The 54,627-nt window shown below is 69.8% G+C and carries 56 protein-coding genes and 1 tRNA gene (2 of these 57 cut by a window edge); 20 read left to right on the top strand and 37 right to left on the bottom strand.

Annotated elements, in window-relative coordinates; translation table 11 throughout:
• The 6 genes from N8A90_RS07065 to tolB all read right to left on the bottom strand — a co-directional run.
• A protein-coding gene (locus N8A90_RS07065; protein ID WP_262073961.1) for a BLUF domain-containing protein crosses the window boundary here: on the bottom strand, nucleotides 1-22 show its start. 398 nt of this gene lie to the left of the window's left edge; the window shows 22 of its 420 coding nt (coding positions 1-22); its start codon is at nucleotides 20-22; its stop codon lies off the left edge, out of view.
• 291 nt (nucleotides 23-313) lie between these two features.
• Nucleotides 314-389, bottom strand: a tRNA-Lys gene (locus N8A90_RS07060).
• 64 nt (nucleotides 390-453) lie between these two features.
• Nucleotides 454-1,266: a tRNA threonylcarbamoyladenosine dehydratase gene (locus N8A90_RS07055; RefSeq protein ID WP_262073960.1), complete on the bottom strand. Its 813-nt coding sequence runs from the start codon at nucleotides 1,264-1,266 to the stop codon at nucleotides 454-456.
• Between the two features lie 18 nt (nucleotides 1,267-1,284).
• Nucleotides 1,285-2,037, bottom strand: coding sequence for a tol-pal system protein YbgF (gene ybgF, locus N8A90_RS07050; protein ID WP_262073959.1), 753 nt, complete (start codon nucleotides 2,035-2,037; stop codon nucleotides 1,285-1,287).
• Entirely contained in the window at nucleotides 2,037-2,555 is a 519-nt protein-coding gene (gene pal / locus N8A90_RS07045) for a peptidoglycan-associated lipoprotein Pal (RefSeq protein WP_262073958.1), read from the bottom strand. The genes ybgF and pal overlap by 1 nt, the downstream gene beginning before the upstream one ends.
• Nucleotides 2,556-2,579: 24 nt before the next feature.
• Complete coding sequence (gene tolB, locus N8A90_RS07040; RefSeq protein WP_262073957.1) at nucleotides 2,580-3,821, bottom strand: Tol-Pal system beta propeller repeat protein TolB; 1,242 nt, start codon at nucleotides 3,819-3,821, stop codon at nucleotides 2,580-2,582.
• Between the two features lie 239 nt (nucleotides 3,822-4,060).
• Here tolB and msbA point away from each other — a divergent pair, with 239 nt between their 5' ends.
• On the top strand, nucleotides 4,061-5,845 hold the full coding sequence (msbA, locus tag N8A90_RS07035; RefSeq protein WP_262073956.1) for a lipid A export permease/ATP-binding protein MsbA: 1,785 nt from the start codon (nucleotides 4,061-4,063) through the stop codon (nucleotides 5,843-5,845).
• 116 nt (nucleotides 5,846-5,961) lie between these two features.
• Here msbA and rng read toward each other — a convergent pair whose 3' ends face one another.
• The 8 genes from rng to N8A90_RS06995 are packed head-to-tail and all read right to left on the bottom strand — an operon-like array spanning nucleotide 5,962 to nucleotide 12,803.
• Complete coding sequence (gene rng, locus N8A90_RS07030) at nucleotides 5,962-7,488, bottom strand: ribonuclease G (protein WP_262073955.1); 1,527 nt, start codon at nucleotides 7,486-7,488, stop codon at nucleotides 5,962-5,964.
• 14 nt (nucleotides 7,489-7,502) lie between these two features.
• Entirely contained in the window at nucleotides 7,503-8,108 is a 606-nt protein-coding gene (locus tag N8A90_RS07025) for a Maf family protein (RefSeq protein WP_262073954.1), read from the bottom strand.
• Nucleotides 8,105-8,572, bottom strand: a complete 468-nt coding sequence (gene rlmH, locus N8A90_RS07020; protein WP_262073953.1) for a 23S rRNA (pseudouridine(1915)-N(3))-methyltransferase RlmH — start codon at nucleotides 8,570-8,572, stop codon at nucleotides 8,105-8,107. Before rlmH ends, N8A90_RS07025 begins: the two co-directional genes overlap by 4 nt.
• Complete coding sequence (rsfS, locus tag N8A90_RS07015) at nucleotides 8,569-9,258, bottom strand: ribosome silencing factor (protein WP_262073952.1); 690 nt, start codon at nucleotides 9,256-9,258, stop codon at nucleotides 8,569-8,571. The genes rlmH and rsfS overlap by 4 nt, the downstream gene beginning before the upstream one ends.
• A complete protein-coding gene (gene nadD, locus N8A90_RS07010) occupies nucleotides 9,258-9,887 on the bottom strand; it encodes a nicotinate (nicotinamide) nucleotide adenylyltransferase (protein ID WP_262073951.1) in 630 nt (209 codons plus the stop codon). Before nadD ends, rsfS begins: the two co-directional genes overlap by 1 nt.
• Complete coding sequence (hemF, locus tag N8A90_RS07005; RefSeq protein ID WP_410087641.1) at nucleotides 9,878-10,795, bottom strand: oxygen-dependent coproporphyrinogen oxidase; 918 nt, start codon at nucleotides 10,793-10,795, stop codon at nucleotides 9,878-9,880. The genes nadD and hemF overlap by 10 nt, the downstream gene beginning before the upstream one ends.
• Nucleotides 10,792-12,081 carry a phosphoribosylamine--glycine ligase gene (purD, locus tag N8A90_RS07000; protein WP_262073949.1) on the bottom strand — a complete coding sequence of 430 codons (1,290 nt, stop codon included), beginning with the start codon at nucleotides 12,079-12,081 and terminating at the stop codon, nucleotides 10,792-10,794. The genes hemF and purD overlap by 4 nt, the downstream gene beginning before the upstream one ends.
• On the bottom strand, nucleotides 12,078-12,803 hold the full coding sequence (locus tag N8A90_RS06995; protein ID WP_262073948.1) for a YebC/PmpR family DNA-binding transcriptional regulator: 726 nt from the start codon (nucleotides 12,801-12,803) through the stop codon (nucleotides 12,078-12,080). The genes purD and N8A90_RS06995 overlap by 4 nt, the downstream gene beginning before the upstream one ends.
• Nucleotides 12,804-12,920: 117 nt before the next feature.
• On the opposite strand from N8A90_RS06995, the gene N8A90_RS06990 reads away from it, so the two are divergent.
• Genes N8A90_RS06990 through N8A90_RS06955 form a run of 8 tightly spaced genes read left to right on the top strand, consistent with a single transcriptional unit; the run spans nucleotide 12,921 to nucleotide 19,771 of the window.
• Nucleotides 12,921-13,691, top strand: a complete 771-nt coding sequence (locus N8A90_RS06990; RefSeq protein WP_262073947.1) for a class I SAM-dependent methyltransferase — start codon at nucleotides 12,921-12,923, stop codon at nucleotides 13,689-13,691.
• Nucleotides 13,688-15,028 (top strand): NAD(P)/FAD-dependent oxidoreductase, encoded by a 1,341-nt coding sequence (locus tag N8A90_RS06985; protein WP_262073946.1) that lies wholly within the window; start codon nucleotides 13,688-13,690, stop codon nucleotides 15,026-15,028. Before N8A90_RS06990 ends, N8A90_RS06985 begins: the two co-directional genes overlap by 4 nt.
• The gene (locus tag N8A90_RS06980) at nucleotides 15,025-16,056 is read left to right on the top strand and encodes a hypothetical protein (RefSeq protein ID WP_262073945.1); all 1,032 of its coding nucleotides are present in this window, start codon (nucleotides 15,025-15,027) and stop codon (nucleotides 16,054-16,056) included. The genes N8A90_RS06985 and N8A90_RS06980 overlap by 4 nt, the downstream gene beginning before the upstream one ends.
• A 16-nt stretch (nucleotides 16,057-16,072) precedes the next feature.
• The gene (locus N8A90_RS06975) at nucleotides 16,073-16,870 is read left to right on the top strand and encodes a lysophospholipid acyltransferase family protein (RefSeq protein ID WP_262073944.1); all 798 of its coding nucleotides are present in this window, start codon (nucleotides 16,073-16,075) and stop codon (nucleotides 16,868-16,870) included.
• Nucleotides 16,837-17,613 (top strand): glycosyltransferase family 2 protein, encoded by a 777-nt coding sequence (locus N8A90_RS06970; RefSeq protein WP_262073943.1) that lies wholly within the window; start codon nucleotides 16,837-16,839, stop codon nucleotides 17,611-17,613. The genes N8A90_RS06975 and N8A90_RS06970 overlap by 34 nt, the downstream gene beginning before the upstream one ends.
• The gene (locus N8A90_RS06965; RefSeq protein WP_262073942.1) at nucleotides 17,610-18,314 is read left to right on the top strand and encodes a phosphatase PAP2 family protein; all 705 of its coding nucleotides are present in this window, start codon (nucleotides 17,610-17,612) and stop codon (nucleotides 18,312-18,314) included. The genes N8A90_RS06970 and N8A90_RS06965 overlap by 4 nt, the downstream gene beginning before the upstream one ends.
• Complete coding sequence (locus N8A90_RS06960) at nucleotides 18,311-18,550, top strand: acyl carrier protein (protein WP_262073941.1); 240 nt, start codon at nucleotides 18,311-18,313, stop codon at nucleotides 18,548-18,550. The genes N8A90_RS06965 and N8A90_RS06960 overlap by 4 nt, the downstream gene beginning before the upstream one ends.
• 15 nt (nucleotides 18,551-18,565) lie before the next feature.
• Nucleotides 18,566-19,771 (top strand): beta-ketoacyl-[acyl-carrier-protein] synthase family protein, encoded by a 1,206-nt coding sequence (locus tag N8A90_RS06955; RefSeq protein WP_262073940.1) that lies wholly within the window; start codon nucleotides 18,566-18,568, stop codon nucleotides 19,769-19,771.
• Between the two features lie 18 nt (nucleotides 19,772-19,789).
• Here N8A90_RS06955 and N8A90_RS06950 read toward each other — a convergent pair whose 3' ends face one another.
• The 13 genes from N8A90_RS06950 to N8A90_RS06890 all read right to left on the bottom strand — a co-directional run bounded on the left by N8A90_RS06950 (nucleotide 19,790) and on the right by N8A90_RS06890 (nucleotide 32,759).
• The gene (locus tag N8A90_RS06950) at nucleotides 19,790-21,298 is read right to left on the bottom strand and encodes a carotenoid oxygenase family protein (RefSeq protein WP_262073939.1); all 1,509 of its coding nucleotides are present in this window, start codon (nucleotides 21,296-21,298) and stop codon (nucleotides 19,790-19,792) included.
• A 13-nt stretch (nucleotides 21,299-21,311) separates the two neighbouring features.
• On the bottom strand, nucleotides 21,312-21,734 hold the full coding sequence (locus tag N8A90_RS06945; RefSeq protein ID WP_262073938.1) for a DUF2141 domain-containing protein: 423 nt from the start codon (nucleotides 21,732-21,734) through the stop codon (nucleotides 21,312-21,314).
• A 125-nt stretch (nucleotides 21,735-21,859) separates the two neighbouring features.
• Nucleotides 21,860-23,194: a chromate efflux transporter gene (chrA, locus tag N8A90_RS06940; protein ID WP_262073937.1), complete on the bottom strand. Its 1,335-nt coding sequence runs from the start codon at nucleotides 23,192-23,194 to the stop codon at nucleotides 21,860-21,862.
• Nucleotides 23,195-23,229: 35 nt separating this feature from the next.
• Complete coding sequence (gene fabG, locus N8A90_RS06935; RefSeq protein WP_262074000.1) at nucleotides 23,230-23,961, bottom strand: 3-oxoacyl-ACP reductase FabG; 732 nt, start codon at nucleotides 23,959-23,961, stop codon at nucleotides 23,230-23,232.
• Nucleotides 23,962-23,966: 5 nt separating this feature from the next.
• Nucleotides 23,967-24,440: a hydroxymyristoyl-ACP dehydratase gene (locus N8A90_RS06930; RefSeq protein ID WP_262073936.1), complete on the bottom strand. Its 474-nt coding sequence runs from the start codon at nucleotides 24,438-24,440 to the stop codon at nucleotides 23,967-23,969.
• Nucleotides 24,437-25,186 carry a class I SAM-dependent methyltransferase gene (locus tag N8A90_RS06925; RefSeq protein WP_262073935.1) on the bottom strand — a complete coding sequence of 250 codons (750 nt, stop codon included), beginning with the start codon at nucleotides 25,184-25,186 and terminating at the stop codon, nucleotides 24,437-24,439. Before N8A90_RS06925 ends, N8A90_RS06930 begins: the two co-directional genes overlap by 4 nt.
• Complete coding sequence (locus N8A90_RS06920) at nucleotides 25,183-26,013, bottom strand: polysaccharide deacetylase family protein (RefSeq protein WP_262073934.1); 831 nt, start codon at nucleotides 26,011-26,013, stop codon at nucleotides 25,183-25,185. Before N8A90_RS06920 ends, N8A90_RS06925 begins: the two co-directional genes overlap by 4 nt.
• Before the next feature lie 16 nt (nucleotides 26,014-26,029).
• Nucleotides 26,030-28,402, bottom strand: coding sequence for an MMPL family transporter (locus tag N8A90_RS06915; RefSeq protein WP_262073933.1), 2,373 nt, complete (start codon nucleotides 28,400-28,402; stop codon nucleotides 26,030-26,032).
• Nucleotides 28,403-28,460: 58 nt separating this feature from the next.
• Nucleotides 28,461-29,045, bottom strand: coding sequence for an outer membrane lipoprotein carrier protein LolA (locus N8A90_RS06910; RefSeq protein ID WP_262073932.1), 585 nt, complete (start codon nucleotides 29,043-29,045; stop codon nucleotides 28,461-28,463).
• Nucleotides 29,029-30,015 (bottom strand): acyl-CoA synthetase, encoded by a 987-nt coding sequence (locus tag N8A90_RS06905; RefSeq protein ID WP_262073931.1) that lies wholly within the window; start codon nucleotides 30,013-30,015, stop codon nucleotides 29,029-29,031. The genes N8A90_RS06910 and N8A90_RS06905 overlap by 17 nt, the downstream gene beginning before the upstream one ends.
• Nucleotides 30,015-31,712: an AMP-binding protein gene (locus N8A90_RS06900; RefSeq protein WP_262073930.1), complete on the bottom strand. Its 1,698-nt coding sequence runs from the start codon at nucleotides 31,710-31,712 to the stop codon at nucleotides 30,015-30,017. The genes N8A90_RS06905 and N8A90_RS06900 overlap by 1 nt, the downstream gene beginning before the upstream one ends.
• A 22-nt stretch (nucleotides 31,713-31,734) precedes the next feature.
• A complete protein-coding gene (locus N8A90_RS06895; protein WP_262073929.1) occupies nucleotides 31,735-32,376 on the bottom strand; it encodes a hypothetical protein in 642 nt (213 codons plus the stop codon).
• Nucleotides 32,377-32,447: 71 nt separating this feature from the next.
• Nucleotides 32,448-32,759, bottom strand: a complete 312-nt coding sequence (locus N8A90_RS06890; RefSeq protein ID WP_262073928.1) for a phosphopantetheine-binding protein — start codon at nucleotides 32,757-32,759, stop codon at nucleotides 32,448-32,450.
• Between the two features lie 102 nt (nucleotides 32,760-32,861).
• Between N8A90_RS06890 and N8A90_RS06885 the strand changes: the two genes are divergently transcribed.
• Nucleotides 32,862-34,376 (top strand): helicase HerA-like C-terminal domain-containing protein, encoded by a 1,515-nt coding sequence (locus N8A90_RS06885; protein WP_262073927.1) that lies wholly within the window; start codon nucleotides 32,862-32,864, stop codon nucleotides 34,374-34,376.
• Nucleotides 34,377-34,398: 22 nt separating this feature from the next.
• Here the strand turns inward: N8A90_RS06885 and N8A90_RS06880 are convergent, their stop codons facing one another.
• From N8A90_RS06880 to N8A90_RS06850, 7 genes are all read right to left on the bottom strand, one after another.
• Nucleotides 34,399-35,907: a sensor histidine kinase gene (locus tag N8A90_RS06880; RefSeq protein ID WP_262073926.1), complete on the bottom strand. Its 1,509-nt coding sequence runs from the start codon at nucleotides 35,905-35,907 to the stop codon at nucleotides 34,399-34,401.
• A gap of 122 nt (nucleotides 35,908-36,029) precedes the next feature.
• Complete coding sequence (locus N8A90_RS06875) at nucleotides 36,030-36,899, bottom strand: alpha/beta fold hydrolase (RefSeq protein ID WP_262073925.1); 870 nt, start codon at nucleotides 36,897-36,899, stop codon at nucleotides 36,030-36,032.
• Nucleotides 36,896-37,960 carry a branched-chain amino acid ABC transporter permease gene (locus N8A90_RS06870; RefSeq protein WP_262073924.1) on the bottom strand — a complete coding sequence of 355 codons (1,065 nt, stop codon included), beginning with the start codon at nucleotides 37,958-37,960 and terminating at the stop codon, nucleotides 36,896-36,898. Before N8A90_RS06870 ends, N8A90_RS06875 begins: the two co-directional genes overlap by 4 nt.
• A gap of 10 nt (nucleotides 37,961-37,970) precedes the next feature.
• A complete protein-coding gene (locus N8A90_RS06865) occupies nucleotides 37,971-38,954 on the bottom strand; it encodes a branched-chain amino acid ABC transporter permease (RefSeq protein WP_262073923.1) in 984 nt (327 codons plus the stop codon).
• Nucleotides 38,951-39,676, bottom strand: coding sequence for an ABC transporter ATP-binding protein (locus N8A90_RS06860; RefSeq protein WP_262073922.1), 726 nt, complete (start codon nucleotides 39,674-39,676; stop codon nucleotides 38,951-38,953). The genes N8A90_RS06865 and N8A90_RS06860 overlap by 4 nt, the downstream gene beginning before the upstream one ends.
• Nucleotides 39,673-40,437: an ABC transporter ATP-binding protein gene (locus N8A90_RS06855; RefSeq protein ID WP_262073921.1), complete on the bottom strand. Its 765-nt coding sequence runs from the start codon at nucleotides 40,435-40,437 to the stop codon at nucleotides 39,673-39,675. The genes N8A90_RS06860 and N8A90_RS06855 overlap by 4 nt, the downstream gene beginning before the upstream one ends.
• Nucleotides 40,438-40,444: 7 nt before the next feature.
• Nucleotides 40,445-41,629: a substrate-binding domain-containing protein gene (locus tag N8A90_RS06850; protein WP_410087643.1), complete on the bottom strand. Its 1,185-nt coding sequence runs from the start codon at nucleotides 41,627-41,629 to the stop codon at nucleotides 40,445-40,447.
• A gap of 361 nt (nucleotides 41,630-41,990) precedes the next feature.
• On the opposite strand from N8A90_RS06850, the gene N8A90_RS06845 reads away from it, so the two are divergent.
• Entirely contained in the window at nucleotides 41,991-42,575 is a 585-nt protein-coding gene (locus N8A90_RS06845) for a YSC84-related protein (RefSeq protein ID WP_262073919.1), read from the top strand.
• 57 nt (nucleotides 42,576-42,632) lie between these two features.
• On the opposite strand, the gene N8A90_RS06840 is transcribed toward N8A90_RS06845, so the two are convergent.
• From N8A90_RS06840 to N8A90_RS06830, 3 genes are read right to left on the bottom strand one after another with little or no spacing between them, the layout of a single operon-like run.
• The gene (locus N8A90_RS06840) at nucleotides 42,633-44,189 is read right to left on the bottom strand and encodes a sigma-54 interaction domain-containing protein (protein WP_316044007.1); all 1,557 of its coding nucleotides are present in this window, start codon (nucleotides 44,187-44,189) and stop codon (nucleotides 42,633-42,635) included.
• Nucleotides 44,186-44,569 carry a type II toxin-antitoxin system VapC family toxin gene (locus N8A90_RS06835; protein ID WP_262073918.1) on the bottom strand — a complete coding sequence of 128 codons (384 nt, stop codon included), beginning with the start codon at nucleotides 44,567-44,569 and terminating at the stop codon, nucleotides 44,186-44,188. Before N8A90_RS06835 ends, N8A90_RS06840 begins: the two co-directional genes overlap by 4 nt.
• Nucleotides 44,566-44,769: a type II toxin-antitoxin system VapB family antitoxin gene (locus tag N8A90_RS06830; RefSeq protein ID WP_262073917.1), complete on the bottom strand. Its 204-nt coding sequence runs from the start codon at nucleotides 44,767-44,769 to the stop codon at nucleotides 44,566-44,568. The genes N8A90_RS06835 and N8A90_RS06830 overlap by 4 nt, the downstream gene beginning before the upstream one ends.
• Before the next feature lie 168 nt (nucleotides 44,770-44,937).
• Between N8A90_RS06830 and N8A90_RS06825 the strand changes: the two genes are divergently transcribed.
• The 9 genes from N8A90_RS06825 to N8A90_RS06785 all read left to right on the top strand — a co-directional run.
• On the top strand, nucleotides 44,938-45,621 hold the full coding sequence (locus N8A90_RS06825) for a TetR/AcrR family transcriptional regulator (protein WP_316044006.1): 684 nt from the start codon (nucleotides 44,938-44,940) through the stop codon (nucleotides 45,619-45,621).
• Nucleotides 45,618-47,126, top strand: a complete 1,509-nt coding sequence (locus N8A90_RS06820; RefSeq protein ID WP_262073915.1) for an efflux transporter outer membrane subunit — start codon at nucleotides 45,618-45,620, stop codon at nucleotides 47,124-47,126. The genes N8A90_RS06825 and N8A90_RS06820 overlap by 4 nt, the downstream gene beginning before the upstream one ends.
• Entirely contained in the window at nucleotides 47,123-48,268 is a 1,146-nt protein-coding gene (locus tag N8A90_RS06815; RefSeq protein ID WP_262073914.1) for an efflux RND transporter periplasmic adaptor subunit, read from the top strand. The genes N8A90_RS06820 and N8A90_RS06815 overlap by 4 nt, the downstream gene beginning before the upstream one ends.
• Nucleotides 48,265-51,327: an efflux RND transporter permease subunit gene (locus N8A90_RS06810; protein WP_262073913.1), complete on the top strand. Its 3,063-nt coding sequence runs from the start codon at nucleotides 48,265-48,267 to the stop codon at nucleotides 51,325-51,327. Before N8A90_RS06815 ends, N8A90_RS06810 begins: the two co-directional genes overlap by 4 nt.
• The gene (locus tag N8A90_RS06805; protein ID WP_262073912.1) at nucleotides 51,324-52,058 is read left to right on the top strand and encodes a hypothetical protein; all 735 of its coding nucleotides are present in this window, start codon (nucleotides 51,324-51,326) and stop codon (nucleotides 52,056-52,058) included. Before N8A90_RS06810 ends, N8A90_RS06805 begins: the two co-directional genes overlap by 4 nt.
• A gap of 10 nt (nucleotides 52,059-52,068) precedes the next feature.
• A complete protein-coding gene (locus tag N8A90_RS06800; RefSeq protein WP_262073911.1) occupies nucleotides 52,069-52,755 on the top strand; it encodes a response regulator in 687 nt (228 codons plus the stop codon).
• Nucleotides 52,736-53,980 carry a sensor histidine kinase gene (locus N8A90_RS06795; protein ID WP_262073910.1) on the top strand — a complete coding sequence of 415 codons (1,245 nt, stop codon included), beginning with the start codon at nucleotides 52,736-52,738 and terminating at the stop codon, nucleotides 53,978-53,980. The genes N8A90_RS06800 and N8A90_RS06795 overlap by 20 nt, the downstream gene beginning before the upstream one ends.
• 193 nt (nucleotides 53,981-54,173) lie before the next feature.
• A complete protein-coding gene (locus N8A90_RS06790; RefSeq protein WP_262073909.1) occupies nucleotides 54,174-54,596 on the top strand; it encodes a tripartite tricarboxylate transporter TctB family protein in 423 nt (140 codons plus the stop codon).
• A protein-coding gene (locus tag N8A90_RS06785) for a tripartite tricarboxylate transporter permease (protein WP_262073908.1) crosses the window boundary here: on the top strand, nucleotides 54,596-54,627 show its start. Its footprint extends 1,501 nt past the window's final position; only the first 32 of its 1,533 coding nucleotides appear in the window; it begins with the start codon at nucleotides 54,596-54,598; its stop codon lies off the right edge, out of view. The genes N8A90_RS06790 and N8A90_RS06785 overlap by 1 nt, the downstream gene beginning before the upstream one ends.

Here is a 54,627-nt window from a genome sequence, read left to right as displayed (position 1 = left end):
CGTAGACAAGGCGTATGAGCATCCGACATGCTACCTGCGCAGCGCCGCCGCCTCCCCTCCGCGACGATCGAAAACTGAATCAGGTACAGATGGCCGAAGCGTTTGTCTAGAACTCTCTGGCAGTAGTTGATTGCAACATTTCCAGCGACGCCTATGAACACTGTGCACACCTAAAACACGGGCGTTCGCAGAATACCGGCAACCTCGTCCATTGAATGCCTCGCTGCCTTCATCGGCGCCGACATAGAACGACCATAGAAAAAGCCTGCCATCGTTTCCGAAGCAGGCTTTCAAGCATTTACGCGGTGTTGGGTGGTGGGACGTGCGGGGGTCGAACCCACGACAAACGGATTAAAAGTCCGCTGCTCTACCAACTGAGCTAACGTCCCGGATCGATCTTGTTGTCGATGTTCCTAGGCTTTGCCGGCGTGTCGACGCCGGCAAAGCCCACGATTATAGCGTGGCGCGAACGGCGATCTTGTCGAGAATCCAGCCGGCGGCGCATTGTCCGAAGGTGGCCGTCACGCTCACCACCGAGCCGTAGCCGTGGCAGTTGAGCGATCCGTCGCCTTCGATGGCGCAGGAAGCGTCCGGGGGCGCGACGCTCTCGCGGCTGAAGACGCAGGCCACGCCCATCTTCTTGCCGTCGCGCGGGGCGCCGTGCAGCTTGCGCAGCCGGTTGCGCACCTGCGCCAGCAAAGGGTCGTGCGTGGTGAGTGCGAGGTCGTCGATTTCGACCTTGTGCGCCAGGCGCTTGCCGCCCGCCGCGCCGACGGTGATGAAGGGAATGCGTGTAGCCCGTGCCCAGGCGGCCATGGTCACCTTGGCGCGGACTTGGTCGCAGGCGTCGATGACGGCGGTGAGCGGTCCGTTCGCGCCTTCGGCTGCGGCCACCTGCCCGAGCCAGTTGTCAGGCTCGACGAAGTCGTCGATGGCCAGCACCTGGCAACCAGGGTTGATCTGCGCGATCCGCTCGCGCATCGCCTCGACCTTGGCCTGGCCGACGGTCGATTCGAGCGCGTGGATCTGGCGGTTGATGTTGGATTCGGCGATGTGGTCGAGGTCGACCAGCGTGAGTCGCCCCACCCCGCTGCGGGCCAGGGCCTCGACGGCCCAGGAGCCGACGCCGCCGATGCCCGCGACCAGCACATGGGCACCGCGGATGCCTTGCGCACCCGCCACGCCGTAAAGACGTTCGAGCCCGCCGAAGCGGCGTGCCAGGTCGGGCTCGGGAACGGAGACCGGCGCAAGCGCCGCGGCGTCCATGGGCGTAGCGCCTCGCGTTTACTTCAGGCGCGAGAGCCGCTCGCGGCCTGCCTGCGCAGCCTCGGACTGCGGATAGGCCTTGGTCAGGTCTTCCAGCGTGCGGCGAGCCGCGCGCGTGTCCTTGAGTTCGATCTGGCAGTTCGCGATCGACAGCACCGCCTCGGGTGCTTTCGCATGATCGGGAGCCAGCGACAGCATAGACCGGAAATTGGCGATCGCTTCGTTGTAGTTGCGTGTCGCGTACTGGGCATTGCCCAGCCAGAACAGCGCCGACGGCGCATAGCCGCTCTGCGGATAGCGCTTCACGAATTCGGCGAAGGCGGTCTGCGCCTGCGCGAACTGGCCGCCGCGGAACACGCCGAGCGCCGCATCGAAGTCGGCCTTCTCGCGCGGATCGGCGGTGAACTCGCGACCATCGACCGACACCTTGGCCGGCTCGTTCTTCTTGAGCCGGTCGTCGATGTCGGTCTGGCGTTGCTGCAGTTCGGAGACAGTGCGGGCGAGTTGCTCGTTCTGCCCCGTCATGCGCTGCATGTCGCCGCGCATCGTGTCGAGCTGGTTCTGCAGGTCGAGCAGGCTGCGGCGCAGTTGGCCGTTCTCGTCGGTCAGCCGCTGTTCCGTCTGTGTGCGCATCGCCTCGACGCGCTGGCGCAACTCGAGGATGGCGCGGCGCGCCTCGTCATCCTCGAACAGCGCCGCGTTGGCGCCGACCGACGTGCAGACAAGCAGCGCTGCGAGCGCCGCGTGGCGCAAATCGAATGCGCGGCTCATCAACGGTAGGTGATCTCGGCGCGGCGGTTCTGCGCCCAGACGGATTCACCGCTGCCCGTGACAGCCGGCTTTTCCTTGCCGAAGCTCACGGCTTCGACCTGGTTGTCGCTGATGCCCAGCAGGTTGAGCGCGCGGCGAACGGCTTCCGAACGCTTCTGGCCGAGGGCCAGGTTGTACTCGCGGCCGCCGCGCTCGTCGGTGTGGCCTTCGATCGAGATGCGGCGCTGCGGGTTGGCCTTCAGGAAGCGGGCGTGGCCGTCGATGAGCGACTGGTACTCGGGCTTCAGGGTGTAGCTGTCGTAGTCGAAGTACACGATGCGTGCAACGCCGACGGGACCTTGTGCCGTCGCGGCATTCGGGTCGATGGTGACGGGTGCCACGCCGCTGGCTGCGCCGCTGCTGCCCTGGCCGGCGCCGCCCGAACGGTCCACCACAGGGGTGTCGTTCAGCTTGGTACCGGACGAGCAACCGGCAATCAGGGCCACGATGGCCAGCGAATAAATCGTGCGTTTCAACATTAAATACTCCTCAAGAAAATCTAATCATTGCTTCTGGAACGGACCCCAGTCCGGTTCCCGGATATCTCCGGCCTGCCCGGCCAACCGCGCCTTGATCTTGCCGTCGAGCGTAGTGGTCATCAGTGCTTCGCGCCCTCCGAGCTGCGTGGCATAGACGATCAGCTTGCTGTTGGGGGCAAAACTGGGGTTTTCGTCGGCCGTGGTGTCGGTGATCGCGGTCACATTGCCGGTCGCCAACTCCATCACGTGCAGTTTGAAGGCACCCCCCACGCGGGAAATGTAGGCCAACCACCGGCCGTCCCCGCTGACAGAAGGTGAAATGTTGTAAGAGCCGCTGAAGGTGACGCGCGTCGGCGAGCCACCGTTGGCGCCCATCTTGTAGATCTGCGGCGCACCGCCGCGGTCGCTCACGAAGTAGATCGTGCTGCCGTCGGCCGAGTAGGTGGGCTCGGTGTCGATGCTGCTGCTCTGCGTGAGCCGGCGCGGCTCGCCGCCGGCCGCGGAGATGGTGTAGAGCTGCGAGCCGCCGTCGCGGCTGAGCGTGACGGCCAGCGAGTTGCCGTCGGGCGCCCAGGCCGGCGCGCTGTTGGAGCCGCGGAAGTTCGCCAGCAGCCGGCGTTGCCCACTGGAGACGTTGTGCACGTAGACCACCGGCTTGCGCGACTCGAAGGACACGTAGGCCAACTGCGAGCCGTTGGACGACCAAGTGGGCGAGATGATGGGCTCGGGGCTGGCGAGCGCAGCCTGCGCGTTCTCGCCGTCGGCATCGGCCACCCACAGGTTGTAGCGGCTACCCGCCTTGGTGACGTACGTGATGCGGGTCGAGAAGATGCCCTTCTCGCCGGTCAGCTTTTCGTAGACGTAGTCGGCGATGCGGTGCGATGCGAGCCGCAGGTCGCCCTGGGGCACGGTGTAGCTCTGGCCGCCCAGGTCCTGCCCGCGCACCACGTCCCACAGACGGAAGCGCACGTCGAAGCGGCTATCGGCCAGCTTGGTGACGCTGCCCACCACGAGCGAATCGGCGGTGCGCTGGCGCCACAGCGTGAGGTCGGGCCGCGAGGCCTCGTCGAGGGCCTGCCCGGAGGCATCGACGCCGCGGAACTGGCCGCTGCGCTCGAGGTCGGCCTGGACGATCGCCGAAATCTTCTGTGGGGAGGCGTCCTGGCCCTTGAACGGCACCAGTGCGATCGGCAATTGCGTCAGGCCCACACCCGACACCTCGACCCGGAATTGGGCAAGCGCGGGAACCAGGGGGGAGGCAGCCATGGCCGCGACGAGCGCGCGGCGGGCGTTGAACGATGAAGAAGAAGGCAAAGGAAATGCTGACAACGGCTTTTTCATGCAGTTCGGAGAGTTTCGCGGCGACAAAGTTTCACGGATCGATCACTGGTGTCGGCAACCCGTGATGGTACACATTGCCCAACCGCAATTCATGACGGAAGCCAAATACATCAGCGTGGTCCTACAAAGAAGAGGTGAAACACCCACCCGTAGAATCCGCCGCCATGCAGCCTTCCCCCTCCGGCGACACCGCGCGGCCTCCCCTCACGCGCCGCCTCGCCCGACTGATGTCCTGGTTCGGTGGCTCGCTGCGGTGGTGGTCGCTCGCCATCGGCGCGGCCCTGATCGCAGCCCTGACCGAACCGCTGATGCCTGCGCTGCTGAAGCCCCTGCTCGACCGGGGATTCACCCGCGGCCAGCTCGCGCTGTGGATGGTGCCGGCCGCCATCATCCTGCTGTTCGCGGTGCGCGGGCTGGCGCAGTTCGTCTCGCAGTACGCGCTCGCGCGCATTGCCAACGAAGGCATGCAGCGCCTGCGGCGCGTGCTCTTCCAGCGACTGCTCGCGGCCGAACTCACCCTGTTCTCCCGGCAGTCGGCCAGCACCCTGTCGAACACCATCGTCTACGAGGTGCAGACCGGGTCGATGCTGCTGGTGCAGGCGCTGCTCGGCCTCACGCGCGACGGCTTCACGCTGGTCGCCCTGCTCTTCTACCTCGTCTATCTCAACTGGAAGCTCACGCTGATCGTCGGCGTGCTGGTGCCCGGTGTGGCGTGGATCATGAAGGTGCTTTCCAAGCGGCTCTACCACCTCACGCGCCTGGGCCAGACCGCCACCGACGACCTGGCCTATGTCGTCGAAGAGAACGTGCTGGCGCACCGCATGGTGCGGCTGCACGGCGCCGAGGCCGGCCAGACCGATCGCTTCGACCGGCTCAGCCAGACCCTCAACCGCCTCGCGGTGAAGTCGACCATCGCCTCCGCCGCGATGACGCCGCTCACCCAGCTGCTGGCCGCCGTCGCGCTGTCGGTGGTGGTGATGATCGCGCTGTGGCAGAGCAGCGAGCAGGGCCTGACGGTCGGCAGCTTCGTGGCCTACATCACCGCGATGCTCATGTTGATCGCGCCGATCCGCCGGCTGGCCGACATGGCCAACCCGATCACCCGCGGGCTGGCGGCGCTGGAGCGCGGCGTGGCGCTGATCGACGACGTGGCGTCGGAGGCGCAAGGCGGCTTCTCGCTGCCGCGCGCCGAAGGCCGCATCGAACTGCGCGAGGTCGAGGTGCGCTACCGCGGCGACGACGAGGCGCCCGCGCTCGATCGCGTCAGCCTTTCGATCGCGCCGGGCGAGGTGGTCGCCTTCGTCGGCCCCTCGGGCTCCGGCAAGACCACGCTGGTCAACCTGCTGCCGCGCTTCGTGCTGCCCACGGCGGGCCAGGTGTCGGTCGATGGCCGCGCGGTGAGCGACTGGCAGCTGGCCAGCCTGCGCAGCCAGTTCGCGATGGTCAGCCAGGACGTGGTGATGCTCAACGACACGCTCGCCGCCAATGTCGCGCTGGGCGCCGAGATCGATCGCGAGCGCGTGCTGGCCTGCGTGGCCGCGGCCAATCTGTCGGAGCACGTCAAGGGCCTGCCGCAGGGCATCGACACCGTGCTCGGCCACAACGCGACCCAGCTGTCGGGTGGGCAGCGCCAGCGGCTGGCCATCGCGCGTGCGCTGTACAAGGACGCGCCGGTGCTGCTGCTCGACGAGGCCACCTCGGCGCTCGACACCGAATCCGAACGGCTGGTGCAGGATGCCCTTCAGCGCCTGATGCAGGGCCGCACCACGCTGATCGTGGCCCACCGCCTGTCGACCATCCAGCATGCCGACCGCATCGTCGTGATGGAGCGCGGCCGCATCGCGGAACAGGGGAGCCATGCGCAACTGATGGCACTCGACGGACTCTATGCACGGCTGCAGACGCGGGCTGTCAGCACGGCGGCACCGGGCCAGCCCCCTACCCTCTGATTCGGCGCCTGGCGCCATGTCTGTTCGCGAAACACCGCGGAACCGGCTTCGCCGGGCCGCTGGTGTTGCCCCTTGAGGGGAAGGCGGCTACACGAAGTGAGCCGACATCGGGGTGGTCATAACAAAACGATGTCGAACTGACCCTGCCCCATGGCCGGCTCCGACTGCAGCGAGATCGGCTTGCCGATGAAGTCGCTCAGGCCGGCCAGGTGCTGGCTTTCTTCGTCGAGCAGCAGCTCGATGACTTGCGGGGCCGCGACGATGCGGAATTCGCGCGGCGTGAACTGGCGCGCCTCGCGCAGGATCTCGCGCATCACGTCGTAGGCTGCGGTGCGCGCGGTCTTCACGATGCCCTGCCCGCCGCAGGCCGCGCACGGCTCGCACAGCATGTGGGCCAGCGATTCGCGGGTGCGCTTGCGTGTCATCTCGACCAGCCCCAGCGGCGAGAAGGCCCCCGCGCTGGTCTTGACCCGGTCGCGCGCCAGTTGCTTGCGAAACTCGGCCAGCACCTGCTCGCGGTGGTCGTCGCGCGCCATGTCGATGAAGTCGACGATGACGATGCCGCCCAGGTTGCGCAGCCGCAATTGCCGCGCGATGGCCTGCGCGGCTTCGAGGTTGGTCTTGAAGATGGTGTCGTCGAAGTTGCGGGCGCCGACGAAGCCGCCGGTGTTCACGTCGACGGTGGTGAGCGCCTCGGTCTGGTCGACCACCAGGTAGCCGCCGGACTTGAGGTCGACGCGCCGGCCCAGCGCCTTGGCGATCTCCTCGTCGATCGAGTACAGGTCGAAGATCGGCCGCTCGCCCTTGTAGTGCTGCAGCTTGCCCGCCGCCTGCGGCATGAACTCGAGGCCGAACTTGAGCAGCACGTCGAACTGCTCGCGCGAATCGATGCGGATGGTCTGCGTCTCTTCGCTGGTCATGTCGCGCAGCACGCGCTGCAGCAGGCTCAGGTCCTGGTGCAGCAGCGACATCGGCGGCAGCCGCGTCGACATGTCGCGGATGCGCGACCAGGTCTTGCGCAGGTAGGCGATGTCCTCGGCCAGTTCGGCGTCGGCGGAATCCTCGCCGTTGGTGCGCAGGATGAAGCCGCCGGTGTTGGCCGGCACCGTGCCGCCGCTGTCGGCGGCCGCGGCGGCATCGATCAGCGTCTGCATGCGCTTGCGCAGGCTCTCGCGCTGGTCGAGCGGGATCTTCTGCGACACGCCCACGTGGTTGTCCTGCGGCAGGAAGACCAGCAGACGGCCGGCGATGCTGATCTGCGTCGACAGCCGCGCCCCCTTGGTGCCGATCGGGTCCTTGATCACCTGCACCAGCAGCGACTGGCCCTCGAACACCTGCTTCTCGATCGGCACGATCGCACTGCCGTTGCGATGGTCCCGGTCCGGCGCCTGCGTGGCGGGACGCGAGCCCGGCGTGAACGGCGCGACGATGTCGGCCACGTGCAGGAAGGCCGTGCGCTCCAGGCCGATGTCGATGAAGGCCGACTGCATGCCGGGCAGCACGCGCGACACCTTGCCGAGGTACACGTTGCCGACCAGGCCGCGCTCGAGCGTGCGTTCAACGTGGAGCTCCTGTACGGCCCCATGCTCGACCAGCGCGACCCGGGTCTCCTGCGGCGACCAGTTGATCAGGATGTCTTGCATGGGTTGTCTTTTGCCTAAAGCTTCCAACCGGCCTGCCGCAGCAGCGTGGCCGTCTCGAACAACGGGAGACCCATGATGCCCGAATAGGAGCCGGCGATGTGTTCGACGAAGGCCGCGGCCGCGCCCTGGATGCCGTAGGCGCCCGCCTTGCCGAGCGGTTCGCCGCTGGCGGCGTAGCGGGCGATCTGCGTGCGGGTCATCGGCGCGAAACGCACGCGCGACACGCTCAGGGCCGCGTACCGGCGACGGCCCTGCTGCACGGCCACGGCCGTCAGCACGCGGTGCGTGCGGCCAGCGAGCTGCGCCAGCATGCGCTCGGCGTCGCGCGCGTCCTCGGGCTTGCCGAGGATCGTGCGGCCGAAGGCCACCGTCGTATCCGCGCAGAGGATGGGCGCAGCGGGCAACTTCAACCGGCGATGCCGCGCCACCGCCGCGTCGAGCTTGAGGCCGGTCACACGCTGCACATAGGCCGCTGGCGACTCGCCGGGCAGCACGACCTCGAGGGCTTCCGCATCCTCGTCGGGCGCGGCCAGCAGCCGTTCATGCCGCACGCCCAACTGCCCCAGCAACTGGGCGCGGCGCGGGCTCTGAGAGGCGAGATAAAGAAACAGGTCGCTCATTCGCGGTGGTACGGATGGCCGGCATTGACCGACCAGGCGCGGTAGAGCTGCTCGACCAGCAGCACGCGCGCCATGGCGTGCGGCAACGTGAGGTCGGACAGGCGGATGCGTTCATGTGCGGCGGCCTTGAAGGCCGGGTCGAGCCCGTCGGGCCCACCGATGACCAGCGCCACGTCGTCGCCTTCGAGCTGCCAGGTCTGCAGCCGACTGGCCAGCGCCTTGGTGGTCAGTGCGGTGCCGCGCTCGTCGAGCGCCACGATGCGCATGCCCTTGGCGATGGCGGCCTCGATGCGCTCGCGCTCGGCGGCATACAGCGTGTCGAGCGTCTTCGAGCCGCGCGGCTCGGTCTTGACGGCCCGCAACTCGAGCTTGAGTTCGGGCGGGAAGCGCTTGGCGTAGTCGTCCCAGGCGGTCTGTGCCCAGTCGGGCATGCGTTGCCCGACCGCGACCACCAGCAGCTTCATTGGCTGCGCGGAGCGGCGCTCTTGCGCGCGGGCGCCTTCTTGGCGGCGGCCTTCTTGACGGGTGCGCCGATCTTCTTGACCGGGATCTTCTTGACGGGGGCTGCGCCCGAGGCGCTGGTCTTGCGCACGGGCGCGCGGGACGTCTTCCGGGCGGCCGGCTTGGCCTTCAGCTTCTCGGCCTTGGCTTCCTGCTCGGCTGCGCGGATGGCGGTCTTGGCGGCGCTCGCGCGGCGCAGCGACGTGACCGGCTTCTCCGCCTTGTCGGCCTTCTTCTCCTTCGGCGTGCTGCTGTCGGCGCTCACCGCCGCGGGCTTGGCCGCACCGAGCTTGAGCCGCACCGGCTTGTCGCCCCAGATCTCTTCGAGGTGGTAGTACTGGCGGATCGCCGGCTGCATGATGTGCGCGACCGCGGCGCCGCAGTCCACGATGATCCACTCGCCGTTGTCCTCGCCCTCGATGCGCGGCTTGGGAAAGCCGGCCTCGCGCACCGCGTCGCGCACGCTGGAGGCGAGCGCCTTGGTCTGGCGGTTCGACGTGCCCGACGCGACGATCACGCGCTCGAACAGCGGCGAGAGATGCTCGGTATCGAAAACCTGGATGTCCTGCGCCTTGACGTCTTCGAGCCCGTCGACGATGGCTCGCTGGAGTTTCTGGGTGTCTTTCTTGGCGGCGGCTTCAGTGGTCATCAGGCGGAGGCGTAGAGGTGGTGTTGGTCAATATAGCGCGCAACGGCAGGAGGAACCAGCGCAGCGATTTCCTCCCCGCGGGCAACGCGGGCACGGATATCGGTCGCACTGGTGTCCACCGGGGGAAGTTCGAGCGTCTCGAAGCGCGCGCCGGCCGGCAGGCCGGGCAGCGTCCGCGGATCGAAGCGGGTCGCCGATCCGTCGGAGCGGGCGGATTCTAACCGCTCAGCTATGGAAACAATAGCAATGGCCAGGATATCCTGCCAACCGTGCCAGGTCGGCAGGGCCGCCGCCTGGTCGCTGCCCATGATGAGCACCGGCTGCGCCTGCGGAAATTCGCGCTGGAGCTCGCGCAGCGTGTCGAGCGTGTAGGTCGGGCCGGCGCGCCGCACCTCGCGCGGGTCGACCACCACGCGCGCCATGCCGCCGAAGGCCAGTTCGGCCATCGCCAGCCGGTCGGCCGCCGGGCTGAGCGTGCGCACCTTGTGCCAGGCGTCGCCGGTCGGGAAGATGCGCAGCTCGTCCAGCTGCAACTGCGCCAGCGCCGCCTCGACCAGCGCGACGTGCGTGCGGTGCGGCGGGTCGAAGGCACCGCCGAAGACGCCCAGCCGCACAGGGGTCAGAGCCATTCGCGGCGCACGATGAAGTCGCTGTACAGCGCCGCCTCGGGCGTGCCGGGCGCGGGCACCTGCTGGTAGGCCCAGCTCGCCTGCGGCGGCATCGACAGCAGGATCGATTCGGTGCGCCCGCCCGATTGCAGGCCGAAGTGCGTGCCGCGGTCCCACACCAGGTTGAACTCGACGTAGCGGCCGCGCCGGTACAGCTGGAAGGCGCGCTCGCGCTCGCCATAGGGCGTGTCGCGCCGGCGCTCGACGATGGGCAGATAGGCCGGCAGGAAGCCGTCGCCCACCGCGCGCAGCATCGCGAAGCTGTCGTCGAAGCCCAGTTCGGAGAAATCGTCGAAGAAGACGCCGCCGATGCCGCGCTGCTCGTTGCGGTGCTTGAGGAAGAAGTACGCGTCGCACCAGGTCTTGAAGCGCGGGTACTTGTCGTCGCCGAAGGGCGCCAGCGCGTCGCGGCAGGTGCGGTGGAAGTGCACCGCATCGTCCTCGAAGCCGTAGATCGGCGTGAGGTCCATGCCGCCGCCGAACCAGCAGACCGGCGCGCCGCCTTCGGGCAGCGCCGCGATCATGCGCACGTTCATGTGGACGGTCGGCACGTAGGGATTGCGCGGGTGGAACACCAGCGACACGCCCATGGCCTCGAAGGGCGCGCCGGCCAGCTCGGGCCGATGCTGCGTGGCCGAGGGCGGCAGCTTCGGCCCGCGCACCTGCGAGAAGCCGCAGCCCGCGCGCTCGAACAGCGCGCCGCCTTCCAGAATGCAGGTGAGGCCGCTGCCCTGCAGCGCCTCGCCCGGTTCTTTCTGCCAGGCGTCGCGCACCGCCGTGCCACCATCGGCCGCCTCGACGGCGGCCATGATGCGCAGCTGCAGGCCGCGCAGGTAGTCGCCGACGACGGCCGGGTCGACCTGCATCAACCGTTGCGCGCGTGCAGCGCGCGGTAGCCGATGTCCTTGCGGTACTGCACGCCGTCGAAGCGCACCTGCGCCGCGACCTCGTAGGCGCGCTGCTGCGCCAGCTTCACGCTGTCGGCCAGCACGGTCACGCACAGCACGCGGCCACCACTGGTCTTGAGTTCACCGTCGTCGAGCGTGGTGCCCGCGTGGAACACCATCGCGTCGGGCGCCTCGGCCGGGATGCCGGCGATGCGATCGCCCTTGCGCGGCGATTCGGGATAGCCGTGCGCCGCCAGCACCACGCCCAGCGCCACGCGCCGGTCCCACTGCAGCTCGACCTGATCGAGCGTGCCGTCGGTGGCGTGCCAGAACACCTCGAACAGGTCCGACTTGAGCCGCATCATGATCGGCTGGGTCTCGGGGTCGCCCATGCGGCAGTTGAATTCGAGCGTCCTGGGCTGGCCGGACGCGTCGATCATCAGGCCGGCGTACAGGAAGCCGGTGAACGGGATGCCGTCCTTCTCCATGCCTCGGATGGTCGGCAGGATGATCTCGCGCATCGCCTTGGCGTGCACCTCGGCCGTGACCACCGGCGCCGGCGAATACGCGCCCATGCCACCGGTGTTGGGGCCTTCGTCGTTGTCGAGCAGGCGCTTGTGGTCCTGGCTGGTGGCCAGGGCCGCGACGTTCTTGCCGTCGCACATGACGATGAAGCTGGCCTCCTCGCCCTGCAGGAACTCCTCGATGACCACGCGCGCGCCGCCCGCGTTGTGGGCCACGCCGAACTTGTTGTCCACCAGCATGAAGTCGATGGCGTCGTGCGCTTCCTGCGCCGTCATCGCCACCACCACGCCCTTGCCAGCCGCCAGGCCGTCGGCCTTGACGACGATCGGCGCGCCCTTGGCGTCGACGTAGGCATGGGCCGCCGCCGCGTCGGTGAAGGCCTCGTACTCGGCCGTCGGGATCTTGTGGCGCTTCATGAAGGCCTTGGAGAAGGCCTTGGAGCTCTCGAGCTGCGCGGCGGCCTGCGTCGGACCGAAGATGCGCAGGCCGTGCGCGCGGAACTCGTCGACCACGCCGGCCGCCAGCGGGCCTTCGGGGCCGACCACCGTCAGCACGATCTTTTCCTTCTGCGCCCATTCGCGCAGCGCCACCGGGTCGGTGATGTCGACGTTCTCGAAACGCCGGTCGGTCGCCGTACCGCCGTTGCCAGGCGCCACGTAGAGCTTGGAGACGCGCTCCGACTGCGACAGGCGCCACGCCAGGGCGTGTTCGCGGCCGCCGCCGCCGATCACCAATGTCTTCATTCGGAGATCACCGCGTTGTGAAAGACGTCCTGCACGTCGTCGAGGTCCTCGAGGATGTCCAGCAGCTTCTGCATCTTCGCGCCCTCCTCGCCCGACAGCTCGATGGTGTTCTCGGCACGCATCGTGACCTCGGCCATGTCCGGCTTCAGGCCCGCGGCCTCGAGGGCGTTCTTCACGGCCTCGAAGTCGGCGACGGCGGTGAGCACCTCGATGGCACCGTCCTCGTCGGTCACCACGTCCTCGGCACCGGCCTCGAGCGCGACTTCCATCACCTTGTCTTCGTCCGTGCCCGGCGCGAAGACGAACTGCCCGCAATGCTTGAACTGGAAGGCCACCGAGCCTTCGGTGCCCATGTTGCCGCCGTGCTTGGAAAAGGCGTGGCGCACCTCGGCCACGGTGCGCACCCGGTTGTCGGTCATGGTGTCGACGATGATCGCCGCGCCGCCGATTCCGTACCCTTCGTAACGAATCTCTTCGTAATTGACGCCTTCGAGGTTGCCGGTGGCCTTGTCGATGTTGCGCTTGACCGTGTCGATCGGCAGGTTGACCGCCTTGGCCTTCTCGACCGCCAGCCGCAGCCGCGGGTTGGTGCCCAGGTCGCCGCCGCCGGCACGCGCGGCCACGGTGATCTCACGGATGGCACGGGTCCAGAGCTTGCCGCGCTTCTCGTCCTGCCGACCCTTCCTGTGCTGAATGTTTGCCCATTTGCTGTGTCCGGCCATGGCTTTTTTCTCTCGCTGTCGTGTGTTGTCAGAGCAGTGGAGAGTTTACTGTCCGGCGCACACAACGCCGGGCCGGATGAGCGCGGGGGCGCGCACGCTTTTGGGGATAATCCGCCGATGACGCCCCTGCCCTCGACCGCCCCTGCCGATCCGGCCCTGCTGCCACCCCATGCGCCGCTGCCGCTCTACTACGGGAACGAGGACGAACACCAGGCCTTCCTGCGCCGCATCTTCGACGACACGGCCCCCGATTACGACCGCATCGAGCGCGTGCTCGCCTTCGGCTCCGGCCCCTGGTACCGCCGCAGCGCCTTGCAGCGCGCCGGCCTGCGCACGGGTGCCGAGGTGCTCGATGTCGGCATCGGCACCGGCCTGGTGGCACGCGAGGCGCTGCGCCTCGTCGGCCCGGCCGGCCGCCTGGTCGGCGTCGATCCGAGCGCCGGGATGATGAAGGAGATCGACCTGCCCGGCGTCGAGCTGGTCCAGGGCAAGGCCGAGGCCCTGCCGCGACCCGCCGCCAGCAGCGATTTCGTGAGCATGGGCTATGCGCTGCGCCACATCAGCGATGTCGGCGCCGCCTTCGGCGAATTCCATCGCGTGCTGCGTCCGGGCGGCCGGCTGCTGGTGCTCGAGATCAGCAAGCCGCGCGGCCGCATCGGCACGGCGCTGCTCAAGGCCTACATGCGCGCCGTGGTGCCGCTCATCGCCCGCTTCATCGGCCAGCGCAGCGACACGGCCGAGCTGTGGCGCTACTACTGGGACACGATCGAGGCCTGCATCCCGCCCGAGCAGGTGATGCAGGCGCTGCGAGACGCCGGCTTCGGCGACGTGCGCCGGCATGTCGAGCTGGGCGTCTTCTCCGAATACACCGCCGTCAAGACCGCATGAACCCGACCGCCAGCGCACCTATCGAGAACTGCGATGTCCTCATCATCGGCGGCGGCCCGGCCGGTGCCACCGCCGCGGCGCTGCTCGCACGCCAGGGTCGGCAGGTCGTGGTGCTGGAGAAGGCGCACCACCCCCGTTTCCACATCGGCGAATCGCTGCTGCCGGCCAACGTGGCGCTGTTCGACAAGCTGGGGGTGCGCGACCAGATCGAGCGCATCGGCATGCCCAAGTGGGGCGTCGAGTTCGTCTCGCCCGACCACGACCACGTGGCCCGGCTCGAATTCGCCGAAGCCTGGGACAAGACCATGCCCTATGCCTGGCAGGTGCGCCGCTCGGAGATGGACGAGATCCTCTTTCGCAACGCGGCCGCGCAGGGCGCGACGACGATCGAGGGCGCCCGCGTGCGCGACGTGCAGTTCGACACCGACGGCGCCACGGTCCAGGCCACGCTCGACGACGGCGCCGCGCGCACCTGGCGCGCCCGCTTCGTCATCGACGCCTCCGGCCGCGACACCTTCCTGGGCAACAAGTTCAAGGCCAAGCAGAAGAACCCCCGGCACAACAGCGCGGCCCTCTTCGGCCACTTCGCCAACGCCCGGCGCGGCGAAGGCAAGCTCGAAGGCAACATCACGATCTTCTGGTTCGAGCACGGCTGGTTCTGGTACATCCCGCTGGCCGACGGCACCACCAGCGTGGGCGCGGTGTGCTGGCCCCACTACCTCAAGTCGCGCACCAAGCCGCTCGCCGACTTCTTCGCGGACACGATCGCCCTGTGCCCGGAGCTCGGCGAGCGCCTGAAGGACGCGACGCTGGTCGACGACGCCGTGTACGCCACCGGCAACTACGCCTACACCAGCACCCACTGCAGCGGCGAGCGCTACCTGATGCTGGGCGACGCCTTCAGCTTCATCGACCCGGTGTTCTCCTCGGGCGTGTACCTGGCGATGCACAGTGCCTTCGAGGGCGCCGAGGTGGTCGCCGCCACGCTCGACCAGCCGCAGCGTGCCGTCGCGGCGCGCCGGCGCTTCGAGCGGTACATGCGCAAGGGACCGCGCGAGTTCTCGTGGTTCATCTTCCGCGTGACGAACCCGACCATGCGCGAGTTCTTCATGTACCCGCAGAATCCGTTGCGGGTGAAGGAGGCGCTGATGTCGCTGCTGGCCGGCGACGTGCACGGCAAGACGCCCATCTGGGGCTCGCTGCGGGTGCTCAAGGGCATCTACTACGCCGTCTCGGCTGGCCATCCGCGCCGCACCTGGGACGCCTGGCGCCGGCGACACCGCAACATCCGTGAGCTCGGCCCCTTGGCCGGCGAGAACATCCAGGAGGTGAAATGAGCGCTCGTGAACTGCTGAAGGTCCCCCCGCTGCGCGTCGAGCGGCTCACCCTGTCCCAGGGGCTGGCCATGGCCGACGGCGGCCACTCGCCCTTCGGCGGCCTGGGCTACGGCACGCCCGACGACCTGGCCTGGATGCCGACGGTGAACGCCCAGGTGCTGTCCGAGGGCGGGCCGATGGCGGACGTCTGGCAGGCCAGCGGCGAGATCCGCTCCGGCACCACCGGCGTGGCGCGCTGGCGCACCGACGGCCACTGGGTGCTGGGCGCCATCGACCTCGACGAGGCGGTCGAGCAGCAAGGCGTCGCCAGGCTCGCCGAGCGCGCTTATGCCGACCTGTTCCGCGCGCTGGCCGACAGCGGCTGCCCGCACCTGCTGCGCATCTGGAACTACCTGCCGCAGATCAACGGCGATGGCGGCGGGCTCGAGCGCTACCGCCAGTTCAACATGGGCCGCCAGCAGGCCTTCATCGATGCCGGGCAGGCCGCTTTCGACGGTGCGCCGGCCGCCTGCGCGCTGGGCATCCGCCAGGGTTCGCTGTGCATCCGCTTCCTGGCCGGGCAGATCGCGCCGCTGCCGGTCGAGAACCCGCGGCAGGTCTCGGCCTACCGCTACCCGGACACCTACGGCCCGCGCTCGCCGACCTTCTCGCGCGCTGCGCTGGCCGAGCTCGGCGGCGACGACGTGGCGCTCTTCATCTCCGGCACCGCCAGCATCATCGGCCACGAGACGGTGCACCTGGGCGACGTGCGGGCGCAGACGGCGGAAACGCTGCGCAACCTCACGGCCGTGATCGAGGCGGCGAACGCACGCACCAGCGCCCGCTTCGCCCTGCCGAAGCTCGAAGCCGTGGTGTACGTGCGCCACGTGGCCGACGCCCTGGTGGTCCGCCAGGTGCTGGTCGACGCACTCGGCGCCGACGCGCCCACGGTGCGCCAGGCGGTCTACCTCGAGGCCGACATCTGCCGGCAGGACCTGCTGGTCGAGATCGAGGCGCACGCCGTGGCGTCCGGCGCCATCCACGCATGACCGAAGGCCTCGCACGATGAAGACGCTGCTGCGCCGAGGCCTGTCGATCGCCCTCGCGCCGCCGCTCTACGCCCTGCTGCTCGGCCTCGGCCTGGTATCGCTCGCCTGGAACCTCGTCGCCATGCTGCTGTACCCGGTGCTGCCCCCGGACATCGCCCGGCCGCTCGGCCGCCGCGTGATCGCCGGCGCCTACCGCCTGTTCTGGGGCGTGGCCTCGGTCACCGGCATGATGCGCATCGACGCGCGCTGCCTCGACGCGCTGCGCGACGAGCGCGGCCTGATCATCGTGGCCAACCATCCGACCATGCTCGACGCGCTGCTGCTGGTGGCGCGGCTGCCGCGCAGCGCCTGCATCATGAAGGCCGGGCTGATGAAGAACGTGTTCCTCGGCGCGGGCGCGCGCCTGGCGCACTACATCCGCAACGACGCGGCCCACACCATGGTGCGGCTTGCGGTGCAGGACCTGCGGCGCGGCGGTCAGCTGGTGATCTTCCCCGAGGGCACGCGCACGGTGACGCCGCCGCTCAACGCCTTCCGCCCGGGCGTGACGCTGATCGCCAAGCTGGCGCAGGCACCGATCCAGACCGTCTTCATCGACACCGACTCACCGTACCTCGGCAAGGGCTGGCCGCTGTGGCGCGTGCCGCCGCTGCCGCTGGTCTTCACGCTGCGCCTGGGCGAGCGCTTCGCACCGGTGCCGAACAGCGCCGCCCTGCTGCAGCAGATCGAGCTCTACTTTCGCCACGCCATGACACAGAGCGCCACCGAGGCGCCGACCGAATGCCAGAACCTTCGCGCACCCATCTCGTCCTGATTCCCAGCTACAACACGGGCGAACGCCTTTTCTCCACCGTGGCGGCGGCACGCGCCCAGTGGAACCCGGTCTGGGTGGTGATCGACGGCAGCACCGACGGTACCGGCGAACGGCTGCAGCAGCTCGCGGCCGCCGACCCCGGCCTGCGCGTGTGGCAACTGCCGCAGAACCAGGGCAAGGGCGCCGCCGTGCTGCGCGGGCTGGAAGCGGCGCGCGAGGCCGGCTTCACCCATGCGCTCGCGATGGATTCCGACGGCCAGCACCCGGCCGAGCTCATCCCCGCCTTCATGCAGGCCTCGCTGGCCCGGCCCGACACCCTGGTGCTCGGCCGCCCGATCTTCGACGCCAGCGCGCCACGGGCGCGGGTGTGGGGGCGCAAGCTCTCCAACGGCTGGACCCACATCGAGACGCTCTGGGCCGGCGTCGGCGACTCGCTCTACGGTTTTCGCATCTACCCGGTGAACGCGCTGATCGACGTCATGCGCAGCCAGCCCTGGATGCGCCGATTCGACTTCGACACCGAAGCGGTGGTGCGGCTGGTCTGGAACGGCGTCAAGCCGATCAACGTCGATGCGCCGGTGAAGTACCTCAGCGCGGCCGAAGGCGGCGTTTCGCACTTCAACTACGTGCGCGACAACCTGCTGCTGTCGTGGATGCACGCGCGCCTGATGGGCGAGTTCCTGCTGCGTCTGCCGTCGCTGGTCATGAAACGACTGCGTGGGCTGCCGCCCTTCCAGCCTTGACGCCCCCACCGCCCCTCTCGCCCTGGACCGCCGAGATCGGCTTTCGCATGCGCAGGCTGCTGTGGCTGAAGGCGCTCGGCACCACGGCGGTCACCTCGGCCTTCTTCATCGGCTACTTCTATGTGCTGCGCAACCCGGTCTTTCCGGTCGTCGTGATGCCGGAAATGGCGCTCGACCGCTGGATCGGCTTCCATCCCGAGGCGCTGTTCATCTACCTGAGCCTGTGGTTCTACATCGGCGTCGGACCGGGCCTGCAGCGCGGCTTCTGGGAGCTCGTGGTCTACGGCCTCTGGCTCGCCGCCATGAGCCTCACCGGGCTCCTTCTGTTCTACCTCTGGCCGACCGCCGTGCCGCCGCTGGGCTTCGATGCGTCGGGCTACCCGGGCTTCGCGCTGCTGCAGGGCGTGGACGCGGCAGGCAACGCCTGCCCGTCACTGCACGTGGCCACCGCGATGTTCACCGCCATCCGGGTCGAGCAGGTGCTGCGCGACGCCTTCGTGCCACGCTGGCTGCGCGTCGGCAACGCGCTGTGGTTCATCGCCATCGCCTGGTCGACCCTGGCCATCAAGCAGCATGTGGCGCTCGACGCACTGGCCGGCGCCGCCCTCGGCATCGCCTTCGCGCTGCCCTCGATGCGCTGGAGGCCCGAAACGCTGCAGCTATCATCGACCACGACTCGCAGAGCGGAAAACACACCATGAGTTCGTTGAAGGAATTGCAGGATCTGATCCAGGAGAAATACGGCATCCCGTCGTCCGAACTCGACCCGAATGCGTCGATGCGCGAGAAGGGCCTCGACTCGCTGGCCCTGGCCGAATTCATCTTCGAAATCGAGGACAAGTTCGGCATCGAAGTCCCCGACGACAACCCGAACATCGACACGCTGGCCGAACTCGCGGCGCTGGTCGACAAGACGCGCGCCGCCAAGGTCGCCTGAGGGTCGTTTTCCACGATGAGCGCTGTCGTTGTCACGGGGCTGGGCGTCGTCGCACCGCACGGCGACGACCCGCACGCCCTCTTCGCCGCGCTGATGCGGGGCGAATCCGCGATCCGGCCGGTCTTTCCCGAACTGCCTAAGCCCGCGGCAGCCGCCACGGTCGACTTCGACGCGGCCCGCTGGTTCACCAAGCTGCAGCTCGCCGGCGTCGACCGGGTCAGCCAGCTGGCCGTCGCCGCGGCCGACCTGGCCTGGCGCGACGCCGCGCTGGCCACCGACGCGGTCGCGCCGGAACGCCTCGGTGTCTACGCCGGCTGTGGCATGGGCGGCGCCGCCGCGCTGGAGGCCGCCTACCGCAGCAGCAACGGCCGCGTGCCGCCACTCACCATCCCGGCCTTCATGCCGAACGCGCCGGCCTCGCACGTGGCGATGCGCCAGCGCGCGCGGGGCCCGGTGCTGACCTACTCCGTGGCCTGTGCCTCCTCATCGCTGGCCATCGCCGAGGCGGCCAAGGCGGTGCGGCACGGCGAGGTCGACGTGGCCATCGCCGGCGGGAGCGAATCGCTGATCGTCCCGGGCGTGGTGCTGGCCTGGCAGGCCATGCAGACGCTGGCCCACTTCCAGCCCGGCGAGGCGGCCACCGCGGTGCGCCCCTTCGCCGCCGACCGCAGCGGCTTCGCGCTGGGCGAAGGCGCCGCCTTCCTGATCCTGGAATCCGAAGCGCATGCCCGCCGCCGCGGGGCCACGCCGCATGCCACGCTGGCCGGCTGGGGCAGCAGCTGCGACGCCACCCACCTGACCAAGCCCGACGCCGAGGGCCAGGCCCGCGCCTTGCGCGCCGCCCTGCGACAGGCCGGCCTGTCGCCGCGCGACGTCGGCTACTGCAATGCGCACGGCACGGCCACGCGCATCGGCGACGCGGTCGAACGCGACGCACTGGCCGCCGTCTGGGGCGATGCGCTCGACGACCTGCGCGTGAGTTCGACCAAGGCGCTGCACGGCCACCTGCTGGGTGGCGCCGGTGCGCTGGAGGCCGTGATCACGGTGATGGCGCTGCGCGAGCAGCAGCTGCCGCCGAACGCGCACTGCGGCGAGCGCGACCCCGCGTGCGCGCTGAACCTGGTGCGCGACACGGGTGTGCAGGCCTCGCAGCTGCGCGCCGCCATCAGCAGCTCCTTCGCCTTCGGCGGCACGAACTCGGTCCTGCTGTTCACCCGCTGAGACTGGCCAGGGCCGGCCCTAAGCCGCCACGAACGTCCCGTGCAGTCCCAGCGGAAGTGCGTACGGCAAGGTCGCCTGCGCCACCGGACCGTCGGCCAGCGCGTCAGCGGCGAAGCACGACAGCACCGTCCTGCCCTGCGCATAGTCGAGGGCGGTCCCGAGCACCCAGCCCGGTCGCTCGCCATCCGGCACGAACACATGCTCCTCGACCAGCGCCTGCGGCCCGTAGCGGAAGTGTTGCGACGCGCCCGATTCGACGTCGGTGCGTGCGACCGCGCTCCACAGCGGCCGGCCGTCGATCGGCTCGGCGGCATGGATCACCTGGCGGTGCCGCAGGCCGACCCGGCGCGGATCGATGCGCGGGAATTCGGCCTGCGTGGGCCATTCGATCTGCGTCGCCCGGCCCGTTCCGAGGTCCAGGCGGGCCACCGTCAGCTTGGCGTGCGCGCCGCGCACGTACCGCCCCCGCATGAAGTCGCGGGTGCCGGTGAAGAGGCTCGATGCATCGGGCGCACGGACGTAGTCGACATGGATCACCGCCCCGCTGGCGGTCTGCTCCTCCCAGGCGTTGCCGAGATGGAACAGGAAACCGGCCGGCAGCGCGAGCATCTGCTGGCGCGTCCAGTCCTTCTTGTCGATCACCAGCGCCCGCATGCCGAGCTCGGGCCGCCACACGTGGGCATCGAGAAAGCTCGCGCCCGCCTGTTTGCGCGCGGCGTCGTACACCAGAGGCGGCATCAGGAACACGAGGTGCCGGTCGGTCACCGCGAAGTCGTGAATCATCGGCAGGTCGCTCACGGACCGCGCGTCGGCGCGGCGCAGCGCGCCATCGGGCGCGATCTCGTAGAGCACCAGCAAACCGTTGCTCGCACTGACGCCGAAGTTCCAGACCGTTCCGTCGGGGTCGACCTTCGGGTGGGCGGAGAACGGTACGCCGGCCAGATCGGCCCGCCAGGTCTTCAGCCCCCGCGTCGCCAGCGTCCGTGGGTCCAGCCGTGTGGCCGACCCGCCCTCCCACAGCGCGAGCAGATCGCCACCGATCGGCAGCATGCTGATGTTGGCGACGTTCATGTCGTCGGGCGAACTCAGCGGCTCGCTGCCCGCGAACGCCGTGCCGAAGCCCTCGATCAGGCGGTGGCCGGCGCGCGTTTCGCGCGTGCGCTTGGCGGTCGCGACATAGCGGCCCTGGTGACGAACCTCGCGGCCCTCGATCACGAAGCGGTGCGCCATGCCGTCGCCATCGAACCAGTGGTGATAGCGCTGGCCGCCGATGTCGTGGCCGGCGGGGCCGACGCGGTAGAGCGTGCCGGCAACCGCGTCGGGAAAGCGGCCACGCACCGTGGCGGGCGTCAGCGGCAGATCGCCGGCCACGGTCGCGAAGCCCGACTTCCAGGGCGCGGTCGACGCCTCGAAGTCGGCCTGCCAGCTGTCGGGGGCGTCGGAGGCATCAGCCCGGGCGGCCAGTGGCAAAAAGAAAGGCGCGCTGCCGGCCGCTGCCAGCCGGCGAAGAAGTTCACGGCGGTCCATGGTGCGCGTCTCCTCAGTGGAGACGAAGGGCGATGCTGCTGTCGGCGGCCTCGAGTGGCACCGCAGCCGCGTCGAAGGTGGGCGGGCCCATACGGCCCCGGGCATCGTTCGAGAAGCCGTAGCGTTCGATCGGCACGCCGACCAGGTTCGCGTCGAGCTTGCCGTTGCCGTTCTCGTCGGCGAAGGACTTGAGCACATAGCGTCCGGGTGGCAAGCCGACGAACACCAGCTGCGCCTTGCCGTCGCGCATCGGCAGGGTCTGCGCGGCCAGCGCCTTGTCCGCCGTCAGCGCGTCGGCCGAGTCGAACAGCGCCACATAGAGCGTCGCCGGAACCGCCGGCCCGTCGCTCACGGCGACACGGAGATCGGCCGCGCTCGCGGCCAGGGGAATGGCAAGGACCGCGGCGAAGGCGGACAGGGTTCGGAAGGGATGCATGTCGGGACTCCGTCAAAAGTGGAGCCCCGACGATCGCGTGTCGTGCGCGCCATCGCCAGCGCAATGCGACGAAACGCGCCGGGCGGTCGCGAAACGTCCGAGGGAGGGCGTTTCAGTGAACAGCCCTAGCGCAGGGCCGGCAGCACCCAGGTCCAAGCCAGCCCGGCGGCGGCACACGCGCCGAGCAATGGCAGCACGCCGACCTTGAAGCGGAACAGCGCCACGGCGGCGGCGAGCGCGATCACGGCCGATGCCGCGTCGAAGCGCCCGCCGAAGCCCTGCGGCCACAGCACGTGGTACGCGAAGAACAGCGCTAGGTTGAGGATGACTCCCACCACGGCCGCGGTGACGGCCGACAGCGGTGCGGTGAAGCCCAGCCTGCCGTGTGTCGCCTCGATCGCCGGCCCGCCGGCGAGGATGAAGACGAAGGACGGCAGGAAGGTGAAGAAGGTGACGACCGAGGCCGCCAGCGCGGCGCCGGCGAACACCGCGTCGGGGCCGAGCACCTGCTCGAGCCAGCCGCCGACGAAGCCGACGTAGGCCACCACCATGATGAGCGGCCCCGGCGTGGTTTCGCCCAGCGCCAGCCCATCGATCATCTGGGCGCCGGACAGCCAGTGATGCTGCTCGACGGCGCCCTGGTAGACGTAGGGCAGCACCGCGTAGGCGCCGCCAAAGGTCAGCAGCGCCGCCTTGGTGAAGAACCACCCCATCTGCGTCAGCGTGCCCTGCAGACCTTGCGTCGCGATCAACGTCGCCATGGCCAGCGCCCACAGCCCCAGCCCGACGCCGAGCACCTTCGTCAACCGCCCGCGCGAGAAGCGCGCATGCGGCGGCGTCGGCGTGTCGTCGTCGATCAGCGCCGGCCCGTGGTGCGATGCCGCGTGGCCCGGCGCACCGCCGAGCGCGAACACGGCCGGCGCACGCCGCGCGCCGACGTGCCCGACCAGCGCCGCGGCCACCACGATGGCGGGGAACGGCGTGTCGAAGGCGAAGATCGCGATGAAGGACGCCGCCGCGATGGCCCACATCCAGCGGTTGCGCAGCGCCCGCGTGCCGATGCGGTGCGCCGCGTGCAGCACGATGGCCGTGACGGCCGGCTTGATGCCATAGAAGATGCCCGCCACCACCGGCACATGCCCGAAGCGCAGGTAGATCCACGACAGGCCGATCAGGATGAACAGCGAAGGCAGCACGAACAACGTGCCCGCGACGATGCCGCCCCGGGTCCGGTGCAGCAGCCAGCCGATGTAGGTCGCCAGCTGCTGCGCTTCGGGGCCCGGCAGCAGCATGCAGTAGTTGAGCGCGTGCAGAAAGCGCTTCTCGCTGATCCAGCGCCGGCGCTCGACCAGCTCGGTGTGCATGATCGCGATCTGCCCGGCCGGCCCGCCGAAGCTCACGAAGCCCAGCTTGAGCCAGAAGCGGAAGGCCTCCCAGAAGCCCACGGCGACCGGGGCCACGCCAGGCGCCGGGTCACCGAGTGGCGCGCCGGCCACTACACCATCCCGCCGTTGATCGAGATCACCTGCCCCGTGATGTAGGCCGCGTCGGCGCTCGCCAGGAAGCCGGCCAGCGCGGCCACTTCGTCGGGCGTGCCGGCACGCTTGACCGGCACCATCTGCTGGATGATCGCCGGGTCGAACACCGCATCGGCCATCGGCGACGCGATGATGCCCGGCGCGATGGCGTTCACGGTCACGCCGCGCGCCGCCACTTCGAGCGACAGCGCCTTGGTCGCGCTGTTGAGCGCGCCCTTGGCCGCGGCGTAGTTCACCTGCCCGCGGTTGCCGGTGAGCGAGGCCACCGACGAGATGTTCAGGATGCGGCCCCAGCGGGTGCGCAGCATCGGCAGCAGCAGCGGCTGCGTGACGCGGAAGAAGCCGTTGAGCGACACGTCGATCACCCTGTGCCACTGCTCGGGCCGCATGCCCGGCAGCACCGCGTCGTCGTGCACGCCGGCGTTGTTCACCAGGATCTGCACCGGCCCGCCGGTGAGGATCGCCGCGCAGCCGGCGGCGGTGGCCTCGTCGCTGCGCAGGTCGAAGACGTGGCATTCGGCGGTGCCACCGGCCGCGGTGATGGTGGCGGCGAGTTCCTCGACCGCCTGCGGGCGCGAGCTGGCATGCAGCAGCACGGTGGCACCGTCGCGCGCCAGACGCTGCGCGATGGCCGCGCCGAGGGCGCCGCTGGCGCCGGTGATGAGGGCGCGTTTTCCGGACAGGGACATGGCGTTCATTTCGTCGAGGTGGGGGTGGCGGGAGGCAGCGGGGTGTTGAGCACGACGACCGCGCGGCCTTCGGCCAGCGCGCGGCCGCCGTCGTCCTTCACGGCGAATTCGTAGAGCACCTGGCTGGTGTCGCCCGAGAGGCGCCTCGCGTGCACCTGCAGCGCGCCCGGCACATCGTCGAAGCGGTCGACCGCGAAGCGCACGTTGCGCGCGCTGGCCAGGAAGCCGGCCGAGGGCTCGGCGTCCGGCGGCGCGAGCAGGCCGCCGTGCAGCGCCATCGCCTGCGCGGCGTATTCGACGAGGTTGGGCGCCATCAGCCCGCTCGCGGTGCGCAGCGGGTTGTCGGGCAGCGCATGGCTGGCGGTGCTGCAGTGGATCGCTTCGGCGTCCCACGCCTCCAGCCGGTCGAGCAGGCACATGCTGCCGCTGTGGGGGATGCGGCGGGCGATGCCGGCACGGTCGAGGGTCTGAGGTGTCATGGATGGGCAGGTTCGAGGTCGGCGACCAGCAGCACGTTGGCAAAGGGCGTGCCCTGGCTCATGGGAATGCTGTGCACCGCAAAGCCCAGGCGCTGCAGCAGCGCCGTCCATTCGGCCAGCGTGCGGCCCCAGGTCGGCGACACGCGGTGGCCGCGGATGCGCGTCACGGTGCGGTCGACCCATTGGCTGATGACGAAGCCGCGCGTGCTGGCTGCATCGCCGACGCGCAGCAGCAGCCGTCCGCCGGGTGCGAGCGCCTCGCGCACGCGTCGCAGCACGCCTTCCTGCGCGTCCAGGTCGACGTAGTGCAGCACGTCGAGGATCACGACCAGGTCGCAGGCCGGCAGTGGCGCGCTGCACATGTCGGCGCACAGGATGCGCGGCGCGGGCTCGAGGTGGCCGATGGCGGCCTGCGCGCGGGCGACGTCCTTGGGCATCAGCTCGATGCCGGTGTAGTCGATGCGTGCGGGCGTCGCAGGCCAGCCGGCCGGCCAGTGGCCCTGCGCCTGCATCGACGCGGCGACCGACAGCAGGCTGGCCGTGAGGCTCTGGCCGCTGCCGATGTCGAGCACGCGGGCGTGATGCGCGGCGACGAGCCGGCGCTCCAGCATGCCGCGGAAGGCCGGGTCGCGCCCCAGCTTGCCGCGGGCGAAGTGCCAGCCGAAGCGGCCGGACTGGCGGTACGGCGCCGTCGCCTCTTCGTGCAGGCGGCGCCAGGCCGCGTCGGTCGACAACATGCGGCTCATCCGTCCTTCAGCGCTTCGGGCAGGGTCACGGCGCGCAGCCGGTCGGCCTTCAGACGCGCCAGCAACGGCGGCAGCACCTCCAGCACGACCGGCCGGCCATCCGCGGTGCGGGCGGCGTTGCCGTCGTGCAGCAGCAGGATGTCGCCGGCCGCCAGCCCGCGCACCAGGCGCCCCAGCACCTTGGCCGGGTCGCGTTCGCGCGTGTCGAAACCGCGCCGCGTCCAGCTCACCAGCGACAGGCCCAGGCGCTGCAGCACCGGCGCGAGAAAGGGATTGCGCAGGCCGGCCGGTGCGCGAAAGCAGCTCGGGCGTTCGCCGGTCGCCTGCGCGAGCAGCGCCTGCGCACGCGAGATTTCGGCGGCGTAGCCGCGCGGTCCGAGGAAGGAGAAGTCGTGCCGATGGCGCGCCGTGTGGTTCTGGATGCTGTGGCCGCGCGCGACGATCTCGCGGGCCAGCCCGGGATGCGCCGCGACCCGGTCGGCGATGCAGAAGAAGGTGGCGCGCTGGCCGTAGGCCTCGAGCACGTCGAGCACCTGGGGCGTGACGACCGGGTCGGGCCCGTCGTCGATGGTGAGTGCGACTTCGCGCCGCGCCACGGCCGCCGCGGGCAGCCGCGTGACGTTCGGCCCCAGCAGCCGGCTGCGCGGCGTGAGCCCGGCGCCGGTGATGAGCGCATGGTTGAGCACCACCGCGCCGATCGCCCAGGGCAGCGCGCCGGGCACCCACACGGCGGCCGCCAGCGCGCCGACGTGCAGCAGCGCGCTCGCCGGGAAGATCAGCGGCATCGAGGCAACAGGGCGAATCGGGGGCACGGTGGCGGACGACATGGCGCGCCTTTGTACCTCAGCGCACGCGCCGCTTGGCGAAAGCCGCCGACAGCAGCAAGGCCAACAGCGCGCCAGGCGCCACCACGCGGCCGATGGCCGAGAGCGCGGGGATGTCGGAGATCGCGATCAGCCCGAAGGACACGACCGTCGTCAGGTTGGCCAGCATCAGCGAGGCCAGCGTGTCCTCGTCGGCGCGGCCGGTCTCCTGCAGCTGGTCGAAGAAGAGCGCGTAGTTGGAGCCGACCGCCACGATCAGCAGCAGCCCGACCAGGTGCAGGATGCCCAGCGGCACCTGCAGCGCCGCCATGCCGCCCAGCGTGAGCACCACCGCCAGCAACAGCGGCTGGCACACGGCGACCAGCCGGCGCAGCGAGCGCAGGTACAGGCCCAGCAACACGACCACCGCCAGCGCACCGAGCAACACCTGCACGAAGGCCTCGTGCAGGTAGCGGTCGTAGAGGCTGCCCAGCTCGGCGCCGATATCGACCACCTGCACCTCGGGCAAGGGCGCCAGGGCGGCGACCAGCTGGGCCTTGTCGAAGCGGTCGGTCGTGTGCAGCGCGATCAGCGACGCCCAGCCGCCGCCGGGGCGCTCGAACATCAGCGCGCGCACCACCGGCGCCATCGGGCCCTTGGCGAGTTCGTCGCGCGTGATGGGCGGCAGGCCGCGCGCCGCGTCCACCGAGGCGACGAAGGGGTCGAGCCGCTCGGCTGCAAGCGGCATCCCCTGGGTCGCCTCGGCCACGCGCGTGCGCAGCGTGGCGGCGTCGGGCAGGCTGGCGATGCGGGCCTGCTGGGCGGCGATGCTCGGCAGCATGCGGGTGACGGTCTCGTAGCCGCTGAGCTGGCCCTGGTCGACCAGCGCGTCGAGCCGCTGGCCGGCGGCCTCGGTGAGGCGCAGCGCGGCCTGCTCGTCGGCCGCCTGGACGACGACCAGCGTGCCGCCGTCGCTGGCGCCGATGTCCTCGCGCAGCGAGGCATCGAGTGCCTGGGACGCCTTGGAGATCGGGCTCATCGACGACAGGCTGGCGCGCCACAGCGCCCCGCCCTGCCAGGCCATCAGCGCCACCGCCACCACGCCCGCCACGACGAAGCCGACGCGCAGCCGCGGCATGGCTTGCACGATGCCGCTCGCCACGCGCGCCATGTGGCGGCGCATGCCGATGCCGGTGGCGCCGTCGGGCGCCAGCATCGGCAGGCCGTGGCGCGTCACCAGGGCGGCGGCCACCAGGCCGGCGATGGAGAACACGCCGAGCTGCGCCAGCCCCGGGAAGCCCGAGAACAGCAGCGCCGCGAAGCCGCAGACCGAAGTCAGCAGGCCCAGGCGCACCGTCGGCCAGTTCAGCTCGCGCCAGCGCTGCCAGCCGGTGCCGGGCACCGCGGCGCCTCGGGCCTGGATCAGGTAGTAGATGGCGTAGTCGACCGTCTCGCCGATCAGCGTGCTGCCGAAACCCATCGTGAGGCCGTGCACCGACCCGAACACCAGCGCGACCGCGGCCGTGCCCGCGACCACGCCGGTCAGCACCGGCAGCAGCGCCACGACCAGCGCCTTGGGCGACGCGAAGGCCGCCAGCAGCAGGCAGCCCATCACGATCGCTCCGACGGTCGCCAGGTGCACCGCCTCGCCCTTGATCTTGTCGCGGCTCTGCACCGAGAACACCGGCGCGCCGCTCAGCAGCAGCTTCGGCACGTCGGCACCCAGGCCCTGCGTCGCCTTCGTGTATTCCGTCTCGATGCGGGCGATGGCAGCGGCCTGTGCGTCGAGGTCGCTGCCCGAGGCGGCGGTGGTGGCCAGCAGCATCGCGCGCGGCGCGGTACGCGACACCCACACGCCCTCTTCCGTGCGCGGCGATGTCGCGGGGATCAGCCCTTCGGCGATGCGTTGCGTCTCGCCGGTCGGGTCGCGCTCGAACAGCGGGCGGACCAGGTTGCCGGCCGGCGTCCCGAGCATCGACATCGTGTCGGTGATGGCATCGCGCAGGCCGTCGACGGAAAAGCGCTGCGGCGTCACGTCGGGCGACAGCTGGTAGCGCCGGTCGAAGACGAAGGTGCCGGCCTCCTGCCAGTCGCTGTGGTCGCCGTTCTGCACCTGCTCGTAGAGCCCGCTGGCGCGCATCGCCTTGCCGAGCGCGCGCGACACGTCGGCGCGCTGCGCCGCGTCCTTGCCGCCTTCGAGGCCGACCATCAGCGTGCGCGAGGCGACGCCGCTCTGCAGCTGCTCGATCAGCACGCGCTGGCGTGCGTCGGGGCTGGCCGGCAGAAAGGCCGACAGGTCGGCGCTGAAGTGGGTGCGCGAGATGACCGCGACCCCGGCCAGCACCGCGGCCAGCCACAGCAGGAGCACCAGCGTGCGGCGGCCCCGGCTCGGCCCGGCGTGCACAGAAGTCATACGAAGACCTCCGCCCTGCGGGCTGCGGTGCGAGCGCCTTCGGGCGGCCGGGCGGCGCTCATCGCTTCGGCGAGATCGTCATGACCGAGCGGTCGCCACCGCGGAACTCCATCTCCACGCCCAGCACCTCGCCGGCCTTGCCGCTCAGGCGAAGCATGGCGACCTGCGAGGCCAGGCGCGCATCGACGGGCGCCAGGTCGAGGGTCCACTCGCTGGCGCTGCCGCCGACGGTGCTGGTGAAGTAGCGCTGCAGCACCTGCGTGTTGCCGGCGAGCGTGGCGCGCATCGCTTCGACCAGGCCCTGCAGCTCGGGCATGCTGTCGAGCGTCATGCTGCGGCTGCGGCCGCTGCGCGACAGCGTGAGGTTGTTGCCGTCGACCGCCATCGTCTCGGGCCGGGGCGACAGGGTGCGCCGCACCAGGCGGTCGGGCGCGGTGAAGCTCAGGGTGCCGCTGGCGGCCAGCGGGCCGTCGAAGCCGCGCACGTAGCGCTGCTCGGTGAAGTTGGCCTCGCCCTGCTGCTGTCTGGCCAGCAGGCCCATCAGCTCGTTCAGGTCGAGCGCCCAGGCCGGCGCAGCGGCGCACAGCAGCGCCGCCAGGGCCCAGCGCACCTGCCGCAGCGCCCTCTCAATGCGTGTCTTCAAGCCAGAAATCATGGAAGTTGAACCAGTTGTAGGGATGCTCGCGGCACAGCGCCTCCAGGCGCGCCACGTAGGCTTCGACCGCCGCACGGATGCGTTGTTCCCGCTGCGCGGGGTCGGCGAGCCTCTCGCTGAAATCGACCAGTGGCTCGAAGCGGACATCGTAGCGGGCGCCGCCCGCGTAGAGCGCGGCCATGAAGAACACCTTGCGGCGCAGCAGCGCGGCCAGGCGGAACGGGCCGTCGCTGAACACCGCGGGCTGGCCCAGGAAGGGCAGCGTCAGGTTGCTGCTGCGCTGGCCCATGTCTTCGGTGCCGGGCAGCGTGCGGTCGGCCAGCATGCCGCCCAGGCCGCCGCCGTCGAGCCAGTCGCGCAGCGCGAGCATCGAATGCGGGCGCCCCAGCGCGATGATGTGCGGGCGCAGTTCGGGCAGCGCGATGGTCTCGAGGATGCTCGAGATGCGCTGCGCGTTGTCGGTGAACATCAGCATCGCCAGCCGCAGCGCACCGTGGTCGCTGCTGTGCTGGCGGCAGGCGCCCATCGCCTCGAAGCTGCCGACATGCGCGCCCAGCAGGAAGGCGCCGCGGCCCGACATCACCTCGGCCTCGACCGGCTCCTGGCCGCTGATGCGCACGTCGAACAGCTCCATGCGGCCGCGCAGGAAGTACACGCGGTCGAGCACGGTCGAGGCGAAGGCATGCAGCAGCCGGTAGCCGTCGGCCCAGCCGGCCCGCGGGCCGATGGCGCGGAACAGGTAGCGCTTGATGTGGCGCCGCGGCGTGGGGGCGAAGAGCAGGAAATACAGGCAGATCGGGTGCAGGATCAGCCGCGTGAGTCGTCGGCCGCAGGTCAGCGCCAGCCAGCAGATGAAGCGCAGCGCCACCATGTTGCTGCGCTCGGGCTGGTGTGCCCACGCCGCAGCGTCCGGCGTCTTGTCGCCAGGGGCAGCGGGGCCCGCCTCGCGTACCGCCATCAGCGCGCGTCCGACGGCGTCCAGCGCCCGCTGGCCGCCACCACGTCGCCGCAGCGCACCTCGAAGCGCACGCCGCGCGCGGCGCCCGTCTCGGGGTGCAGCGCGATGTCGATGCGGGCACCGGGCCGCACCGGCGACAGGAACTTGACCGCCGCCAGCGTGGGGTGCGCACCGAGCCGGGCCGCCATGGCGGGCACGCGCTGCATCACCTCCATCACCTCCGACACCAGCAGCGCGCCCGGCACCAGCGGCTGGCCGGGGAAATGGCCCGCGAAGACGGGATGGTCTTCGGGCACCTCGTGCGTCACCTGCACCGGCGTGTCGTCGGCGGCAAGCTGCGACAGCGCGAATTCGCGCAGCGCCCGCACGGTCAGCTTGCCGGTGCCCTCGCGCGGCAGCGAAGGCACGTGCACCACCCGGCGCGGCACGAAGACCGATTCGAGCCGCGTGCGCAAGGCCGCCACCACCTCGCCCGCACCGAGCGTCGGCGCCACCACGAAGGCGACCGGCCGCACCACGCCGTCGCTGACGTCGTCGGGCAGCCAGAAGGCGCCGTCGTCCACGCCGGGAATGCTGTTGAGGTGGTAGTTGAGGTGGCCCAGCGAGCTGCGCTTGCCGGCCACGTGGATCAGGTCGTTGGCGCGGCCGAACAGGCGAAAGCGCCGGTCGTCGAGCAGCTCCAGCACGTCGGCCATCGGCGTGGGCTGGGGGATGAAGTCGCCAGCGAAGACGAACTGCTCGGTGCCGTCGGCGCCTGGCTGCGCCGTGACGCGGATCTCGCCGAAGGTTTCCCACACCTCGCTCTGCGTGGGCCGGCGCGTCGCGACCTGGCCGGACTCGGTGCTGCCGTAGATCTCGATGAGCATGCCGCCGGTGGCCTGCTCGGCCTGCGCAGCGAGCTGTGGCGACAGCGGCGCGGTGGCCGACAGGATCAGGTCGACCGGCGGGATCTCGATGCCGGCCAGCAGCAACGTCTTGAGGTGGAAGGGCGTGGTGACCAGCGCACGCGGGCGCGGCACCGCAGCCAGGGCCGCGACGATGTCGGCCGGGAAGAAGGGCCGGCCGCTGTCGAAAGCCGCGCCGCCCACCAACGCCAGCAAGGCGGTGGATTCGAGCCCGTAGCTGTGCTGCACCGGCACCGTGCCGACCAGCGTCAGCCCTTCGAGCGAGGGCCGGCCGAGCAGCTGCGCGAGCCGGGCGACGGCGGCGGCGGCGTCGCCCACCAGCGTGTGCCAGGTCTTGGCATGCGGCTGCGGCACGCCGGTCGAGCCGGAGGTGAGCAGGCTCACCGCGTGCAGGCGGCCGTCGATGGCCGGGACGTCGTTCGGCGCATCGGTTGCGCGGGCACCGAGCTCGACAATCACGCGGTCGAGCCCGGGCGTTTGGAGCGAGGGCTCGTCGGTCACGGCCGTGAGTTTTCCGTGCTCGGCCGTCAGCCGCGCCATCGTCTCGGGCCGCGCGTCGGGCGGCAGCAGGCTGGCCTGGCCGCGCAGCAGCGCCGCACCGAGCGCCACCACGAAGGCGTAGCGGTCGTTGCAGAGGTTCAGCACCGGGCCGGCGGCCGGCATGCGCTCGGCCTGGCGCGACACGTCGGCCAGGAAGGTGCGCCCCGACACCGGCACGCCGGCGCGCCAGGCGAGCGGCGCGTCGAGGTCGCGCGTCGCCAGCAAGGGATGGGAAGGGACATCGTTCGACATGCGCAACTCCGTTGTCATCGCGTCAGCGCTTGGCGCTCGGTTCGGCCGACGTGGCGCCGTAGAAAGCCCGCACCGCATCGATCATGCGGGTGCGTTCGAACTCGGGGTGCAGGCGGTAGCGCACCAGGTGCTCGCCCACGAACAGCACGACCACCGTCGCCGGGCTGAGCACGTTGGCGAGCAGCGACCACGCCGAGAACGGCAGCCAGAGGTAGACGGGAATCGAGACGAGGGCCGTGAGCATGAAGTAGATCGTCCAGACCCAGGTCACCTGCCGGGTGTATTCCGGCATGCCTTTCCCGAGCGGATGGACACGCTGGGCGAACTGGCCGATGAGCGACAGCCGCCCGCTGCGCAGGCTGCCGCCGAACCAGCAGGCCAGCACGCCGTTGATGCCCACGTGCTGGAGCACGTACAGACGATTGGGGTCGCCCGTCCCACCGCGCCACAGCACGACGAAGACCAGCAGCCCCGCCAGCGTGGCACCGACCAGGCCCCATCCGCCGAAGCGCGAGCCGCCCAGGCCGAGCGCCGTGAGCCACAGCGGACCGAGCAGCACCGCCATCGCCCAGGGGGCGTGCGGATGGAACAGCATCAGCCAGTGAGACAAGCCCGCATACGCCGCCCCTGCCAGCAGCAGGAGCGCCAGGCGCCACCGCGACATGGCTCAGGCCCGCGCCGTTCGGCGACCCGCGTCGGCGGGCCGTCGATATGCATGCGTGCCGTGGGAGGCCATCAAGCTGTCGTACGGTTCGCCGCCACGTGGGTGGCCAGCGTGCGCAGCGATTGGAAGATCTGCTGGTTGCGCTCGTCGTCCGAACGCAGCTGGAAACCATAGCGGCGCGACACTTCGAGTGCCACTTCCAGAATGTCGATGGAGTCGAGGCCGAGTCCCTCGCCGTACAGCGGCGCGTTCGGATCGACGTCGGCGGGGGCCACCTCGAGATTCAGCGATTCGACCAGCAAGGTGGCGAGTTCGAGTTCGAGCGGCGTCTGTTCAGCGCCGGCGCCATCGGCGGAAGTGGGGGTGGGGGTGGTCGACGACAAAGGGACTCCTGGACTTTTTCACGGAACGAACGCCTGTGGCCGCGAATTATAGGAGGGGGTCTTGGATAGACTGCCCGCTTTCGACACGTTTCCGGAGCCCCCATGGCCGACCCTCTTCTCATCGCCCGCCACGACGCGACCGAGTGCTTCCTGCTGCCGAACCTGACCAACCGGCACGGCCTCATCACCGGCGCCACCGGCACCGGCAAGACGGTCACGCTGCAGACGCTGGCCGAACAGCTCTCGGGCATCGGCGTCCCGGTGTTCATGGCCGACGTGAAGGGCGACCTGACCGGCATCAGCCAGGCCGGCCATATCGGCGACAAGCTGGCCGCCACCCTGAAGGAACGCGGCATCGAGGCACCCGCCCCCCTCGCCTGCCCCGTCACGCTGTGGGACGTGTTCGGCGAGCAGGGCCACCCGGTGCGCGCCACCGTCTCCGACATGGGCCCGCTGCTGCTGGGCCGCATGCTCGACCTGAACGAAACGCAGGCCGGCGTGCTGAACCTGGTCTTCAAGATCGCCGACGACAGCGGGATGCTGCTGCTCGACCTGAAGGACCTGCGCGCCATGCTGCAGTACGTCGGCGAGAACGCGAGCCAGTTCACCACCGAGTACGGCAACATCAGCGCCGCCAGCGTGGGCGCCATCCAGCGCGGCCTGCTGCAGATCGAGGGCCAGGGCGGCGACAAGTTCTTCGGCGAGCCGATGCTGAACATCCAGGACTTCATGCAGACGGTGTCTGGCAAGGGGGTCATCAACATCCTCACCGCCGACAAGCTGATGAATTCGCCGCGGCTGTACGCGACCTTCCTGCTGTGGATGCTGTCGGAGCTGTTCGAGCAGCTGCCCGAGATCGGCGACCCCGATCAGCCCAAGCTGGTCTTCTTCTTCGACGAGGCCCACCTGCTGTTCAACGAGGCGCCCAAGGCGCTGGTCGAGCGCATCGAACTGGTGGTGCGGCTGGTGCGCTCCAAGGGCGTGGGCGTGTTCTTCGTCACGCAGAACCCGCTGGACATTCCCGATTCGGTGCTGGCACAGCTGGGCAACCGGGTGCAGCACGCGCTGCGCGCCTTCACCCCGCGCGACCAGAAGGCCGTCAAGGCGACCGCCACCACCATGCGGCAGAAGCCGGGGCTGGACATCGAAGCCGCCATCACCGAGCTGGCCGTGGGCGAGGCACTGGTGAGCTTCCTCGACGCCAAGGGCCGGCCCAGCGTGACCGAGCGCGTGTTCGTCGTGCCGCCAGGCAGCCAGCTCGGCCCGATCACGCCGGCGCAACGCCAGCAGCTCATCGCCAATTCGCTGGTGGCCGGCGTCTACGAGAAGACGGTCGACCGCGAATCGGCCTACGAGAAGCTCAAGGGCCGCGCCGAGAGCGCCCCCGATGCACCCGCCACGACGGCCGGCAAGGCCGGCACCGCCCAGCCCGGTGCCCCCGCCGAGGGCAGCTTCCTGAACGACCTGCTGTTCGGCTCGACCGGCCCGCGCGGCGGCAAGCGCGACGGCCTGGTGCAGACCATGGCGAAGTCGGCGGTGCGCACCGTGGGCACCAACGTCGGCAGGGAGATCCTGCGCGGCGTGCTGGGCGGGATCTTCGGCGCCAAGAAGCGCTGACCGCGCCCCGCGGCGCGGCCGCTCAACCGGACGCCGCCGAGAGCTGAACGCGCCTGGAGGGCTCCGCCTCCACGTCGCGCAAGGTGAGCGACACGCGGGTGCCCCGCCCTTCGACGGAATCGATCGAGACACGCGCGCGCAGTGCGTCGGCCAGCCGCGCCACCAGGGCCAGGCCGATGCCCAGGCCGTCGGGCGCGAGCTGGCTGCCGCCGTCCGCCCGAAAGAACTCCTGGAACACCTTCTCGATCTGGGCGGCGGGAATGCCGATGCCCTGGTCCCAGACCTCGACCCGCACGCGGTCGCCGGCGGGGCGCACGGCCAGGAGCACCTTGCCCCCTGGCCGGGTGTACTTGATCGCGTTCGACACGACGTTGCCGATCATGCGCTTGAGCCTGACTTCATCGGTCTGCAGGACGGCGTCTCGCACCCGGACCCGGAGCGTCAGCCCCCTGGCCTGGGCGAGGGGTTCGTACTCCTCCTGCAGCGCGCGGATGACCGACGCAACCGAGACCGGCGCCACCGTCAGCCGGACCTGCCCCGCATCGAAGGCGGACAGGTCGAAGAGCGAATCGAAGAGCCGGTTGACGACCTGGGCGGCGCGGCCGATCTTCGGCGCGAGTTCGTCGTAGCTGTCGGGCTCCGCCTCCAGAAACTCCGCGTACAGGCCCATCGCGATCACCGGCTGGCGCATGTCGTGCGTGGCGGCGGCCAGGAACTTGTTCTTGGCGACCACGGCGGCGAGCGCTTCCTCGGACTTGCAGGCGAGGTCGTACTGCGCCCCGTACAGCGCGGACTGGATGCGCCGCACATCGGTCGACAGACGCCGGAGGAACCAGAACTGGGCGATGCACAGGGGAATGAAGCCCATCGCGCCGAAACGATCGTCCGTCCGCGTGATGGCGGCGTAGGCGAAGTAGCAGAGGACGCACAGGAAGAAGGTCGAGAGGAAAGCCATCCACAGCGTGGGCAGGAGCGCCAATCGATAGGCGGCGCCGTAGACCAGTGCAGCCAGCACGGCCCAGCAGGCGAACTCCCGGATGCCCTCGCTGCGCTGCGCGAACAGGAACACGGACGCCCCCCAGACAAGCCCCATGACGGCGTAGTAAGGGAGCAGCCGCCGCAGGAAGGCCTCGCGCGCCAGCGGCCCGCCATGGTCGACCACGTCCAGAAAATGCCGGGCCAGCGGGCGCCGGACGGCGGTACCGGCGAACACCAGGCCGAGCCACAGCAGCACGGCCTCCGCACGGGCGTAGGGCCAGCTCATGGCAGCCATGGTCGACGCCAGCAGAAAGCCCAGCACGTGGCGCCGCAACGCATCGCTCATGTACTGCCTGGCCAGGCCCGCATCGATCGCTTCCGCGCGCGCCTCCTGCGCAAACCGTGCGGCCGCCGCGGACCGCTGCGCACCGTCGCTCTCCCGCGGTTCGATCGAGAACGAGGCGCGAACGGGTGCGCCGGATACGTCCGGCCGTGCGCGTGCCGGGCGAGGCAGCGCTGGCGAGGGCAGATCGCCCAGGAGAGAGTCAGGCACGGCAAAGCGAATGAATGGAGTCCATCCATCCTAGGTCGCTCCGCCGCGCGCTGCAAACCGATCCGCGTGCGGGGTGGCCCATCGCGCCTAGCGCGAATGGCCTATGCCGCGCCTTCAGCGCCTCAGACCGCCGCCCGCAGGAAAGCCTCGATCGGCACCAGATGCGCCGGCACGTTGAGCGCCGGGGCATGCCCGCACCCCGCCACCTCGATCACCTGCAGCCGACCGGCGGCGCCTGGGCCCCGCGACTGCATCCGGGCCACGGTCGGCGGCAGCACCAGGTCGGATTCGACGCCACGCAGGCACAGCACCGGCGCCTCGATCGCGTCCCAATGGCGCCAGATCAGGTAGTCGTTGTCATGCGCGGTGAACTGGCGAACCATGGCCGGGTCGTAGTGCGGCGTCACCCGGCCGTCGGGCAGGCGACGCGTGGACGTCTCGGTGAGCCGCCGCCATTGCGCGTCGCTGAGCCAGCCGTAGGGTTTGTAGACGGTGCGGAAGAAGGTCTCGAGTTCGGCGATCGTTGCGAAGGCCGGCGGGTTGCCCGCATAGGCCTTGATGCGCTCGATGGCCGGCGCCGCCAGTTCGGGCGCGTTGTCGTTGAGCACCAGGCTGGCGATGCGCGCCTTCATGCGCGGCACGAAAAGCCCCGACGCGCAGACCGTGCCGATGGCCCCGCCCATCGAGGTGCCGACCCAGTGCACGCGGCCCAGCTGCAGCGTGTCGCACAGCGCCTCGGCCAGCCGTGCGTAGAACGAGAGCTGGTACTCCTCGTCGGGCAGCGGGCTCCACTGGCTCAGACCGCGGCCGAGGGTGTCGGGGCAGATGACGCGGAAGCCCTGGCCGGCCAGGTGATCAGCGAGTTCATCCATGTCACGACCGGTGCGCGCCAGGCCGTGCCAGGCGATGACGGCGGCGCCCTCCTTCGGCCCCCAGTCCATCCAGTGGATTTCGCGGCCCAGCAGTTGCGCGTAGTGGGAAGTGGGATTCATCGCGTGGCCCTCGCCCGGAGTTTGCCGACGATGCCCGTCGGGAAGTAGTAAACGGAAAGAACGAACAGCACGCCCAGCCACAGCAGCCAGCGGTCGGGCGACAGCAGTGCCGCGAGCCAGGGCAGACCGCTGGCCGCCTCGCTGCCGAGCTTGAGCAGGTCCTGCAGATAGCTCTGCGCGATGACGAAGAGCACCGCGCCCAGCGCCGCGCCGTAGATGGTGCCCATGCCACCGATCACCACGATCAGCAGCACATCCACCATGATCTCGAAGCTCAGCGAGGTGTCCGGCCCGTTGTAGCGCAGCCAGATCGCGAGCATCGCGCCGGCCAGCGTCGCGAACAGGGCCGACAGCACGGCCGCCGTCGTGCGGTAGACCACCACGCGGTAGCCGATGGCCTCGGCACGGAACTCGTTCTCGCGGATGGCCTGCAGCACGCGGCCGAAGGGCGAGTTCACGATGCGCAGCAGCGCGAGCACCAGCACGACCGCCGCCACGAACAGCAGGTAGTAGCAGAGCAGCCGCCCGTCGAGCGAGACGCCCAGGAAAGGCTCGTCGGCGAACTCGAAGCTCGGCGAGATCAGTTCGGGCAGCTTGAAGGTCAGGCCGTCTTCGCCGCCGGTGAAGTCCGACAGCTGCGAGGCCAGCGTCTGGAAGGCAGCGGCCACGGCCAGCGTGATCATCGCGAAGAAGATCGCGCGCACCCGCAGCGAGAACAGCCCGATGGCCAGCGCGAGCACGAGCGACACGATCAGGGAAGCGCCCAAGCCGATGAAGAGCGCGCCCCAGCCCGCGCCGAGCCGGCTCGCCGAGATCGCGATGCCGTAGGCGCCGATGCCGAAGAACATGGTGTGCGCGAAGCTCACGATGCCGGTGTAGCCCAGCAGCAGGTCGAAGCTCGCGACCAGCACGATGAAGACCAGGATCTTGGCCGCCACGCTGAGCGCCTTGACGCCCGGAAAGACGAAGGGCGCGAAGGCCAGGCCGAGCAGCACGGCCAGCAGCAGCACCGCGAGCACGCGGCTGCGCGGCATGTCGTTGGAGAGAAGACGTTTCAGCATCGCTTCGCCCTCACCGGCTGCTCGCCACCGGGTACACGCCCTGTGGCCGCCACAGCAAGACGGCCACCATCAGGAAGATGCTCGCGAACTGCGTGAGCGTCGGCACCAGGAAGCCGATGTAGTTGGTCATCAACCCGACCAGCAGCGCGCCGATGAGCGCGCCGCCCGTCGACCCCAACCCGCCGATGATGATCACGATGAAGATCAGCACGTTGACCTGCGCACCCATCTGCGGGATCAGGTTCTGCTGGAACAGCCCCCACATCACGCCGCCCAGGCCGGCCAGCGCGCTGCCGACGACGAACACGCCGACGAACAGCCGGCCGATGCGGTAGCCGAGCGACTCGACCATCTCGCGGTCCTGCACGCCGGCGCGGATCAACAGGCCGATCTTGGTGCGGCCCAGCGTCCAGGCCAGCAGGCCGAACACGACGAGCCCGACGGCCACAGCCAACAGGCGGTACTTGCTGATCGCCGCATCGGCCACGAAGACCGAGCCGCGCAAGGCTTCGGGCAGCGGCAGCGGGATCTGCGCCGGCCCCCAGATGACCTTGATCAGCTCCTCGCCGATGATCATCCCACCCATCGTGATGAGGATCTGCTTCAAGTGCTGGCCGTACACCGGCCGCACGATGAAGCGCTCGAAGGCCAGGCCGACCGCGCCGGCCACGAGCATCGCGACCCCCATCGCCGGGAACACCGCCACCAGGTTGCGCCACAGCTCGCCCGAACCGGTCCAGTCGCCCATCAGCCCGAGCACGCTGCTCGCGACGAAGGCGCCCAGCGCGATGAACACGCCGTGGCCGAAGTTCAGCACGTCCATCAGGCCGAAGATCAGCGTGAGGCCCGAGGCGATGATGAAGATGATCATGCCCATCGCCAGGCCGGCGACCGTGAGCGTGAGCCAGGTGGAGAGCGAGCCGGTGAGCGGCAGCGCGATGAGCGCGAGCACGGGCACCAGCGCGAGCGGCATCCAGTCGAAGTCGGTTTTCATAAGGCCAACCCAAGCAGCGATTGCTGCAGTTGTTCGTCCGCCGAGAACGCAGCCATGGAGCCGCTGTGCACCACGCGGCCGTTGTCCATCACGGCCACGGTATCGCCCAGGCGCTGCGCGAAATGGATGTTCTGCTCGACCAGCAGGATGGTCACGCCGCTCGCCTTGAGCTGGGCGAACGCATCGATCATGTTGTTGATCATCACGGGCGCCAGGCCCTTGCTGGGCTCGTCGATGATGAGCAGTTCGCGCGGCTCGACGATGGCGCGCGAGACGGCCAGCATCTGCTTCTGCCCGCCCGACAGCTTGCCGGCCGGGTGGTTCCAGAACTTCTCGACCGCGGGGAAGAGCTGGAAGATCCACTGCAGCCGCGTGTCGTCGATGCCATCGGCGTTCTTCGCGCTGCGCGCGGCCAGCAGCATGTTCTCCTTGACGGTCAGGTCCGAGAAGATGCCCATGGTCTCGGGCACATAGGCGATGCCGAGCGCGGCGATGTCTGGCGTGCGCAGCGCCGTGATGTCCTGGCCGGCAAAGCGCACGCTGCCCTGCGACGCGTGCCACAGGCCCATGATGGTCCGCAGCGTGGTCGTCTTGCCGGCACCGTTGCGACCCAGCAGCATGGTGAGCTGGCCCTTCGGCACCACGAGGTCGACGCCATGGAGGATGTGGTACGCGCCGATGTGCGTCTGCACGCCTTCGAGTGTCAAGAGTGCTTCGCTCATGCGGCCTCCTTTGCCACGCCGAGGTAGGCTTCCTGCACGATCGGCGACGCGATGACTTCGGCCGGTTCGCCGTCGGCCACCAGCGCGCCGTTGTGCAGCACGATGATGCGGTCGGCCAGTTCGCGCACCACGTCCATCTTGTGCTCGACCAGCAGGATGGTCTTGGTCTTGTCCTGCTTCAGTTGGCGGATCAGGTCGAGGATCACCGGCGCCTCGGCCGCGTTCATGCCGGCAGTCGGCTCGTCGAACATGAAGACCTGCGGCTCCAGCGCCATCAGCAGCGCCACTTCGAGCTTGCGCTGGTCGCCGTGCGGCAGGCTCGCGACGGTGGCGTGTTCCTTGGCCTTCAGGTTGATCTGCGCGAGCAGTTCGTCGGCCCGCGCGGTCAGCGCCGCGTGGTCGCTCCAGATGCTCCACAGGTTGAGGCCGCGCCGGTGTGCGCCGTCGCGCGTGGCCTGCACCGCGAGGCGCACGTTCTCCAGCACCGTGAGGTTCGGGAACAGGTTGGTGAGCTGGAACGCGCGGCCCAGGCCGGCGTGCGTGCGCGCCGAGGCCGAGAGCGACGACAGGTCGCGCCCGTTGAGCGACACCGTGCCCTCGCTCGCCCGGAGCTGCCCCGAGATCAGGTTGAAGTAGGTCGTCTTGCCCGCTCCGTTCGGCCCAACGATGGCCGTCAACGTGCCCGGCGCGAAAGCGCACGAGACAGCGTTGACGGCCACGTGGCCGCCGAAGCGGATGGTGAGTCCGCGGGTTTCCAGCATCGGGCGATCAGCGCTTGTTTTTGATGGGAATGTTCATCTCTTCCGGCTTGATCTCGTGCACCAGCTCCGGCACGCCCCACGCGAAGGCCGGGTCCACCTTGATCTTGAAGTGGTACATCGACTGCATCGCCTGATGGTCTTCCTTGCGGAAGGTCATGGTGCCCTTGGGCGTGTCGAACCTCATGCCTTCCATGGCCGTGATGAGCTTGTTGGTGCCGGTGTCGCCGCCCGTCTTCTTCAGCGCCGTGACCACCGCCATCGCGGCCGAGAAGCCGCCCGCGGTGAAGAAGTCCGGCGGTGTCTTGAACTGCTTGTAGTGCGCCGACACCAGCGCCTCGTTCACCGGGTTCTTCGGGATGCCGAAGTAGTAGTAGGTGGCGCCTTCCATGCCCGGCAGGCTCTTGTAGGCGGCCATGGCCGGCAGGATGTTGCCGCCGGTCGCGATCTCGATGCCGTAGCGCTTGAGGTCGAGGTCGACGATCTTGAAGGGGTTGCCCGCGCCGGCCCAGACGATCCAGATGATCTTGCGGCCCGGCTGGTCCTTGAGCTTGTCGATCAGGCGCTGCGCACCGGCGGTGAAGTCGGTGGTGGCCGGCGGCAGGTATTCCTCGTGGGCCAGCTTGGCCTTCTTCAGCGCCGCGCCGAAGGCCTTCACGCCGTCGCGGCCGAAGGCGTTGTCCTGCGCCAGCGTGGCGACCGTAACGCCCGGCTTGTCGATGGCCACCGCGTTGCTGATGGCGTCCTGCGACGAATTGCGGCCGGTGCGGAAGATGTACTTGTTCCACTTTTCGCCGGTGATCGAATCGGCCACGGCCGGCTCGACGATCAGCACCTTCTTGTATTCCTCGGCGACCGGCAGCATGGCCAGCGCCACACCCGAGGCGGTCGGGCCGACGGCCAGCGCGGCCTTGTCGTCGGAATACGCGGCGGCCAGCAGCGACTTGCCGAGGTCGGGCTTGCCCTGGTCGTCCTTCTCGATGACCACGAGCTTCTTGCCATTGACCTCCATCGTGCCGCCGGTGGCGTATTCGAGGCCCATCATCAGGCCGGTCTGCGTCTGCTTGCCGTAGGCCTCGAGCGCCCCGGTCTTGCTGTAGACGTGGGCAATGCGGATTTCGTTGGACTGCGCGTGGGCGGGTGCGGCGGCGCAGGCGGCCAGCGCTGCGAGCGCTACGAGGTGGCGACGTTGGATCATGCAGGTCTCCTGGTTTGGTATGCCTGAATATTGCACAGTCCATGCCAAGGACAGGGCCGTTGATTTCAAAGGGATTTCCCTCGAAGCATCCACGAACCGCACGGCAGCCAGACACACGTATCGCCTGACTTTCAGACAGTTGTCTGTTTTTTAATCAGGGTTTTCCAGGGCGTAGGACATCGGGCCAGCGGCGCCCATCTGCTTGACCCGACATCGCGTAGGCCGCCGCCGTCTCTGCGATTTCCCTGTCTTTTGCAGACGTAGCATGGGTCTCCGTCCAGCCTGGAAGACGATGCAGAGCATGCATCGCTCGACCTGGACCGGAACCCGATTTCATCCAAAGAAGAGGACACAGACCATGACCACATCCAAGCTCCGCACTCTCGCCACCGTCACCGCCGTCGCTGCGGCCGGCGTGCTGTTCGCAGGCTGCACCACCACCCGCCCCGGCGACAGCGGCACGTCCTCGTCGTCGCGCACCTCCATCGACGCCCAGGTCGACGCTTCCCTGTCGAAGCTCTACCAAGCCGTGCCCGGCTCGCGTGAAATGGTCGGCAAGGCCGCCGGCGTGCTGGTGTTCCCGTCGGTGGTCGGTGCCAGCCTCGGCGTCGGTGCCGAATACGGCCGCGGCGCGCTGCGCACCGGCGGCCGCACCCAGGCTTACTACAGCACCACGGCAGGCTCGATCGGCTTCCAGGCCGGTGCCCAGTCCAAGGCCGTGATCTACGTGTTCAACACGCAGGAATCGCTGGCCAAGTTCCGTGCCAGCAAGGGCTGGACGGCCGGTGCCGACGCCACCGTGGCCGTGGCGAACATCGGTGCCAACGGTGCCGTCGACACCAACACCGTGCGCCAGCCGGTGGTCGGCTTCGTGCTGACCAACGTGGGCCTGGAGGCCGGCGTGTCGGTGTCGGGCGCGAAGATCACCGAGATCAGCCTGTAATCTCCCGGCCCCCCCCCCGAAAAACGGCCTCGCTTCTGCGAGGCCGTTTTTTTTGCGTCATTCGCTTGTGAGATTCATCCGGTCGTACAAGGTCGCCCGCGAGATGCCGAGCAGCCGCGCGGTCGCCAGCTTGTTGCCGCCGGTGCTGGCCAGGGCCGCGGCGATGGCGCGGCGCTCCAGTTCGGCGATCTGTTCGGCCATGGGCCGCAGCAGCCGCGCCTGGTCGGCATCGTCGACCGACGGCAGCGGCTCGGGCGCGGCGATCTGCTCCAGGCCGGTCTCGGCCAGCACACGCGTCACCTCGGCGGCGTCGATGCGCGTCGAGTCGCTGCGCATCGCCAGCTGCTCGAGCACGTTGCGCAGCTCGCGCGTGTTGCCGCGCCAGTGCTGGGCCGCGAGCAGCGCCAGCGCGTCGGGGGTCAGCTCGGGCGGCGCCTCGCCGCTGCGCTGGGCCATGTCCTCGCCCAGCGCCTCGATCAGCGCCGGGATGTCGCTGCGCCGTTCGCGCAGCGGCGGCACACGCAGGGGCAGCACGTTGAGGCGGTAGTACAGGTCTTCGCGAAAGCGCCCGTCGCGCACCAGCGCCGGCAGGTCGCGCGAGGTGGCGGCGATCACGCGGGCATCGAAGGGCACCACCTTGTTCGAGCCCAGCGGCTCGATCTCGCCTTCCTGCAGGGCGCGCAGCAGCTTGGCCTGTAGGGCGAGCGGCATGTCGCCGATCTCGTCGAGGAACAGCGTGCCGCCGTCGGCCAGCTTGAACTTGCCTTCGCGCCCCTTGCGGTCGGCGCCGGTGAAGGCGCCCGGCGCGAAGCCGAAGAACTCGGCCTCGAGCAGCGTGTCGGGCACGGCCGCGATGTTCAGGCTCACGAAGGGGCCGTCGGCGCGCGCCGATGCTGCATGGATGGCATGCGCCAGCAGCTCCTTGCCGGTGCCGGTCTCGCCCAGCAGCAGCACCGGGCTGGACGACTGCGCCGCGCGCCGCGCATGGCGCTTTACGTCGACGGCGGCCGGGCTGCTGCCGATGAAGCTCGCGAAGGTGTGCTTGGCGCGGCGCTGGCCGTCCGCGCCGGCCTGCTTCCACAGCGGGTGGTTGCGTTGCGTCGCCAGTTCGCGGCGCGCATCGTCGAGGTCGCGCTGCAGCATCGCGAACTTGCTGATGAGCGGCTGCAACGTCGTTTCCGGGTGGTCGAACAGCACGATGCCGATGGCGCCGATCACTTCGCCCAGCACCGGGTCGCCCTCCGCCCCCGCCACCTCCGCATGCAGCGGGATGCGGCTGACGACGAAGGTGCCCGCCTTGTTCGTGAGCAGGTCGATGAGGATCGGCTTGCCGCTTTCCAGCACCTCGCGCATCTGCGTGTTGTGGATCACCTCTTCCACCCGCCGCCCGACGAATTCGTCGACCGACGCGAAGCCCAGCGCCGGCAGGAAGCGCTTGTAGCCCTCGTTCACCCACACGATGCGGCCGCTGCGGTCGACCAGGAACATGCCCTGGCTGATGGAGGAGAACAGATGGAACATCGAGCGCGCCGCGAGCGCGAGGATGCCCTGGGCGTCGAGGGGGAGCGTGGGGGCCGTTGCAGTTTCTCCTGCCGCCTTCGGTCTTCCCGTCATGGCGCGACGCTCGGTCGGTGGGCCACACCGAAGCGATCGGCCAGTCCGGTCAGGCGCCTGTCGAGCGTCCATAGCACCACGTCCTTGGTCAGCAAGGTCGATGCGAGGAGCGTGACGTCGACCAGCCCGCAACCCAGGCCGAACAACTGCTCTCGCTCCACGAAGGCGATCACCTCCCGAACGCTGGCCTGCTGCGTCGGCTCGAGCCGCCCGAGGTCGGCCAAGGTTCGGGATCGCGACGGCGGTGTGCCGCACGCGAGCTCGCCAAGGACCATCGGGTGCACCATCACCCGATCCAGACCGAGCAGGTCGCTCAATGCTTCGTTGCGGTGTCGAAAGTGGTCCACCCAGACGGAGGTGTCGACCAGCACACGCCTCACCGCTGCACACCCTCTCGGCGCCGGGGCACATCGGCCATCTCCGGCATCGTCCCGCCCAAGGCGGCGAGGCGTTTGGCCGACTGCACCCGCACGAAGGTCTTGATGGCTTCCCGGAACAGGTCACCCTTGTCCATGCCCGGCTCGGCGACCTCCAGGGCTTCCTCGTACAGGACATCGTCGATGGTCACGGTCGTTCGCATGGCGGCTCCTTCATCAAATGTGATGCGATTTTGAATCAATTCAGGCATCCAGACAATCGACGCACCCTTTTCGCCGCCTGGGCTTAGTTCAATCAATCGTTTGATCTGTGCTCTAATCCGGCCGCAATGAAGGCCTCGTCCAAACCGCCCACCCGGCCCACCCCACCCTTGGCGCCCCCCGGCGAACGCGCCTCGCGCAGCGATGGCGCCGAGTCCCGCGAGCGCATCCTCTACGCCGCGCTGCGCCTCTTTGCCGAGCACGGTTTCGCCAAGACCTCGACCCGCGAGATCGCCAAGGCGGCCGGCGTGAACATCGCCGCCATCAGCTACTACTTCGGCGACAAGGCCGGCCTCTACAGCGCCACCTTCAACGAGCCGATGGGCGGGTCGGCGGGTGACCTGGTCCAGCTGTTCGGCGCGCCGGGGCTGGACACCGCCGAGGCGCTGCGCCTCTACATGGTGGCTTACGTCGAGCCACTCAAGCATGGCGAGATCGTGCGCCAGTGCATGCGCCTGCACATGCGCGAAATGGTCGAGCCGACCAGCCAGTGGACCGAAGAGGTCGAACGCGACATCCGCGGGCCGCACGAAGCGCTGGTGCGCATCCTGGTGCGTCACCTCGGCATCACGAAAGCCGACGACGATGTGCACCGCCTGGCGCTGGCGATCAACGGGCTGGCGTTGCAGCTGTTCGTGATGCAGGACCTGGTCGAGGTGCTGCGGCCCGCCTTGTTGCGCTCCGCCGACAGCATCGACCGGTGGGCCGACCGGCTGCACCTGTACGCGATGGCGATGCTCGATGCCGAGACGGCACGGCGCGCCCCCCCACCCTCCCGGAAGAAAGCCCCATGAAGCCTCTGCGCATGAACCGCCGTGCACGCCTGGCGCTGCTGTGCCTGCCGCTGGCGCTGGCCGCCTGCGGCGTGACGCGGCCGCCCGCGAGCGCGAGCGCGCCGATCCCCGCGCAGTGGAACGCGCCGATGCCCACCGCCCTGGCCCACGCCGGCTCGCTGCCCGCCCTGGCCGACTGGTGGCGGCAGCTCGACGACCCGTTGCTGGTGCGCCTGATCGAAGCCGCCCAGATGGTCAGCCCGACGGTGGCGAGCGCCTCGGCCCGCATCGTCGAAGCGCGCGGCACGCGGGTGCAGGCCGGCGCGGCGCTGTTGCCGACGCTCGACGGCACGCTCTCGGCGCAGCGCAGCAACTCGCCGTTCAGCAGCACCGGCAGTTCGACCGGCACCAGTGATTCGCTGCCGGGCGTCACGACCTTGCAGGCCGGCCTGCAGACGAGCTGGGAGATCGACCTGTTCGGCAACCGCCGCGCCACCCGCGACGCAGCCGATGCGCGGCTGCAGAGCGCCGGTGCCAAGTGGCACGACGCCCGGGTGTCGGTGGCGGCCGAGACGGCGAATCAGTATTTCGCCGAGCGCGCGTGTCAACGGCAACTCGCCGTGGCCGAATCAGACACGCGTTCGCGCAGCGAGACGGCCCGCCTCACCGACCTGTCGGCCAGGGCCGGCTTCACCGCGCCCGCCGACGCGGCACTGGCCCGCGCGAGCGCGGCCGACGCATCGGCACGCCTGACCCAGCAGGCCGCGCAGTGCGCGGTGCTGCGCAAGGGGCTGGTCGCGCTGACCGGCATCGATGCCCAGGCACTGGACCGTCAGCTGGCAACGGTGCCGGCCGACCGCGCGCTGCCCGCCGTTGCCTCCGTCGCGAGCGTGCCGGCCCAGATGCTCACGCAGCGTCCCGATGTGTTCGCCGCCGAGCTGGGCGTGGCCGCGGCCAGCGCCGAAATCGGCGCCGCCGAGGCCGACCGCTACCCGCGGCTGACGCTGCAGGGCTCGGTCGCCGCGCTGCAGTTGCGCAGCGGCGGCGTCAGCCAGAACCTGCAGACCTGGACCATCGGGCCACTGGCGCTCTCGCTGCCGATCTTCGATGGCGGCACCCGCGCGGCCAACGCCGAGAGCGCCAAGGCCCGCTACGACGAGGCCGTGTCGCAGTACCGCGGCAGCGTGCGCACGGCGGTGCGCGAGGTCGAGGAGGCGCTGGTCAACCTGCAGGCCACCGACGCCCGCACCAGCGACGCCGACACCGCGGTGCGGAACTACCAGGCGTCCTTCGACGCCACGCAGGCGCGCTACCAGAGCGGCCTGGCCAGCCTGTTCGAGCTGGAAGACGCCCGCCGCACGCTCTTCGCCGCGCAGACATCACGCGTCGCATTGCAGCGCGAACGTGCCGAAGCCTGGGTGGCGCTCTACCGCGCCACCGGCGGCGGCTGGGCGCGTCCCGGCACCGCCCTCGCCAGCGAAACCGCTCCCTCTTCCGCACAGACGACAACAGCGAAGACACCATGACCCGACGCCAGCGCACCCTCCTTCTCGCCCTCGTGGCCCTGATCGTCGTCGCCGTGCTGGCGTTCTGGCTGCTGCGCAAGCCCGCGCCGGCGCCAACGGCGGGCGCCACACCGGCCACCGCCAAGGGCGCCGCGCCCGCACGCCCCGCCCTCACCGTGTCCGTCGCCAAGCCCGAGCAGAGCGAGCTGAACGTCACGCTCGCCGCCAACGGCAATGTCGCCGCCTGGCAGGAAGCCATCGTCGGCTCCGAATCGAACGGCCTGCGGCTGGCCGAGGTGCGGGTGAACGTCGGCGACGTGGTGAAGAAGGGCCAGGTGCTGGCCGTGTTCTCGCCCGAGACCGTCAATGCCGACGTGGCGCAAGCGCGCGCCTCGCTGGCCGAAGCCAAGGCCACCGCCGCCGATGCCGCCGGCAACGCCGCCCGTGCCCGCACGCTGGCGCAGACCGGCGCGCTGAGCCAGCAGCAGATCAACCAGTACCAGACGACCGAGCAGACCGCCAAGGCGCGCGTCGAGGCGGCCGAGGCGGTGCTCGCCGCGCAGCAGGTGCGCGGGCGCAACACGCGGGTGCTGGCGCCGGACGACGGCGTGATCTCCGCGCGCACCGCCACGGTCGGCAGCGTGGTCGCGGCCGGCACCGAGCTGTTCAAGCTGATCCGCCAGGGCCGGCTCGAATGGCGCGCCGAGGTGACCTCGGCCGAACTGGGCCGCATCGCGGTCGGCACGCCGGCCACGGTGCAGAGTGCGAGCGGTGCGCAGGTGCAGGGCACCGTGCGCAGCATCGCGCCGACGGTCGATCCGCAGACGCGCAATGCGCTGGTGTACGTCGACATTCCCAACGTCCTGCAGAACACAGGCATCAAGGCCGGCATGTTCGCGAGCGGCGATTTCCAGCTCGGTCGAAGCAACGCCCTGACCGTGCCGCAGGCCGCCATCGTGCCGCGCGACGGCTTCAACCACCTGTTGCTGCTGCAGCCCGACAACCGCGTGTCGCAGCTGAAGGTCCAGACCGGCCGCCGCGTCGGCGAGCGCGTCGAGATCCTCACGAAGCTGCCCGCCGATGCGCAGGTGGTGGTGCAAGGCGCCGGCTTCCTCAACGACGGCGACCTGGTGCGGGTGAGTGCTGCGGAAGGCAAGCCATGAACGTTTCCGCCTGGTCGATCCGCAACCCGATCCCTGCGGTGATGCTGTTCGTGCTGCTCACCTTCGGGGGGCTGCTGTCCTTCAACGCGATGAAGGTGCAGAACTTTCCAGACATCGACCTGCCGACCGTCACCGTGTCGGCGGCGCTGCCGGGCGCGGCGCCGTCGCAGCTGGAGACCGACGTCGCGCGCAAGCTCGAAAACTCCATCGCCACCATCCAGGGCCTGAAGCACATCACGACCAAGGTGCAGGACGGCGCGGCCACGCTGATCATCGAGTTCCGCCTCGAGAAGCCGGTGCAGGAAGCGGTCGACGACGTGCGCTCCGCCGTGCAGCGCGTGCGGGCCGACCTGCCGGCCGACGTGCGCGACCCGGTGGTCACCAAGCTCGACTTCGCGGCGCAGCCGGTGCTGGCCTTCACGATCTCGTCGAGCCGCATGGACGCGGAAGCGCTGAGCTGGTTCGTCGACAACGACGTGACCAAGAAGCTGCTGGCGCTGCCCGGCGTCGGCGCGGTCAACCGCGTGGGCGGCGTGACGCGCCAGGTGCATGTCGACATCGACCCCGCCAAGCTGCAGGCGCTGGGCGCCACCGCCGCCGACATCTCGCGCCAGCTGCGCCAGGTGCAGACCGAGAGCGCCGGTGGCCGCTTCGACCTGTCGGGCAGCGAACAGCCCGTGCGCACGCTGGCCACGGTGCAGTCGGCCGACGAACTGCGCAGCCTGCAGATCCCGCTGTCGGACGGGCGCCGCATCCGGCTCGACCAGGTGGCGCGCATCAGCGACACCATCGCCGAGCCGCGCGCCACCGCCCTGCTCGACGGCAAGACCGTGGTCGGCTTCGAGGTGGCCCGCAGTCGGGGCGAGAGCGAAGTGACCGTCGGCGCGCTGGTGCAGAAGGCGCTGGCCGAGCTGCGCGCGCAGCACCCGGACATCCAATTGACCGAGGCCTTCAACTTCGTCGACCCGGTGCAGGAGGAATACGACGGCTCGCTGCACCTGCTGTACGAAGGCGCGATCCTGGCCGTGATCGTGGTGTGGCTCTTCCTGCGCGACTGGCGCGCCACCTTCGTCTCGGCCGTGGCGCTGCCGATGTCGGTCATCCCGGCCTTCATCGGCATGCACCTGCTGGGCTTCTCGATCAACGTCATCTCGCTGCTCGCGCTGTCGCTGGTGGTCGGCATCCTGGTCGACGACGCGATCGTCGAGGTCGAGAACATCGTGCGCCACCTGCGCATGGGCAAGAGCCCGTACGACGCGGCCATGGAAGCGGCCGACGAGATCGGCCTGGCCGTGATCGCCACCACCTTCACGCTGATCGCGGTGTTCCTGCCGACCGCCTTCATGAGCGGCGTGGCGGGCAAGTTCTTCAAGCAGTTCGGCTGGACGGCCTCGCTGGCGGTGTTCGCGTCGCTGGTGGTCGCGCGGGTGCTCACGCCGATGATGGCGGCCTACCTGCTCAAGCCGATCGTCGGCGCCGAGAAGGAACCGGGCTGGCTGCGGATGTACATGCGCGCGGCCGAGTGGTGCATGAAGCACCGGCTCGCCACCATGGCCATGGCCACGCTCTTCTTCATCGGATCGATCGCGATGATCCCGCTGCTCAAGACCGGCTTCATCCCGGCCGACGACAACTCACAGACGCAGGTCTACCTCTCGCTCGCGCCCGGGGCGACGCTGGCGCAGACCTCGGCCACCGCCGAGGAGGTGCGCCGCCGCGTGATGGCGATCCGCCACGTGAAGAGCGTCTACACCACGGTGGCCGGCGGCAGCGCGGGCGGCGACCCGTTCGCGAGCTTCGGCACGCCCGAGACGCGCAAGGCGACGCTCACCATCAAGCTCGACCCGCGCGGCGACCGGCCGCGCAAGCAGGTGATCGAGAACGAGATCCGCGCCGCGCTCGAGTCGCTGCCGGGCGTGCGCAGCACGGTCGGCCTGGGCGGTTCGGGCGAGAAGTACATCCTGTCGCTCAGCGGCGAAGACCCAACCTTGCTGACCACCGCGGCGCGCGCCGTGGAGCGCGACCTGCGCACCATCCCCGGCCTGGGCAACATCACCTCGACCGCCAGCCTGATCCGCCCCGAGATCGCGGTGCGGCCGGACTTCGCGCGCGCCGCCGACCTGGGCGTGACCAGTTCCGCCATCGCCGAGACGTTGCGCGTCGCCACGCTGGGCGACTACGACCAGTCGCTGCCCAAGCTCAACCTCGCACAGCGGCAGGTGCCGATCGTGGTGAAGCTGGAAGACTCGGCGCGGCAGGATCTCGCCCTGCTCGAACGCCTGGCGGTGCCGAGCGCGCGGGGCCCGGTGATGCTGGGCCAGGTCGCCAGGCTCACGGTCGAGGGCGGCCCGGCCGTCATCGCCCGCTACGACCGTTCGCGCAACGTCAACTTCGAGATCGAACTCTCGGGCACGGGCCTGGGCGATGCGAAGACCGCCACCATGGCGCTGCCGTCGATCCAGAACCTGCCGCCCGGCGTGCGCGTCACCGAGGTCGGCGACGCCGAAGTGATGACCGAGCTCTTCAACAGCTTCGGCCTGGCGATGCTGACCGGCGTGCTGTGCATCTACATCGTGCTGGTGCTGCTGTTCAAGGACTTCCTGCACCCGGTGACGATCCTGTGCGCGCTGCCGCTGGCGCTGGGCGGCGCCTTCGTCGGCCTGCTGATCGGGCAGAAGGCGCTGTCGATGCCGTCGCTGATCGGGCTGATCATGCTGATGGGCATCGCGACCAAGAACTCGATCCTGCTGGTCGAATACGCCATCGTCGCGCGCCGCGACCACGGCATGAGCCGCTGGGACGCCCTGCGCGACGCCTGCCACAAGCGCGCGCGGCCGATCATCATGACCACCATCGCCATGGGCGCGGGCATGGCGCCGATCGCCTTCGGCTGGAGCGCGGCCGACTCGAGCTTCCGCTCGCCGATGGCGATGGCGGTGATCGGCGGGCTGATCACCTCGACGGTGCTGAGCCTGCTGGTGGTGCCGGCCGTGTTCACCTACATCGACGACATCGAGCAGTGGATCCGGCGCACCGTGCGGCGGCTGCGCGGCGCATGAGCCCGGCGCGCCTGCTCCTGGCCGGCGGCGCCATGTCGCTGGCGCTGGGCGTCGGCTTTGCGGACCACCTGCCGCGTGCGGCCGAACTGCTGCCGGCACTGAGCGAGGAGCCGTTGCAGCGCGCGGTGGTGGCGCCGGCTTTCGAGGCGCACGCCGGCGCCGTCGACTACCGCATCGCGCCGCTAGCCGACTACGAGATCACCGGCCTGGTCGTGAGCCGGCATGACGCCGACACCTGGTGGGACTGGATCCACCGCGCCAGCAACGACCACCTCAACGTGGTCGACCTGTGCATGATCTGGGGCGCCAACGCGGCCGACGGCGCCTACGAGAAGATGTCGTTCTCCAGCGGGCAATTCGTCTGCTACGTCAGCAGCCGCGACGACACCGCCTGGCAGCCGCAGTACATCCGCGCGCTGTCGAACAACCACCTGCTGACCGAGGACCCGCGCATCGCCCGGCAGCTGCGCCGGCTGCGCGTGGGTGACCAGGTCCGCATCGGCGGGCAGCTCGCCAGCTACAGCCATGACGCCGGCTTCGCCTTCACGCGCGGCACCTCGCTCACGCGCGAGGACACCGGCAACGGCGCCTGCGAAACGATCTTCGTGCGCGAGCTCGAACTGCTGCGCCGCGCCCCCGCCTGGCCGCTGTGGCTGCGCTGGCTGGGCGGCGCGCTGCTGGTGCTCGGGCTCGCCGCCTGGTGGGCTGCGCCGCATCGGCCGCGCAGCTAGGATCACGCACATGCGTCTGCTCCTTGTCGAAGATGAAGCCGAAATGGCGTCCTGGCTCATGCGGGCCTTCAAGCAGAGCGGCTTCGTCGCCGACCATGCGCCCGATGCCGCCACCGCCGAATCGCTGCTGGCGGCCGGCGACCACGACGTGGTCGTGCTCGACCTGCGCCTGCCCGACCGCCATGGCCTGGCCCTGCTGGCCGACCTGCGCGCCGCGGGCAACCGCACGCCGGTACTCGTGCTCACGGCCGAGGGCTCGGTGCAGGACCGCGTGCGCGGCCTGAACGCCGGTGCCGACGATTTCCTCGGCAAGCCCTTCGCCATCGAGGAGCTCGAGGCCCGGCTCGAAGCCCTGGTGCGGCGTGCGCGCGGCGCCACGCACGCGGCGCTGCAATGCGGCTCGCTGGTGCGCGCACAAGGCAGCCGCGCCTTCACACTGGCCGGCGAATTGCTGCAGCTGACCCCGCGCGAAACCGCCGCGCTGTCGGTGCTGCTGGCACGCAGCGGCTCGCCGGTGGAGAAGGCGCAACTGTCGGCCAAGGTCTTCCCGGCCGACAGCGACGCCGGGCCCGACGCCATCGAACTGGTGCTGCACCGCCTGCGCCGCAAGCTCGACGGTGGCGACGTGCGCATCGTCACCGTGCGGGGGCTCGGCTACATGCTGGAGAGCATCGGACATGACAAGCCCGCGGACTGAGCCGAGCCGCTTCGGCATCCGCGCACGGCTGCTCGCGCTGTTGCTGCCGTGCGTGCTCGGCCTGCTGGCGCTCGACAGCTGGAACGACTACCGCGAATTGCAGGACCTGGTCCAGGCCTCTTACGACCGCGCGATGTTCGACACCGCCGAGACGCGGCGCCTCGGCGCCACGCTGGCGCCCGACGGCACGCTCCAGCCCGACGCTGCCACCGCCGAAGCGCGGCGCCTGCTCGAAGCCGGCGCCGCGCAGCGCGAGCAGGCCGAGTCCGCGTCGCTGCGGCAGCATCTGCTGCGCGACGTACGGATGGTGCTGGTGGTCGTGCTGCTGGTGTGGCTGGGCGTGACCTGGTCGCTGCGGCCGCTCGAGCGGCTGCGGCGTTCCGTACGCAGCCGCCATGGGCAGATCCCGGAGCCGCTCGACGCTCGCGGCGTACCGCAAGAGGTCGCGCCGCTGGTCGATGCGGTCAACGAGAACGTCGCAGGCTACCGGCAGTTGCTCGATCGCCAATCGCAGTTCCTCGCCGATGCGTCGCACCAGCTGCGCACGCCGCTCGCCATCCTGATGACGCAGGCTGGCGTCGCGCTGCGCGAGACCGACACCGCACAGCTCCATGGCACGCTGCGCGCGATGGTGGCGCAGATCGCGCGCAGCCGGCGCCTGTGCGAGCAGTTGCTGTCGCTGGCGCATGCCACCGACGACGCCGCCGCGACCGATGCGCCGCCCCTGACGGACCTCAACGCCGTGACCAAGGAGGTGGCGCTGCAATACCTCACGCTGGCGCACGAGAAGGACCAGGACCTGGGCTGGGTCGATGCGCACGCCGTGCCGGTGCGTGCGGATGCCGCCGAGCTGCACGAGGTGCTTGCCAACCTCGTGCACAACGCGATCGTCCACACGCCCGCCGGCGGCCGCATCACGGTCCGGGCCGGAACGACCGGCGACATGGCCTGGGCCGAGGTGAGCGACGACGGCCCCGGCATCGCGCCGGCGCGGCGCACCGAGGTGTTCGAGCGCTTCCGCCAGGTCGGCGACCGCGCCGGCAACGGCACGCGCGGCGCCGGACTGGGGCTGGCCATCGCGCGCGCCTACGCCCGGCGCAACGGCGGCGACATCGTGCTCGCCGATGCCGAAGCGGCGCTCGAGGCCGCAGCCGCACCGTCACGCCGGCCGGGGCTGCGCGCCGTCGTGCAGCTGCCGTTGGCCGACCCTGGCAATCACCCTTAGAAGGCCGTAAGGACTAACACGTATTTTGCGAGCACGGTCGGCAAACGAAAGCCGATTGGAAGCATCGCTTTCTACGATTCGCCGCCCGAGCATCGCTGCGCCTGCCGCGCGGCGATGCTCGGGCCGAACCACCTGGAGACCCCTGCATGCCCCTCTACCGCCTCACTCCCGCGCCGCTCGAAAGGCGCTCGCCATGAACAGCCGCAACTTCGTCCGGGGCGTGGTCATCATGGCCATCGCCCTGCTCTTCGGCATCGTCGCGCTGAACTACCAACTGGGCACCCTCGCCCGTTCCGGCGCCGGGATGTTCCCGTTCATGGTGAGCTGCGCGCTGTTCGTGGTCGGTCTGATCACGGCGGGTCGTTCCTTCTTCATCGAGCGCCTGCCGGTGGACTACAACGTGAAGAACATCGTGCTCATCCTGACGAGCCTGGTGGGCTTCGCGGTGATCTCCGAATACATCAACATGATCCTCGGCATCGTGTTCCTGGTGTTCTGCTCGACCTTCGCCGGCACCTCCTACTCCGTGTTTCGCAACATCAAGATCTCGGTCTGCCTGATCGCGATCGCGTTCGCCTTCAAGAACTTTCTCGGCCTCGGCCTGCCGCTGTACTGATGGAACTCCTTCACAACCTCGCGTTCGGGTT

Origin of the sequence: Variovorax sp. N23 (assembly GCF_025486315.1) — a bacterium.
Classification (GTDB): Bacteria; Pseudomonadota; Gammaproteobacteria; order Burkholderiales; family Burkholderiaceae_C; genus Variovorax.
The sequence above is the reverse complement of the archived record's forward strand: the minus strand, read 5'-3'. Positions and strand labels throughout refer to the sequence as shown.

Excerpts from the sequence above, each read along its gene's own strand:
- pal (WP_262073958.1), bottom strand. The coding sequence starts at position 2,555 with ATGTTGAAACGCACGATTTATTCGCTGGCCATCGTGGCCCTGATTGCC.
- N8A90_RS06885 (WP_262073927.1), top strand. The coding sequence starts at position 32,862 with ATGGCCGACCCTCTTCTCATCGCCCGCCACGACGCGACCGAGTGCTTC.
- N8A90_RS06795 (WP_262073910.1), top strand. The coding sequence starts at position 52,736 with ATGACAAGCCCGCGGACTGAGCCGAGCCGCTTCGGCATCCGCGCACGG.
- N8A90_RS06900 (WP_262073930.1), bottom strand. The coding sequence starts at position 31,712 with ATGTCGAACGATGTCCCTTCCCATCCCTTGCTGGCGACGCGCGACCTC.
- N8A90_RS06945 (WP_262073938.1), bottom strand. The coding sequence starts at position 21,734 with ATGCATCCCTTCCGAACCCTGTCCGCCTTCGCCGCGGTCCTTGCCATT.
- N8A90_RS06905 (WP_262073931.1), bottom strand. The coding sequence starts at position 30,015 with ATGGCGGTACGCGAGGCGGGCCCCGCTGCCCCTGGCGACAAGACGCCG.
- N8A90_RS06870 (WP_262073924.1), bottom strand. The coding sequence starts at position 37,960 with ATGCTGAAACGTCTTCTCTCCAACGACATGCCGCGCAGCCGCGTGCTC.
- N8A90_RS06865 (WP_262073923.1), bottom strand. The coding sequence starts at position 38,954 with ATGAAAACCGACTTCGACTGGATGCCGCTCGCGCTGGTGCCCGTGCTC.
- ybgF (WP_262073959.1), bottom strand. The coding sequence starts at position 2,037 with ATGAGCCGCGCATTCGATTTGCGCCACGCGGCGCTCGCAGCGCTGCTT.
- N8A90_RS06875 (WP_262073925.1), bottom strand. The coding sequence starts at position 36,899 with ATGAATCCCACTTCCCACTACGCGCAACTGCTGGGCCGCGAAATCCAC.
- N8A90_RS06915 (WP_262073933.1), bottom strand. The coding sequence starts at position 28,402 with ATGACTTCTGTGCACGCCGGGCCGAGCCGGGGCCGCCGCACGCTGGTG.
- N8A90_RS06930 (WP_262073936.1), bottom strand. The coding sequence starts at position 24,440 with ATGACACCTCAGACCCTCGACCGTGCCGGCATCGCCCGCCGCATCCCC.
- N8A90_RS06925 (WP_262073935.1), bottom strand. The coding sequence starts at position 25,186 with ATGAGCCGCATGTTGTCGACCGACGCGGCCTGGCGCCGCCTGCACGAA.
- N8A90_RS06985 (WP_262073946.1), top strand. The coding sequence starts at position 13,688 with ATGAACCCGACCGCCAGCGCACCTATCGAGAACTGCGATGTCCTCATC.
- rng (WP_262073955.1), bottom strand. The coding sequence starts at position 7,488 with ATGCAAGACATCCTGATCAACTGGTCGCCGCAGGAGACCCGGGTCGCG.
- N8A90_RS07025 (WP_262073954.1), bottom strand. The coding sequence starts at position 8,108 with ATGAGCGACCTGTTTCTTTATCTCGCCTCTCAGAGCCCGCGCCGCGCC.
- N8A90_RS06800 (WP_262073911.1), top strand. The coding sequence starts at position 52,069 with ATGCGTCTGCTCCTTGTCGAAGATGAAGCCGAAATGGCGTCCTGGCTC.
- N8A90_RS06815 (WP_262073914.1), top strand. The coding sequence starts at position 47,123 with ATGACCCGACGCCAGCGCACCCTCCTTCTCGCCCTCGTGGCCCTGATC.
- N8A90_RS06855 (WP_262073921.1), bottom strand. The coding sequence starts at position 40,437 with ATGCTGGAAACCCGCGGACTCACCATCCGCTTCGGCGGCCACGTGGCC.
- N8A90_RS06920 (WP_262073934.1), bottom strand. The coding sequence starts at position 26,013 with ATGTCGTCCGCCACCGTGCCCCCGATTCGCCCTGTTGCCTCGATGCCG.
- N8A90_RS06960 (WP_262073941.1), top strand. The coding sequence starts at position 18,311 with ATGAGTTCGTTGAAGGAATTGCAGGATCTGATCCAGGAGAAATACGGC.
- N8A90_RS06980 (WP_262073945.1), top strand. The coding sequence starts at position 15,025 with ATGAGCGCTCGTGAACTGCTGAAGGTCCCCCCGCTGCGCGTCGAGCGG.
- N8A90_RS06840 (WP_316044007.1), bottom strand. The coding sequence starts at position 44,189 with ATGACGGGAAGACCGAAGGCGGCAGGAGAAACTGCAACGGCCCCCACG.
- rsfS (WP_262073952.1), bottom strand. The coding sequence starts at position 9,258 with ATGACCACTGAAGCCGCCGCCAAGAAAGACACCCAGAAACTCCAGCGA.
- N8A90_RS06970 (WP_262073943.1), top strand. The coding sequence starts at position 16,837 with ATGCCAGAACCTTCGCGCACCCATCTCGTCCTGATTCCCAGCTACAAC.
- N8A90_RS06995 (WP_262073948.1), bottom strand. The coding sequence starts at position 12,803 with ATGGCCGGACACAGCAAATGGGCAAACATTCAGCACAGGAAGGGTCGG.
- rlmH (WP_262073953.1), bottom strand. The coding sequence starts at position 8,572 with ATGAAGCTGCTGGTGGTCGCGGTCGGGCAACGCATGCCCGACTGGGCA.
- N8A90_RS06895 (WP_262073929.1), bottom strand. The coding sequence starts at position 32,376 with ATGTCGCGGTGGCGCCTGGCGCTCCTGCTGCTGGCAGGGGCGGCGTAT.
- nadD (WP_262073951.1), bottom strand. The coding sequence starts at position 9,887 with ATGGCTCTGACCCCTGTGCGGCTGGGCGTCTTCGGCGGTGCCTTCGAC.
- N8A90_RS06955 (WP_262073940.1), top strand. The coding sequence starts at position 18,566 with ATGAGCGCTGTCGTTGTCACGGGGCTGGGCGTCGTCGCACCGCACGGC.
- N8A90_RS06790 (WP_262073909.1), top strand. The coding sequence starts at position 54,174 with ATGAACAGCCGCAACTTCGTCCGGGGCGTGGTCATCATGGCCATCGCC.
- N8A90_RS06950 (WP_262073939.1), bottom strand. The coding sequence starts at position 21,298 with ATGGACCGCCGTGAACTTCTTCGCCGGCTGGCAGCGGCCGGCAGCGCG.
- N8A90_RS06860 (WP_262073922.1), bottom strand. The coding sequence starts at position 39,676 with ATGAGCGAAGCACTCTTGACACTCGAAGGCGTGCAGACGCACATCGGC.
- msbA (WP_262073956.1), top strand. The coding sequence starts at position 4,061 with ATGCAGCCTTCCCCCTCCGGCGACACCGCGCGGCCTCCCCTCACGCGC.
- N8A90_RS06990 (WP_262073947.1), top strand. The coding sequence starts at position 12,921 with ATGACGCCCCTGCCCTCGACCGCCCCTGCCGATCCGGCCCTGCTGCCA.
- fabG (WP_262074000.1), bottom strand. The coding sequence starts at position 23,961 with ATGTCCCTGTCCGGAAAACGCGCCCTCATCACCGGCGCCAGCGGCGCC.
- N8A90_RS06975 (WP_262073944.1), top strand. The coding sequence starts at position 16,073 with ATGAAGACGCTGCTGCGCCGAGGCCTGTCGATCGCCCTCGCGCCGCCG.
- purD (WP_262073949.1), bottom strand. The coding sequence starts at position 12,081 with ATGAAGACATTGGTGATCGGCGGCGGCGGCCGCGAACACGCCCTGGCG.
- tolB (WP_262073957.1), bottom strand. The coding sequence starts at position 3,821 with ATGGCTGCCTCCCCCCTGGTTCCCGCGCTTGCCCAATTCCGGGTCGAG.
- N8A90_RS06805 (WP_262073912.1), top strand. The coding sequence starts at position 51,324 with ATGAGCCCGGCGCGCCTGCTCCTGGCCGGCGGCGCCATGTCGCTGGCG.
- N8A90_RS06810 (WP_262073913.1), top strand. The coding sequence starts at position 48,265 with ATGAACGTTTCCGCCTGGTCGATCCGCAACCCGATCCCTGCGGTGATG.
- N8A90_RS06820 (WP_262073915.1), top strand. The coding sequence starts at position 45,618 with ATGAAGCCTCTGCGCATGAACCGCCGTGCACGCCTGGCGCTGCTGTGC.
- N8A90_RS06845 (WP_262073919.1), top strand. The coding sequence starts at position 41,991 with ATGACCACATCCAAGCTCCGCACTCTCGCCACCGTCACCGCCGTCGCT.
- N8A90_RS07055 (WP_262073960.1), bottom strand. The coding sequence starts at position 1,266 with ATGGACGCCGCGGCGCTTGCGCCGGTCTCCGTTCCCGAGCCCGACCTG.
- N8A90_RS06830 (WP_262073917.1), bottom strand. The coding sequence starts at position 44,769 with ATGCGAACGACCGTGACCATCGACGATGTCCTGTACGAGGAAGCCCTG.